The sequence below is a fragment of the Promicromonospora kroppenstedtii genome (genome assembly GCF_044389675.1).
GTDB classification, from domain to species: Bacteria; Actinomycetota; Actinomycetes; order Actinomycetales; family Cellulomonadaceae; genus Promicromonospora; species Promicromonospora kroppenstedtii.
The window spans coordinates 570314-625400 of sequence record NZ_JBIRYI010000001.1 but is presented as its reverse complement, the minus strand read 5'-3'; the positions used below and the strand labels follow the sequence as shown (position 1 = coordinate 625400).

Sequence of the window (55087 nt, the reverse complement as noted above, 5' to 3'; positions counted from 1 at the left end):
AGCAGGGCGATCGCCATCGCGACCGGCACGGTGAAGAACGCGTAGACCAGGGTGTTGAGCATGCCCCGGCGGAACACCGGGTCGCCGAACGCGTCCAGGTAGTTCTGCAGGCCGATGAACCGGGGCTGCGTGAGCACGTCGTAGGACGTGAACGACAGCACGAACGCGGCGATCACGGGGATGCCGATCCAGATCAGGGCGTGCACGAACGCGGGCGCCACCATGAGCATCCCGGCCCGGCGGCGGGCCGCCCCCGCTCGTCCGCGCCGGGGCGCGGACGAGCGGGGCGGCGCGGCGGGCGGCGCGCTCACGGCGCGCGGCGCGGAGACAACGGCCACGACAGGACCCTCTTCCTCGAGTGGACGGACCGGTTCACAGGCGGGCGATCGCGTCGTCCGCGATGCCGGCGAGCTGGGCGATGGCCTGCTCGGCGGTCTGCTGGCCGACGACGGCGGTCTCGAGGGTCGGCTTGATCTTCTCGCGGATCTCCATCCAGGCCGGCGTGCCGCCCTCGGACCACGCCTTGTCGAGGTTCTCCACCGCGAACGCGACCATGGGGTTGCCCTTGACGTAGTCGCTGTCGATCAGGTCGGAGATCGCGGGCACCGAGCCGCGCTGCTCGGAAGCGACGAGCACGGCGTCGGGCGAGCCGAGGAACTCCACGAGCGCCCGTGCCGCGGCAGGGTTCTTGGAGCTCGCGGACTGCGAGATCATCGTGCCGCCCTGGAGCATGGCCGGGGCGGTGTTCCCCATGACGAAGGTGCCGATCTTGTCGATCAGCTCCGGGCTCTGCTGCTGCAGCTGCACGTAGAGCGAGTTGTTGGTCATCATGATCGCCGACGTGCCCTGCTGCAGGCTGGTCGGCTGCCCGACCTCCGTCTTGAGCGCGAAGTCGGCCGAGCCGTCCTTGATCATGTCGAGGAAGAGCTGCAGCGCCGCGACGCCCTCGGGACCGTCGAACAGCACCTCGCGGCCGTCCGGGGAGAAGAGCTGCCCGGAGTTGCCGAACAGCAGCGTCTCCCAGCACTGGCGCAGGTCGATGGAGAACGGGTCGAACCCGACGCGCTCGACCCGCCCGCCGGCGTCCCGGACGGTGAGCTCCTTGGCCATCTCGCGCAGCTCGGCCCAGTCCTTGGGCGTGTCCTTGATCCCGGCTTCCTCGAAGAAGTCCTTGCGGTAGGCCGCGATGCGGGTGTCGAGCACCATCGGCAGCGCGTAGAGCTTGCCGTCGTACCGCGACGGCTCCAGCACCCGCTCCTCGTAGGTGTAGCGGGTGGCGAGCTCGTCGGGCAGGGGCGCGATCGCGTTCTTGTACGCGAAAGCCGGGATCCAGCCGACGCCGAGCGTGACGACGTCGGGCATGAGGCCGCTGGCCAGGCCCGTCGTGATCTTCTCGTTGAGGGAGCCGTAGTCCGTGTAGTCCACGGTGACGTTGACGTCGGGGTACTTCTTCTTGAACTGCTTGAGCAGGTTGCCCTCGAGCGTCTCCTTGCCCGTGGCGCCCTCGAACAGCGCGCACAGGAAGGTGATGTCGCCCTGCGCGGGGCCGCTGGCGTCGGCGGCGGGTGCGCCGCTGCCGCTCGTCGTGGCGCATCCCGCCATGACGGTCGCGGTCCCGAGGCCCATGGCCGCGAGGAAGTTGCGACGGCTGAGTTCCATGACTTGCCCTTTCGATCGGCACTGATCTCACCCAGGCGAGGGAGTCTGCCATGACTCCCTGGTGTAACGATGCACTGACCATAGGGGGCCTTCAGGCAGGGGTCAAGTGTCCGTTTATGGACTATGCTGGCGTCAGTTCAGTCCATCGATGCACTGGCAAATGGGCTGGATCTCGAACCGGAGGGGGCCGCACCCGCACATGGCTGGAGTCACGATCCTTGACGTCGCGCGAGCAGCGGGGGTGTCAACGAGCACCGTCTCGAACCTGCTCAACGGCCGCACGGAACGCATGCTGCCCGAGACCCGGCAGCGGGTGGAGTCCACCATCCGCAAGCTCGGCTACCGGCCCAACCGGGCCGCCCGCCAGCTCCGCACCGGCAAGCCGCAGGTCATCGGCCTGGTCGTGCCGTCGGTCGGCAACCCGTACTGGGGCGCGCTCGCGCGCCACGTCGAGGCGGCCGCGCTGACGCAGGGCTTCCACGTGCTGCTGTGCAACTCCGAGCGAGACCCCGGCCGCGAGCGCCAGTACGTTGACGAGCTCGTCTCCGACGGCATCCGCGGCATCGTCCTGTGCTCGTCCCTGCCCTCCCTGGAGCACGTCTCCAGCCTGCTGGAGGACGGCCTGCGGCTGGTCGCCTTCGACCGCACGGCGCAGGCCACCGACCCGGTGGGCCTGATCAACGTGAGCGTCGACAACACGATCGGCGCGGAGCTGATGGGCGAGCACCTGGTGTCGCTCGGCCACCGCAGGATCGCGTTCGTCTCGGGCGCCATCCGGTCGATCAACCGGACGGAGCGGTTCGAAGGTTTCCTGCGCGCCCTCGAGCGCGCGGGCATCGCGCGCCAGGACGTCGTCACCTGGCCCGGCAGCAGCGTCGACAGCCAGTTCGGCGACGTCGAGGCCGCCGAGCTGGGCCGCGTGGCCACGACCGAGCTGCTCGCCGGCCCCAACCCGCCCACCGCGATCTTCGCGGTCAACGACATGACCGCCATCGGCGTGTGCCGCGCGGTGCGCGACGCCGGGCTGGAGGTGGGCCAGGACGTCTCGGTCGCCGGGTTCGACGACATCGTGCTCGCCGAGCTGTACTCACCGGCGCTGACCACCGTGCGGCAGCCCATGAAGGAGATGGCCGCCGCCGCGTTCCGCGCCCTGCACACCCCGCAGGACGACGACGGGTCCGGAACGTCGCTGCTGTTCCGGCCGGAGCTCGTTGTCCGCGACTCGACGGGGCCTGTCGCGGGGTAACAGGCGGGGTTCAGGCCTCCGGTGGGGCACGCGTGCGAACCGGCGCAGGACGTGCCGGCCGTCAGGTGCCGTCAGCGCCCGGTGCGAAGGCCTGCCGGTAGAGCGCCCCCGCCTCCTCGACGACGGACGGGGCAAGGAACGCCAGCGGCGTGATCCCGATCAGCAGCGGCTCGCAGTCCGGACCACGAGCGGCGACCTCGCCGGTCAGCAGCCACGGGAACCGCTCGCGCACCATCAGGTGGGCATACTGTCTGAGCTGGCGCGCGACCCAGTGCTCCACGGGTCGGGTCCACCACGGCTCGGGCGTCATCGGGTTGACGCTCAGCCCCGGCATCAGGCACCCGCTCTCGTGGTCTCGGCTGACCGCCGCACGGTCCGCCTCCGGGCCCGCGCTGAACCGTACGTACACGGGTGCCAAGGCCTGGACCAGCTCGGCGACCTCGGCCAGCGAACCCAACCGCGGCACGTCCGGCGGCATCCCCTTGTCCCAAAGAACAGGTGCGCGCATCTTCACCATCCGATCGTCGAGCCGCCCTCCCAGCCTCACCCCCGGTGCCGCCACCCGCATCAGCACAGAAGCACTCCCGACAGCCCGGCGGCTGGACCGTACGCTCCGGAAGTTGCGAGCCGGGGCGGCCCTGCAATCGTGGAAGGAGGTCCAGAGCTGGGCCGTCCATCTTCGTCGGCCGGCGCCTGACGCCCCGTCGGCGAAGCCGGCACCTGGAGGATGCATCATGGCAACCGGAGAAACCGGATTCGATGACGTCACGTTCGACCTCATCTCCGTGCAGTACCACTCGCTCAAGGCGGGGCACGACTACGGCCAGTACGTCCGCGACGCCCGCAACGCGGGCAAGGACGAGATCGCGGCGTTCTTCGAGCAGGTGATGGCAGAGGACTCGGAACGGGCCCAGAAGTGCCATCAGTTCCTCGCCGACCTCACGGCCCAGGGGACGTCCGCGACGTCACCGCAGGGCGAGGGCTAGGCGCGGCCTTGCTCGTCGACCCCGTTGCGGCGGGCGAGGTCCCCTTCCGGTCATGACGCCCAGCCGGTGTCGAGGTCCGGCACGAGGAGCGGGATGCCGTCGTACCCTCGCGCGTCGTGGGCGGGAACGATCCGCAGGTGGTGCGCGAGGGCGGTCACCCGGGCGAGATCCTGGCGGATCCGCGCCGGGTCGCTGTCGGCGAGGAGGCGCATCAGGAGCGGCCGTTGTGCGCCACGCGTGATCCCGTCGAGCTGCCAGGCGAGGTCGCCGATGAAGGCGTAGCGCCGGTCCGGCGCCAAGGTGACGACGACCACGACCGAGCCGGTGGTGTGGCCGGGTGCCGGCAGGATGACGACGGAGCCGTCCCCGTGCACGTCGTGGCTGGACGGGAACCCCAGGTGGGCCGGGCCGTCGAAGACGTACGTCCGGAAGCTGTGCCCCGCGGCGACTCGCCGGAACACGCGGTCGCCGCGGTTGTGGTCCGCGTACCGGAGCTCCTCGTCCGTCACCAGGACCGGCACGTCGAGGGAGTCCAGGCCGCTGACGTGGTCCCAGTGGGAGTGGGTCAGGATCACGCCGAGCAGCCGGCTGCGGTCGTAGCCGGCTGCGTCGAGCTGCTCGCTCACGGTCATGCCGAAGTGGTGCGGTGAGCGCCGGAACGACGGCAACATCCGGATGTGCTCCTCGGCGTGCGCGCCGAAGCCCGCGTCGACGAGCACGTCGCCCTCGGGGTGCTGGACGAGCACCGCCGTGGCGGCGAACTGCCTGCGGTCCCTGAACGATCCGCCCTGGAAGGCCAGGGCGGCCGGGGTCTCGTACGCGCCGGTAGGGAGCTGGAAGATCCGCATCCCGGGCGGCGAGGCGGCATCCTCGGCCGCCTGAGCTGTGGCCCCGCTGTCACTATTGTTCATATCGACCAGTATTGAACCAGCGGTTCAACAGTGTCAACAGAGTTCAGCAACTCGTAGGATCGAGGCCATGACGAGCGAAGCCGCAGAGGTGCTGGACCCACGCGTCGCCCGGACGCGCCGCGACGTCGTCGGGGCGACCAGCGCACTGCTGCTCGAGGAGGGCTGGGACGCCGTCACGCACGCCGAGGTGGCTCGCCGCGCCGGCTACTCCAAGGCCACCGTCTACGCCCACTGGCCGACCAGGCTGGACCTGATCCGCGCGTCGATCGACCAGATCTGCGACGAGGCGGACCACCCGGCCCCGACCGGCGATCTGCGGGCCGATCTCCGTGCCGCCCTGGCGGACTTCGCCGACGATCTCACGCGCGGTCACCTCGACCGACTCCTGGCAGGCGTCGTCGAGCGGGCGCACAACAACGAGGTCGTCGGCCGGCTGCGCACGCGGCTGTACGAGACGGGCACCAGCGGGATGCGGGCGATCCTCGCCGCCCATGTCGAGGAACGTGACATCGATCCCGCCCTCGCGCTTCTGACGGGAGCGGTTCTCGTGCGCGTCACGTTCGAGGGCAGCCCGGCCACCACCTCGTTCCTCGACGACCTCGTCGCCCGGGTCCTGGCGTCCACGACGCCGCAGACGAGCTAGGCATGGTGGCTGGGCCCAGGCCGTCAGCGCGGCAGCAGGACGCGGACCTGGTCCCTGATCTCCCGCACGACGTCGTCGACGGGGTCGGCGATGTTGAACGTCGCTCCCATGCTGATGAACATGATCGCGGAGACGATGCGCGCCCGTACTGCGGCATCCTGTGCGCTGGTACCCGGGTCGCGCTGCAGCACGACAGCGATGGCGTCCTCGGTCTGCGCGGACAGGTCCAGGGCGTCGCGGTGATGGGGTTCCTCGGGATCCCCGAAGACTATCTCCCGCAGGTAGGTCCGCCCGTTGTCGACCTGCTTGCGGTTGCACTCCACGACCGGGCGGACGATCGCCATCACCGCGTCGAGCGGGTCCGTGATCCCCTCGGCCGCCCGCTTGCCCTCGGCGAGAGCGGCGGCGTAGGTGGAGTTCTGCACGAGCAGCAGGAGCTCGCCCTTGGACTTGGCGTAGAGGAACAGCGTGCCCGCACCGATATCGGCCTTGTCGGCGATCTCCTGGGTGGTGACCTCGTCGACGCCCCGCTCGGCGAAGAGCTCGGTGGCGGCAGCGGTGATGCGGTCGAGCTTCTCCTGCTTGTTCCGCTCGCGCCGGCCTACCGGGCGGGAGACAAGGGGCATGGCCGCCCTCCTTCGTCGATGAGTGTGCTCGGGTCCGCCGGCGCTCATTCTTCCACGGCGGTCTCTTACCTCCGGTGCGTCCGGCAGTTGATCAGCGGCCGAGGAACTCGACCGCGACCGGGGCAAACCTCTCGTGGTACTGGAAGATGCCGCCGTGCCCGGCGTCGGGGTAGATGATCAGCTCGGAGCCCTTGATCCGGCGGTGCAGGTCCTGCGAGAGAACCGACGGCACCATCCGATCGTTGTCGCCGTTCGCGATCAGGGTGGGTTGGGTGATCGTGGACAGGTCGACGGACGGCGAGCGACCCCACCGCTTGATCGCCGTCAGCTGCTTCTGGAACGCCTGCAGCCTGATCGGGGTGTCACGGTTCACGGTCCGCTCCTGAAGGCGCTGGACGAACGCGCGGGCAGCGGGCTTCCCGGCCTCGTTGCGGTTGAAGAACAGGAACTCCTTCGGGTCGTGCCGTGTCAGGACCGCGCGGAGCGTGTCGTAGTAGGTGACCCTGAAGATCTTGTCGATGCCCTTCCCGCCCGCAGGGCCGGTGCCCGTCAGGACGAGCTTGCGGACCAGCTCGGGGTGCTCGGCCACCAGGGCCTGGGCGACCATGCCGCCCAGCGAGAAGGAGAAGACGTCAATCTTGTCGAAGCCGAGGGCGGTGATGAAGGTGTACGCGTCCTCGGCCATCGCCTCGACGCTTTCGGGGACCGTGCCGGTGGAGGCACCCACGCCGCGGTTGTCGAACGTGATGACGTGGCGCTCCGCGGCGATGGGGTCGATGATCCGGGGGTCCCAGTTGTCCAGGGTCGCGGCGAGGTGGGTGAAGAAGATCACGGGGATCTTGGCCTTCGGTCCGAGCTCGCGGTAGGCGTACGTCACGCCACCGGCGGTGATGGAGCGGGCCGGCGACTGCGCGTACGACGTGATGACGGGGTCGTTGCTGGTGGTGCCCATGATGGCTCTCCTGATGTGTGGGCGTGGGAATGGTGCTTGTCGTGGGAAGCAGCGGGTCAGGCCCTGCTGATGACGGCCTTGCCGCGGAGGCCGCCCTTGTCCAGGGCTTGGAGGGCCTGCACGGTCTGGTCGAAGTCGAAGACTCGTCCGACGACGGGACGCAGCGCGCCGTCCTCGACCAGCTTCGCGATCTGGGTGAGCTGGTCACCGGAAGCGCGCACGAAGAGGAACTCGTAGTGCACGCCGAGCTTCCGGGCCTGGCGGCGGATCTTGCTGCTGAGGGCGGTGATCGCGAGCCGCAGCACAGGATTCAGGCCACCCTCTCGGGCGAAGGCAGGGCCTGGGGGGCCGGAGATCCCGATCGCCTTGCCGCCGGGGCGCAACACGCGCAGGGACTTCTCGAGGCTGGTGCCGCCGAGACTGTCCAGCACCACGTCGTACCCGTGCAGGACCTGCTCGAAGTCTTCGGTGCGGTAGTCGATGGTGACGTCGGCACCGAGCTCGCGCACCCAGGCGGCATTGCCGGCACTGACGGTGGTGGCCACGGTCGCGCCGAGGTGCTTGGCGAGCTGGATCGCGATGGACCCGACGCCGCCCGCCCCGGCGTGGACGAGGACTTTCTGCCCGGGCTGCACGTCGGCGCGTTCCACGAGTGCCTGCCACGCGGTCAGGGCGACCAGGGGCAGCGAGGCCGCCTCCTCCATGCTGATCGACGCCGGCTTGAGCGCTAGGTCCGTTTCGGCGACCGCGACGCGCTCGGCGAAGGTACCGATCTGGTCCTTGCCGGGTCGGGCGTACACCTCGTCGCCGAACGTGAGTCCCTGCACCTGTGCACCGACGCCGACCACCGTCCCGGCCACGTCGTGGCCGAGGACGAGCGGCAGCTCGTACGGCAGGATCTGCTTGAACTCGCCGACGCGGATCTTCTCGTCGAGCTGGTTGACGCCGGCGGCCTGGACCTGCACGAGCACGTCGTGCTCCCCGACCACGGGCTCGGGGACGTCCGCCTCGTGCAACGGCCCCTTGTACTGGTTGATGACGAACGCTCTCATGTGCTTGTTCCTCCTGGTGATGTCGGCGAGATCTGATGACTTGCGGATGGGGCGCCGACCGCTACCGCTGCAGGAATTCCCGGGCGGCGTCGACGAACGCGCGGTGGTTCTGGAAGACGACGCCGTGGCCGGAGTCCGGGTACACGGTCACCGTGGCGTCGGGCAGACGCCTGGCAAGCTCCGTGGCGTTTGCGGCCGGCACCAACCGGTCGCTGTCGCCGTGCACGATGAGCACCGGCCCGGCGATCGAGGACAGGTCGGCGGGCTCCTGCAGGCCCCACCGTCGGATCGCGGCAAGCTGCGCGCGGTACACGCCGGGGGTGACCCGCTTGTCACGCCCCGTCGTGCGCTCCCTCAGTCGCGCGAGGTACTGGCGCGCGGCGTGCTTGCCACCAGTAGTGCGGGTGAAGAACAGCAGCGCCTTCGGGTCGTTGAAGGTCAGCACGGCACGGAGCACCGAGGTAGTCGTCGTGCCCGTGACCGAGGCCAGGCCGGACCCACCTGCCGGTGCGGCGGCGGCCAGGATGAGCCGGTCGACCAGCCGGGGCTCCTTCAGCGCGACCGCCTGGGCGACCATGCCGCCGACCGCCAGCCCGAAGAGGTCGACTCGCCTCAGGCCGAAGGCGCGGAGGAAGGCCACGACGTCGTCGGCCATGCCCTCGAAGGTGTCGCGAACGGTCCCACTCGAGTCTCCGACGCCGCGGTAGTCGACCGCGATCACCCGGCGCTCCTGAGCGAGGCCGTCCAGGACGCAGGGATCCCAGCCGTCTAGGTTCGCACCCAGGTGCGTCAGCAGGACCAGCGGGACACCCACCGCAGGGCCGAGCTCACGGTAGGCGAACCGCGCCCCCGCCGCCTCGATCCTCCGCGTCGGCGCATTCCGAGTGGTCCACGCCGCGGTCGGCTCTGTCATGTCCTTCTCACCGTCTCGCCTCTACAATATCCGAGTGCACTCAATTCTGAGCGCATTCATATTTCTTGTCAAGGGTGACGGTCGCAACGCGCGATGAACTGCGACCCAGGGGCCAGGAGAGTGCTGGACGACGCGAAGGTCACGTGGGGACAGCCTCGACCGGAGGCCTCACAACCCACGACCTCGACGCACCGCCGGGCGGTCGCGAGCCGGGCACCCGGGCGGGACGCAGCCGGGCCGGGATGAAGGAAGCGATGGACAACCCGATTCGGTGCGGTGGCGGCCTTGAGCACGAGGCTGAATTCACGCATCCGCGAGACCCGGTGTTGACGGGCCAACCAATCGTCTGTACTGTTGTGTACAACCTGAACCGATCAGTACAGTGTTGACCAATCAGTACGCACCTTGCTCTCGAAAGGCACTGCCATGTCTCGCCCGCCCCTTCCCCCGTTCACCGAGGCCACTGCGATCCAGAAGGTCCGCGCCGCCGAAGACGCGTGGAACACTCGCGACCCCGAGCGCATCTCCCTCGCATACAGCGAGGACAGCTGGTGGCGCAACCGCTCGACCTTCGTGCAGGGCCGCGCCGCCATCGTCGACTTCCTCGCCGACAAGTGGCACCGGGAACTCGACTACCGCCTCATCAAGGAACTGTGGGCGTACACCGGCGACGTGATCGCCGTACGCTTCGCCTACGAGTACCACGACGCAGCCGGCCAGTGGTTCCGCGCCTACGGCAACGAGAACTGGCACTTCGACAAGGACGGCCTGATGACCCACCGCCACGCGAGTATCAACGACGTCGCCATCGATGAGTCCGAGCGCAAGTTCTTCTGGGACGCGTCCGGCCCCCGCCCGACGGACCACCCCGGCCTGAGCGAACTCGGACTGTAATGGCACGAACCGTCCTCGACCGCTCAGACGCCGTCCGCGCCCTCGCCGGCGTCTTCCGGAAGCGAGGTTTTGAAGGCGCCTCCCTGTCGGTCATTCAGCAGGAGGCCGGCGTTGGCCGCGGCAGCCTGTACCACTTCTTCCCCGAGGGGAAGACAGGCATGGCCGCTGCCGTCCTCGAACAGGTAAGCGACTGGTTCGAGGAGCGGATCTTCACCCCCTTGCGCACCGCCCACGACGCCACCGAGGCGATCGAAGCGATGTCGCGGGAGGTGGCGCAGTACTTCATCTCGGGCGAGCGTGTGTGCCTGTTCGCCGCGATGACCTTGGGTGAAGAACGGGACACGTTCGCCGACTCCGTGCGGGCCTACTTCACCGACTGGGTCGACGCGCTCGCGGTAGCTCTACGCACCGGCGGTCTCTCACCTCAGGAAGCGGCAGACCGTGCGCTGGACGCGGTCGCGGCGATACAGGGCGGGCTGATCCTGGCCCGTGCATACGGCGACGACGCGGCCTTCCTCGGAATCGTCGCCCGCACCGAGCAGCACCTGCTCGGTCCCGCTCGCTGAGCGGACACTCCGAAGCGGTGTCGGTCTGGCGACCGCCCCCCGGCCTCTCAGCGCCCGCGTGCGGCTGATCGCTCGAGTTCGAGCCGCAAGCCTCTTCCCTCTCCAGGCACCTCGCGAGCACGCCAAAGGCCGCTGACCAGGTCAGATACCTGGTCAGCGGCCTCGTTCGAGCAGGCTCAGCCGGACTTGCGGCGGAACATCTTCTGGACCGGGCCGGTCGTCTCCGAGCCGTGCACAGATCCCGTGTTCACGTCGCCGGCAGCAGAACGGCCGCGCGCGGCGTTCTTCCGGTCCAGTGCTTCCTTGAACCGCGCCTTCGCGTCCGTGCTCGGCGCGGTCGCGGCCTTGGGCGCCTCTGCGCCCTGGGCCACTGCCTCCTCGGCATCGGTCTTCTCGTCCGTCACACCGATCACCTCCTCCTGTTTCGGGGGTCCCTCGATCGGGTCCGTCGTCGGCCCCAGCCTGCACCACCGCGCGCCGGGGTGCCAATCGCTTTTTCGCCCCGCGGGCCAGGACCTACGCCTGGGCGGCGGCCCGCTCGGCCTCACGCTCGGCGCGCTCGGCGCGCAGCGACGTGATGGCGCTCTCGAAGTCCTCGAGCGAGTCGAAGGACTGGTAGACGCTGGCGAACCGGAGGTAGGCCACCTCGTCGAGCTCACGCAGCGGGCCGAGGATCGCGAGGCCCACCTCGTAGGCGTCGATCTCGGCGCTGCCGTTGCTGCGCAAGGTCTCCTCGACCCGCTGGGCCAGGATCGCGAGGTCGTCGTCGCTGACCGGGCGGCCCTGGCATGCCTTGCGGACGCCGGCCGCGACCTTGTCCCTGCTGAAGGGTTCGGTGGCGCCGGAGCGCTTGACCACCGAGAGGCTCGCCGTCTCGACGGTGGTGAACCGCCGGTTGCAGTTCGGGCACTGCCTCCTGCGCCGGATCGACAGGCCGTCGTCGGCGGTCCGCGAGTCGACCACGCGCGAGTCGGCGTGGCGACAGAACGGGCAGTGCATGCTTCACTCCTGCATGGTCGGCCACGGACCGGAGACATCCGGTCGCGCCCCGACCGTAAGCGGGCAAACCACCCCCATGCAACATCGCCGCAACATTTGACGGCGAATCGTCGCCTCTGGCCAGTTTGGGCGCCCCCAGGTCACTCCTTCGGGAGCAGGAGCAGCTCACCGACCCGCACCGTGGCGGACGGCATCTCGTTCAGCTCCTGCAGCCGGCCGACGGCGTGCCGCACGTCCTCGCCGGGCCGCGCGACGTCCTGGGCGAAGCCCCAGAGGGTCTCCCCCGGCTGCACCGCGTGCACCCGGACCTCGGTGGGTTCTCCGGGCGAGCTCGCGACGGCGGTAGCACCCCACGTGACCATCGGTGCGGCCAGGAGCATCGCCAGCAGCACCAGCACGAACCGGCCGCGGCGCGTGAGCCGCAGACCGTCGACCCCGAGCCGGTCGGCGACCGAGCGCGCGCCCTGCGGGGCATACGCACGGTGCGACGCGTGCGCCCGGGACGACGCCTGGGCCGGGGCGACGGCGCGAGGCTGGGCCGGGGCGACTGCGCGGAGCCCGGCCGGGGCGGCCTTCCGGACGGCCGGGTGCGCCGGGCTCAGCCGGTACGCACGCACCGCCGCGCTCGTTCCGGACACCTGTCCGTACGCCGGGGTGTACTGCCGCAGCGGGATCACGTCCCCCATGGCCCCTCCTCGAAAGGTGACTCGAACTCTTGTCCGTCATACACACGTTCGTCGAACGCTCGTACCATTGTGTAGCACGGGACACCGTCGATGTCGAGACACGCTCGAACATTCGTTTGAGCCGAGTGGAATTGTGATCTAGAGTGGGCAGCGCACAGGAGAACATTTGTCGGAACGGGAGGGGCACGGGCATGACGGGACGGGACGGGACCAGCGACACGAGAGCCGTCGACACGGCACTCTCGGGTGTCGCCACGTTGGACGCGCCGGGCGACGGGGTCGTCGCCGACGTGCACACGATCTCGCCGGCAGACCGCCTTACCGAGCGACAGCGCCTTGTGCTGGACACGATTCGGCAGTCGTTCGAGACGCGCGGTTACCCGCCGTCGATGCGAGAGATCGGCGAGGCCGTCGGGCTGGCCAGCCCGTCGAGCGTCAAGCACCAGCTCCAGATGCTCGAGAAGAAGGGCTTCCTGCGCCGCGACCCCAACCGGCCGCGCGCGATGGAGCTCGTGGAGCCCATGGCGGAGCAGGTCGACAAGCCGTCGCGCGGCGAGATCCACTGGCCGGAGCCGCGGCGCAGCGGCCAGGTGCACTGGGGCAGCTCGGTGCCCGACGACGCCGGCACCCCGCCGCCGTCGTACGTGCCGCTGGTCGGCCGCATCGCGGCCGGTGGCCCGATCCTCGCCGAGCAGGTCGTCGAGGACGTCTTCCCGCTCCCCCGCCAGCTGGTCGGCGACGGCGAGCTGTTCCTGCTCAAGGTCGCGGGCGACTCGATGGTCGACGCCGCGATCTGTGACGGCGACTGGGTCGTCGTGCGCCGCCAGAACGTGGCAGAGCAGGGCGAGATCGTCGCCGCCATGATCGACGGCGAGGCCACGGTCAAGACGTTCAAGCAGACCGACGGGCACGTGCTGCTGCTGCCGCAGAACCCGGCCTACGAGCCCATCCCGGGCGACGAGGCGCAGATCCTGGGCCGCGTCGTCGCGGTCCTGCGCAGCCTCTGAGGTAGGTCTCGACAGGCTCGACCAGCGCTTGCTGGTCGAGCCTGTCTGTCGTTGGTCGGGCGTGTGGAGACCTAGAACCCGAACCTTCGCTGCACCGCCCGCACGCTCTCCGCCGACGCGCGCAGCCCGGCCAGCTCGTCGTCGGACATAGGCATGCGCACCGTGCTGGTGACACCCCGACGGTCCACCAGGGACGGCACGGACAGGCACACGTCGCTGATGCCGTGGTAGTCGTTCAGCAGCGAGGACACCGGCATGATCCGCCGCTCGTCCTTGAGCACGGCCTCGATGATGCGCGTCGCGGCCAGGCCGACGGCGTAGTTGGTGGCGCCCTTGCCCGCGATGATCCGGTAGGCGGAGTCGACCACCTCGTGGTGCACCTCCGCCCGCGTCGCCGCGTCGATGGGCCCGGCACCAGCCACCGGCACCCAGTCGAGCAGCGGCACGCCGCCGATCGAGGCGGAGCTCCACAGCGCGATCTCCGAGTCGCCGTGCTCACCCGCGATGTAGGCGTGCACGTTCCCGACGGCCACGCCGCACCGCTCGGCGAGCACCACGCGCAGCCGAGAGGAGTCCAGCACGGTGCCGCTGCCGAAGAGCCGCTCGGGCGGCAGGCCCGAGATCTTCAGCGCAGCGTAGGTCACCACGTCCACGGGGTTGGTCACCATCAGGTAGGTCGCGTCCGGCGCGGCCTCGACCAGCCCCGGCAGGATGTTGCGCATCAGCCCGATGGTCGCCTCCGCCAGGTCGACGCGGCTCTGGCCCGGCTTCTGCTTGGCCCCCGCGGTCACGACGACGACGTCGGCGCCCTCGCACACCGCCGGGTCGTCGGACCCGATCACGTGCGCCTGCGGCGTGAACATCAGGCCGTGCTGCAGGTCGAGCACCTCGGCGTCGACCTTCTGCCGGTCGATGTCCAGCAGCGCGATGGTGCGCGCCGAGCCGCGGGTCAGCGCGGCGAAGGCGAGCGTGGAGCCTACGGCCCCGGCGCCCACCACAGCGATCTTGGTGGTCCGGGAGGCGGGCTGGGCGGAGGGGACGTCCGAAGGGGCTGCCATGCCCTCAGGCTATGTGTCGAGCCTGGCGAGCGCGGCACGGACCAGCTTCGGGTCGGTGGTGGGCCAGAACCCGGGCATCGACCGGGTGAGGAAGGACGCGTACCGCGCCGTCGCGAGGCGCGGGTCCAGTACCGCGACCACACCGCGGTCGTCCATGCTGCGGACCAGGCGCCCCGCGCCCTGCGCGAGCAGCAGCGCGGCATGCTGCGCGGAGACGGCCATGAACCCGTTGCCGCCCGCCTGCTCGACGGCACGGGCGCGCGCGGCCTTGACCGGGTCGTCGGGCCGCGGGAACGGGATGCGGTCGATGAGCACGAGCTGGTTCGACGGCCCGGGCACATCGACGCCCTGCCACAGGGACAGCGTTCCGAACAGGCACGTGGCCGGATCGTCGGCGAACTCCCGCACGAGCGTGGGGAGCTGGTCGTCGCCCTGCGCCAGGATCGGGAAGTCCAGGCGCTCCCGCATGGCCTCGGCGGCGGCGTTCGCGGCGCGCCGGGACGAGAACAGCCCGAGCGTGCGGCCGCCGGCGGCCGTGATGAGCTCGGCGATCTCGTCGAGCTGCGCCTCGGTGGTGGGCTCGCGGCCGGGGGCCGGCAGGTGCCGCGCGATGTAGAGGATGCCCTGCTTGGGGTAGTCGAAGGGACTGCCCGCGTCCAGCCCGTGCCACGGCGGGGCGTCCTCGCCCTTGAGCCCGAGGGTGCCGGCCACGGCGTCGAACGTGCCGCCCAGCGCGAGGGTCGCCGAGGTGAACACGCCGGTCGACTCCCCCAGCAGGTGCGTGCGGATCAGGCCCGCGACGTGCAGCGGGGCGGCGTGCAGCCGCGTCACGTTGTCGCCGAACCCGCCCCAGCCGTTGTCGGGGCGCGAGCACCACAGCACGTCGGCGGTCGTGTCCTGCGACGCCATGCGCTCGGCCGTCTCGAAGAGCTGGAGCATGGCGCCCTGGGCCATCTTGAGCCCCGGGTCGGGCTGGCCCGCGTCCTTGGCCTTCGCGCCCTTGCCGCCGGCCTCGGGCTTGAGCGTGCTGAGCACCTCGCGCGCGGCGTCCCGCACCGCGCCGACCGCCGTGCGCAGCTCGTCCGGCAGGCCGCTCGGGAAACGCTCCGCCGGTGCGGTGACCAGCAGCGTGCCGAGGTTCTGCGCCGCGGCGTCGAGGTTGTCGGTGTTCGTCCCGGCGTGCCGCCGGGCAAGCCGCGCCGCGCTCTCCACGGAGGCCATGGACAGGTCCACGGTGGCCGACGACGTCACACGGTCGGTGAGCTCGTGCGCCTCGTCCACCACGACGACGTCGTGCTCCGGGAGCACGCCCGGGCTGCCGGTCGCCGCGATGCCGAGCATCGCGTGGTTGGTGACCACCACGTCCGCCTCGCGGGCGGCGGCCCGCGCCTTGTCCGGGAAGCACTCGGCGAGCATGGGGCACTTGCCGCCCAGGCACTCCATCGCCGTCACGGACACCTGGCGCCAGGCCCGCTCCGGCACGCCGGGCACCAGGTCGTCGCGGTCGCCGCTGTCCGTCTCGCTCGCCCACTCGTGCAGGCGCCGGACGTGGTCGGCGAGCGTGGCGCCGTCGTCCCTCCTGCGGCCCCGGGCCGCGCCGCCGCTCGCCTCCTCGGTCTTGGGGTGGTCCTCGCCGCCGGGCAGGTCGAAGAGGGTGGCCTCGTCCTCCGGGTAGCCGCCGCCCACCTTGTGCACGCACAGGTAGTTGTGCCAGCCCTTGAGCAGTGCGACGCGCGGCTCCCGCGGCAGCGCCGGCGCGACGGCCTTGGCCACGAGCGGCAGGTCGCGGGTGATGACCTGTCGCTGCAGGGCGAGGGTCGCGGTCGAGACGATGACCTTGCTCTGCGCGGCCACGGCGTGGCGGACGGCGGGCACCAGGTACCCGAGCGACTTACCGGTACCCGTGCCCGCCTGGACCAGCAGGTGCTCGCCCTTGTCGATGGCCTCGCCGACCGCGACGGCCATGGCGTGCTGGCCGTCTCTGCGCCCGCCACCGAGCTGTCCCACCGCGAGGTCGAGCAGCTCCTCCACCTCGGGGATCTCGGCGGAATCGGTGCTTGTGGCGGGTGCGTCGGAAAGGCTGGTCACACGGTCGATCCTAGGCCGGACCACCGACATCCACCCTGCCTCGTCCACAGGTCCGGCCGGCCCGCCCACTACCCTGGATGGGTGGCCGGCAGAGTCTCGCAGGACGACGTCATCGCCTTCCGCCTGGCCGCGCACCACCTGACCGGACGGCTGACCGGAGACGGCCTGCTCGACGCCGCCGGCCGGTGCGGCATCCAGAACAGCCCACCCGGGTCAGCTCTGCTCGCCCTCCACGCCCGGGTGCGGAACGTGACCCGGGAACGGGTGGACGACGCGGTCGCCGAGCAGAAGAGCCTGCTGCAGACCTGGTCCCTGCGCGGAGTCCCCTACTACTTCCCGACGGCCGACGCGCCGGTCTTCACGACGGGCGTGCTGCCGCCGTCCGAGGAGGCGATGCGTCACTTCCTGCCCGGTCTGGGTCAGTCGCTCGACGCGCTCGGTCTCAGCCTGACCCACCTGACCGGGCTGGTCGGCACCGAGATCCGCGACGTGCTCGCCGGGCGCCGGCTCGCCGTCGACGAGCTCGGTGCGGAGCTCGCCGAACGCGTCGCCACCGGGCTGCCAGAGCGGCAGCGCGAGCTCTGGGATGCCGACGGTCCGTACGCGCCGGGGCAGCCGCTCGGGGAAGGTGTGGTCCACTTCTGCCTGCGCATCCTCACCCTGCGGGGAGTCCTGTGCTTCGCACCACGTGCCGGGAACAAGGCGCCGTTCGTGCTGGTCGACGAGTGGCTGGGCCGGCCGATCCCGGGCACCGACCCGGAGACCGCGCGCGCCGAGCTGGTGCGGCGCTACCTGCACGCCTACGGACCCTCGACCCGGGCGGACTTCGCCGCATGGGCCGGGATCCAGGCCGGCGACGCCGGCCCGTGGTGGAGCCTGGTCGAGGACGAGCTGACGCTGGTCCTGCACGGCGGTCCGTCATGGATCGTCACAGCCGACCTCGACGCACTGCGGTCGCCGCCGACGCCGCGCGGTGTGCGCCTGCTCCCGCCCCGCGACCCCTATACCCAGCTTCGCGACCGGGAGACGATCGTCGACAAGAAGTTCCACGGGGATGTGTGGAAGACGGTCGGCGGGCCGGGCACCGTCCTCGCGGACGGCGAGATCGTCGGCATCTGGCGCCCGCGCAAGAGCGGTCGCAAGCTGACCCTCACCGTCACGGCGTTCGGCTCCCTCCCGGCTCGGCACCGGACGCTGCTCGACGAGGAGGCCGAGCAGGTGGCACAGCTGCGCGGCGCGTCGTCGGTCAGCGTCGCATACGAGACCCACTGACGCCCACGCGACGCCCGGTGCCGAACCGCGAGGTGCCGCCCTACCCCTTCACGGCCCCGCCAAGGCCTGCGCCGCTGAGGAACAGGCGCTGGAACGCCAGGAACAGCACGATGGGCAGGACGGTCGAGATCGCGAGCGCCGCGAGGAACACGTCGAGCTCCAGGTAGGGCGCGATCGCGGGCAGGCGGACGGACAGCGGCTGGTTGTCCGGGTCGGGCAGCACCAGCAGCGGCCAGAGGTAGTCCTTCCACGCGGCGATCACGGCGAACACCGAGACGACGCCGAGGATGGGCTTGGACATCGGCAGCACGACGGACCACAGCAGCCGGAAGGGTCCGGCGCCGTCGACCCGCGCTGCCTCGAAGACCTCGCGCGGCAGTCCGTCGAAGAACCGCTTGACCAGCAGCACGTTGAACGCGCTGGCGCCCATGGGCAGCCAGACGGCCCAGAAGGTGTTGAGCAGGCTGATGTTCAAAAGGGGCACGTCGAGGATCGTCAGGTACAGGGGCACGAGCAGCACGACCGCGGGCACGAAGAGCGTGGCGAGCACGAGGCCGAAGATCAGGTTGCCGTACCGGGGGCGCAGCACGGACAGCACGTAGCCGCCCGTGGTCGCGACGAGGAGCTGGAAGAACCAGGCCCCCACCGCGAGGATCAGCGTGTTGACGAAGTAGTGGTCGATCTCGGCCCGGCCCCACGCGGTGGCGAGGTTGGCCCAGTCGATCCCGTGGGGGAAGAGGCCCAGCGGCTGGCGCAGGGTGTCCTGCGTGGGGGTGACCGCGGCCTTGGCCAGCCAGAGGATCGGCCCGAGCCCGGCGAGGACGAGGGTGACCAGGAGGCCGCCCTGGAGCACGCCGAGCGAGCCCCGAACGCTCGCCCGGCGCCGGTCGTGGGCCGAGACGATGCCGCGCTCGGCGACCGCGGCCTGGTTCTTGACTGGCATCTCAGCTGCTCCAGGGTCGGGTCACGCGGAAGTAGATCGCGGACAGGACGGCGAGGACGCCCGCGAGCATGAGGCTCAGGGCGGTGGCGGCACCGTAGTTGCCGCCGAGGCTGCTGCCGAACGCGTAGTCGTAGATCAGCATGAGGATCGTCAGCGTCGCGTTGTTCGGGCCGCCGCCGGTGAACAGGAACGGCTCCAGGAACACCTGCGAGGTGCCGATGACCTGCAGGATCAGGGTGATGAACAGGACGCCGCGCAGCTGCGGCAGCGTCACGTGCCAGATCTTGCGCCACACCCCGGCGCCGTCCACCTCGGCGGCCTCGTAGAGCTCGGTGCGCACCCCGACGAGGGCGGCGAGGTAGATGATGACGGTGCCACCGGCAGCGGCCCAGGTGGCCTCGAGCACCAGGGACGGCATGGCGCTGGACGCGTTCTGCAGCCACGGGAACGGGCCGAGGCCGACCCAGCCGGCGATGGTGTTGAACACTCCGGTGGGCGAGGCGTCGTAGAAGAACTTCCACAGGAGCACGGCCACGACGGGCGGCACGACGACGGGCAGGTACGCGAGCGCCGAGAACAGCCCCCGCATGCGCCGTACCTCGCTCATCAGGACGGCGGCGGCCAGCGGCAGCGGGTAGCCGAAGACGAGCGCGAGCAGGGCGAACCACAGGGTGTTCGCCACGGCCTTGCCCAGCAGGGGGTCCTGCAGCACGAACACGAAGTTGTCGAGCCCCACGAACTCGGGGGTCGAGATGAGGTTGGTCTGCTGGACGCTCATGACGAGCGCCCGGCCGATCGGGAACCAGGAGAACACCCCGAACACGAGGATCATCGGCAGTGCGATGACCAGGGTGCTCAGGCCGCCGTCGCGCAGCCAGTCCCGGGGCGTGCGGCGGGCACGCCGTCGGGGTCCGGGCGACGACGGCGGGGCGTCCGCCGTCGTCGCCCGGAGCGGGCTGGACAGTGTCGTCATCCCAGGGTCAGCTGCGGTCCAGCAGTCCCTGGACCTGGGTCTGGGCGTCGGCGAGGAGCGCGTCGATGTCCGCGTTCTCGTCCGTCAGCACAGCCTGGACCACCGGGTCGAGCGCCGCGTACACGTCCTGGGTCGCGACGGCGGGCTCGGGGATGACGGGCTGGTCGAACATCTGGTCCGTCATCGGCGCGAAGTTCTCCAGCGGGACGTTGACGAGGTCCTTGATCCAGCTCTGCTGCTCCTCGTAGGTCGCCTGGTCGAAGATCGGCAGGGCCGGGGCACCGACGGGCTGGTCGGTCTCGGCAGCGACCTCGGCCTCGGCCACGGCGGCGTCCTGGTCGGTCAGCTTGGAGATGTAGTAGAAGTCGATCCACTTCACGGCCGCGGCCTGCTCGGCCTCGGACGCCGCGGAGCTCACCGCGGCCAGCGTGCCGCCGCCGAGCGTGCCGGCGTCGTCGCCCTCCAGGGGCAGCACGGTGACGCCGTACTCGTCGGGGTTCATCTGGTTCTGCGTGAACAGGTTGGGGTAGTTGGCGCCGCCCGAGACGTACATGCCGATCTTGCCGGCGGCGAAGTCCTGGTTGATGGTGCCCCAGTCGTACAGGAAGGACGACCCCATGGAGTTGTCCTCCCAGCGCATCTCCTTCAGCATCTCCAGCGCTGCGACCGTGGCGTCGTTGTCGACGGTCGCGGTGGTCTCCTCGCCCTCGCCCTCGGTCATGCGGCCGCCGAGGGCGTAGGTCTCGGTGGTGAGGATCCAGCCGCCGGTGTTGCTCTGCGTCATGTGGGCGTAGCCCGCCTGGCCGGTCTTCTCGGAGATCGCCTTGGCGGCCTCGCGCACCTCGTCCCAGGTGGCCGGCGGGTTGTCCGGGTCGAGGCCGGCCTCCTCGAAGAGCGCCCGGTTGTAGTGCAGGCCCTGGTTGTAGGCGGCGATCGGGACGGCCCACATGTTGCCCTCGGCGTCCTGGCCCGCGGCGGCGATCGTCGGGTTGAACTGGTCGGCGTACGGCAGCTCGGCCACCAGCTCGCTGACGTCGGCGATCTGCCCCCGCTCGATCAGCGCCCGGCCGTCGGTGAACGGGATCGGGAACACGTCGGGCAGTGTGCCGCCCGCGAGCTCGGCGGCGAAGGTCGTGCCGGACCAGGTGAACTCCTTGGTCTCCACCTGGATGTCCGGGTTGGCCTCCTCGAACTGCGCGATGCGCTCGTCGAAGGCGTCGATGGCGGCCTGCTCGAGGCCGGCGTCGATCGAGACCTCGATGGTCACGGGTCCTTCGGGCTCGTCGGCCGCGTCGGTCGACGAACCGCAGGCCGTGAGGGTCCCCGCGAGCGACAGGACACCCACCAGGGCGAACGCCGCGCGCTTGTTTGCTGACTTCATTGTCACTCCTTGGTCGTGTGCCGCCGGGACGGCACGTCTGGGGGAAAGCTGCAGGTGATCAGGACGGCAGGCCGAGCCAGACAGCGATGTCCGGGCCGACGGCACCGTCGACGGGACCGCTCGCCAGGAGCACGTCGGCCCCGGCGGGCAGGGGGACGGGAGTCGTCCCGAGGTTGACGACGCAGGCGAAGCCGGCGCCGCGAGCGAAGGCGAGGACGTCGTCGCCGCCGAGGTCGAGCCAGGTCAGTTCCTCGTCGTGCAGGGCCGTCAGCTCGCGCCGCAGGTGCAGAGCCGTGCGGTACAGGCTGAGCATCGACTCCGGGTCGCCGTCCTGCGCCTGCACCGAGCGCTCCGCCCAGTCGGCGGGCTGGGGCAGCCAGGGCGCGGCACCGCCGTCGGGCCCGAAGCCCAGGCTGCTGCCGGTTCGGGTCCACGGCAGCGGCACGCGGCAGCCGTCGCGGCCGGGGTCCACACCCTCGGACCGGAAGTGCATCGGGTCCTGGATGAGCTCGCGCGGCACGTCCGCCTCGGGCAGGCCGAGCTCGTCACCCTGGTAGACGTACAGCGCGCCGGGCAGGGCACCGGTCAGCAGCGCCGCGGCGCGCGCCCGGCAGGTGCCGAGGTCCAGGTCGGACGGGGTGCCGAACCGCTTGGCCGCGAAGTCGAACGAGGAGTCCTCGCGGCCGTACCGGGTCACGGGCCGGGTGACGTCGTGGTTGGAGAGCACCCAGGTGGCCGGGGCGCCGACGGGCGCGTGCGCCTCCAGCGTGGTGCGGATCGACTCGCGCAGCTCCTTGGCGTCCCAGGGGCGTGCCATGAAGTCGAAGTTGAACGCGGTGTGCATCTCGTCGGACCGCAGGTACTGGGCGAACCGCTCGTGGTCCGCCAGCCACACCTCGCCCACCAGTACGCGTGGCTCCGCGTAGTCGTCGGCCACGCGGCGCCAACCGCGGTAGACGTCGTGGATCTCGTCGCGGTCCAGGTGCGGGTGCTCGCCCGGGCCGGGCGTCGCGGGCACCTCGGGCAGCGCCGGGTCCTTGATGATCAGCGCAGCCGAGTCGATGCGGATACCGGCCGCGCCGCGGTCGAACCAGAACCGCAGCACGTCCTCGTGCTCCTGCCGCACGTCGGGGTGGTTCCAGTTCACGTCCGGCTGCTCCGGGGTGAACAGGTGCAGGTACCACTGGCCGGGCGTGCCGTCCGGGTTCGTGGTCCGCGTCCAGGTGTCGCCCTGGAAGCTGGAGACCCAGCCGGTGGGCATCTGGTCACCGTCGGGGCCCTTGCCGTCCTGGAACCAGAAACGCTCGCGCTCCGGCGAGCCCGGCCCGGCAGCGAGCGCCGCCCGGAACCACTCGTGCTCCGAGGAGATGTGGTTGGGCACCACGTCGACGATGGTGCGGATGCCCAGCTCGCGGGCCTCGGCGATCAGCGCCTCGGCGTCCGCCAGCGAGCCGAACGCCGGGTCGATCGTGCGGTAGTCCCGCACGTCGTAGCCCCCGTCCGCCAGGGGCGAGGCGTACCAGGGCGTGTACCAGATCGCGTCGACACCGAGGTCGCGCAGGTAGCCCAGGCGGGAGCGGACGCCGGCGAGGTCACCGGTGCCGTCGCCGTTCCCGTCCGCGAAGCTGCGGGGATAGATCTGGTAGATCACGGCGCTGCGCCACCACTCGTCTGCGGGGCGCGGCTCGAGGGTCGCGTCGGACGTCGTCGTCATGTCGTGAACCGTAAATCACATGACAACGACCGCGCAAGAACTCGACAGCTACTTGATGAAATCGTGACAGGTCAGCGGGCGACCACCTTCGCCATGGCGGTCGAGGCGCGCACCACGAGCTCGGGCTCGAAGAGCAGCTCGTCGCGCGCGACGTCGCTGCCGCCGATCAGCGCGGCCAGCAGGTCGACGGCAGCGCGGCCCATGGGCTCGATCGGCTGGCGCACCGTGGTCAGCGCGGGGTCGGTGGAGTTCATCAGCGCGGAGTCGTCGAAGCCCACGACGGACACGTCCGCGGGGCAGGACAGCCCGGCCCGGCGCACGGCGCGGATGGCGCCGAGGGCCAGCGGGTCGCTGGCGCACACGATGGCCGTCGCGCCGGCCTCGACCAGGCGGTTCGCTGCCGCCTGACCGCTCTCCAGCGAGTACTGCGAGTGCACCACGAGCGCGGGGTCGAGCTCCAGGCCGTGCCGCTGCGCGAACCGCTGGGCTGCCGCGAGCTTGCGCTCCGACGGCACGTGGTCGGCCGGGCCGAGCAGCAGGCCGACCCGCTGGTGCCCCAGGGACGTGACGTGGCCCATGGCCTGCTCCATGGCCACGAGGTCGTCGCAGGCCACGCGCGGGAACGCGAGGTCCTCGATGGAGGCGTTCATCAGAACCACGGGAAGGCCCAGGTCCTCCAGCCGCCGGTAGTGGGCGTGGTCGGCCTCGCGCTCGGCGTAGAAGCCGCCCGCGAAGATCACCCCCGAGACCTGCTGGGCCAGGAGCAGGTCGATGTACTCGGCCTCGGTCACGCCGCCGGCCGTCCGGGTGCAGAGCACCGGGGTGAACCCCTGCTGGGCCAGAGCCCCGCCGATCACCTCGGCGAACGCCGGGAAGATCGGGTTCACGAGCTCGGGCAGCACCAGCCCCACCAGCTTGCCGCGGCTGCCGCGCAGCTTGGTGGGCCGCTCGTAGCCCAGCACGTCCAGGGCGGTGAGCACCGCGTCCCGGGTGCCCTGGGACACGCCGGGCTTCCCGTTGAGCACGCGACTGACCGTCGCCTCGCTCACGCCTACCTTCTTCGCCACATCGGCAAGCCGTCTCGACATGGATCGATCCTAGCCACGCCGAACGCAAATCGCTTGCAGGGGTTGCAGCGCCCTGCAAGTCGCTTGCGTAACCCGACAGGGCTGGAGACGAGTCAGACGCTCAGGTCACCTTCGTGGCCTGAGCGTCTGACTGGTGGTGCGGAGCCGTGCGGTCGGTCAGTGCGCGACGGCGACCTGACGCAGCTCGGTGGCGAGCTGCTCGTCCACGCGGCCGCGCAGGTGCGTGCCGGCGGCCACGTGCTCGGTGAGCTCGATGTCACCGTGCTCGTGCACGCGGTGCACCAGGTCGCCCCGGTCGTACGGGACCACCAGGTCGACCTGGACACCCGGGCGGGGCAGCTCGGCCGCGATCCGCGCGCGCAGCTCGGCGATGCCCTCGCCGGAGTGCGCGGAGACGACGGCGGTGTGCCGCTCGCGCCGCTGGATGCGCCCGACGACCGTCGGGTCGGCGACGTCGGCCTTGTTCAGCACCACGATCTCGTGGACGTCCTCGAACGCCGGGATCTCGGACAGCACCTCGCGGACCGCCGCGATCTGCCCCTCGGGGTCCGGGTGGGACGCGTCGACCACGTGCAGCAGGATGTCGGCGTCGCCGACCTCCTCCAGCGTGGACCGGAACGCCTCCACCAGCTGGTGCGGCAGGTGCCGCACGAATCCGACGGTGTCGGTGAACGTGTAGACGCGGCCGTCCTCGGTCCGGGTGCGCCGGACCGTCGGGTCCAGCGTGGCGAACAGCGCGTTCTGGACGAGCACGCCCGCGCCGGTCAGCGCGTTCAGCAGGGACGACTTGCCGGCGTTGGTGTAGCCGGCGATCGCCACCGCGGGGATCGCGTTGCGCTTGCGGCTCAGCCGCTTGGTCTCACGGGCCGGCTTCATCGCGACGATCTCGCGCCGCAGCTTGGCCATCCGGTCGCGGATGCGCCGCCGGTCCAGCTCGATCTTGGTCTCACCGGGACCGCGCGAGCCCATGCCGGCGCCCGCGCCGCCCACCTGGCCACCGGCCTGGCGGGACATCGACTCGCCCCAGCCGCGCAGGCGCGGCAGGAGGTACTCGAGCTGCGCGAGCTCGACCTGGGCCTTGCCCTCACGGGACTTGGCGTGCTGGGCGAAGATGTCCAGGATCAGCGCGGTGCGGTCGACGACCTTCACCTTGACCACGTCCTCCAGCGCACGGCGCTGGGACGGGGCGAGCTCGCTGTCGACGATCACGGTGTCCGCGCCGGTCGCGAGCACGACCTGGGCCAGCTCCAGCGCCTTGCCGGAGCCGAGGTACGTGCCGGGGTCGGGCTTCTGCCGTCGCTGCAGCAGGCCGTCCAGCACCTGGGAGCCGGCCGTCTCGGCCAGCGCCGCGAGCTCGCGCAGCGAGATCTCGGCGTCTCGGGCCGCGTGCTCGCCGCCCGAGAACAGGCCGACGAGCACCACCTTCTCCAGGCGCAGCTGCCGGTACTCGACCTCGGTGACGTCCTCGAGCTCGGTCGACAGGCCGGCCACGCGGCGCAGCGCGGTGCGCTCCTCAAGGTCCAGCTGGTCGCCGTCGGCCACGGTGTGCACCGTCTCGCCGTCGGCACGTGCGGTCCCCGCCCGAGCGAGAACCCGTGCCACGACATCGTTCGCGATCGCCTGGGCATCTGCCTGGGCCGCGCGGAGTTCGGGCGTCTCCTCTGCGGGGAGCTCGGGCTCTGTCGGGGTGTGGGTCATGTACTACCTAACTCTCGATGGTTCCTGCTCTCGTAGAACAAGGATCCCACGCCCGAAAGTCCCGCGGCCATGTCTTTCCGCCGCGGGTTCCTCGCCTGTGGATAACCAGGGCTCGCCGACGGCGGCCACTGCCAGACTTGACGGACGACACCACCACGGCACGCAGGGGACGGTACGACCATGCACGAGGCACAAGAGGGACCCGACCGGACGGGCCGCCCGTGGACCGACGAGGAGACCGCGAGGATCGTGGCCCAGGTGCGCGACGGCGCGGACGAGCGCACCGTGACCGCCCGGGCCAGGAGGTCCAGCGGCTCGGTGGTGAGCCGCCTGCGGCGGATGCTGCCGCTGGAGCACCGCTCGTGCCCGGTCGACATGGTCGTGCCCGCGCTGCGGGACCACCTGCGGGACCCGGACTACGACTGGCGCGCGGCGATGCTCCTGACGCCGCCGCCGCGGCCGGTGGTCCGCCCGCCCGAGATCGTGCGGACGGGCGTGGCCGGGCTGGCGGACGACGACCTCGTCGGCATCGCGCACAGCGTCCTGCTCGACGACCGGGCGGCCACCGCGGCCCTGCGCGAGCGGCTCGTCGGCGAGGTCCGGGAACGCGGGCTGGGCCGGGACGTCGTCGCCGCGCACGAGTCCTACCTGGCCACCCTCCGGGAACCTGCCGGGATCCGGGACGTCGACGAGTGGGTCGGCCGGTGGTCCACGGCGGTCGGGCTCGGCACCGAGCGGTACGCGGCGTACACGGGGTACGGGCCGTGGAAGTGAGGCCCCTCCACCCGGCGAGCGCCTACGATTGCGCGGTGTCCAGCGACCACTACTTCACCGCACAGCCCGCCTCGGACGACGAGCGCCGCACCCGCACCGTCCGCCTCGCCGGGCGGGAGCTGGAGGTCGAGGTGGCGTCCGGTGTCTTCTCCCCCGGCGGCGTGGACAAGGGGACGGCCGTGCTGCTGGACCACGTGCCCGCGCCCCCGGCGACAGGCGACCTGCTCGACCTGGGCTGCGGCTGGGGCCCGATCACGATCACCCTGGCACTGGAGGCCCCGGAGGCCACGGTCTGGGCCGTCGACGTCAACGAGCGCGCGCTCGACCTGGTGCGGCGCAACGCCGAGCGGCTCGGGCTGACCAACGTGCGGGCCGTGCTGCCCGACGACGTCCCGGACGACGTGCGGTTCGCCGCCTGCTGGTCCAACCCGCCGATCCGCGTGGGCAAGCAGGTGCTGCACGGGCTGCTGACCCGCTGGCTGCCCCGGCTCGGACCGGACGCCGCGGCATGGCTCGTGGTGCAGAAGAACCTGGGCTCGGACTCGCTGGCCCGCTGGATCACCGAGACGCTCGGGCTCCCGGTGGAGCGCACGACGTCGTCCAAGGGGTTCCGCGTGCTGCGGGTCGACGGCTGACCGGCTAGACCTCGCCGCTCGTGTTAGAGCGCGACCCGGCCCGAGTAGACCAGCTCCGCGGGGCCCGCGAGCTCGACGTTGCCGCCCGGCAGCACGCGCACGCGCACCTCGCCGCCCGGGACCTCGACGATCCAGGTGTCGGGCGCGCCGGCGCCGGTGGTGCCGCCCTGCCACGTGCGGACCGCGAGCGCCGCGGCGCAGGCGCCGGTGCCACAGGACGGCGTCTCGCCGACCCCGCGCTCGTGCACCCGCATGCGCAGGCGCCCGACGGCGCCGTCGGGCCCCTCCTCCTCGCCGAGCGGCACGACGAGCTCGACGTTGGTGCCGTGCGGCGGCACGGGTGCGACCTCGGGGGCGTGGTACAGCTCCAGCGAGGCGAGCTCCTCGACGCTGGCGAGGGCGACGACGGTGTGCGGGTTGCCGAGGTCGACGCTCAGGGCCGGGCGGGGCGCGGTCCAGCCGCGCACCGCGACGGCGGCGTCGTACCCGTCGGTCACGGCGGTCTCGCCTCCGGGCAGGAACCAGCGGCCCATGTCCACGGCGTACCAGCCGTTGGCCTCCTTGGTGACCCGCTTGACGCCGGCGCGCGTGCCGAGGCTGAGCGGGCCTGCGGACAGGTCGGCCAGGCCCTGCTGCTCGGCGAACGCGGCGAAGACGCGCACGCCGTTGCCGCACATCTCGGCCACGGAGCCGTCGGAGTTGCGGTAGTCCATGAACCACTCGGCCGTCGGGTCCTGGGCCAGGGCGGCCTGGGCGGACTCCTCGCCCGCACTCGCCAGGGCCGCCGTCGGGGCGAGCCGGATGACGCCGTCGCCGCCGATCCCGGCGCGCCGGTCGGCCAGCCGGCGGACGTCGGCCGGGGTGAGGTCGAGCTGCCCCTCGGGGTCCGCGATCAGCACGAAGTCGTTCTGCGTGCCGTGCCCCTTGGTGAAGGCGAGTGTGCCGGGGGTCGGGGCGGCGGGCACGGGGCTGGTCGCGGGCTGCGTCATGACCCCAGGCTACGGCGCACGGGCTCGGACCCGGCAACCGGCAGGGTCCCGGCGTCGGCGTCGGCCACGATCTGCAGGGCGTCGGCGAGCAGGTGCGGCGCGGCGGCGTCGAGCCAGTGCACACGCGGGTCGCGGCCGAACCAGCCCATCTGCTTGCGAGCCAGGCGTCGCGTGTTGGCGGTGATCGCCTCCCGCGCCCCGGCCTCGGTGGACTCGCCGCGCCACCAGGCGAGCACCTCGGCGTAGCCGACGGCACGCGCGGCGGTGACGCCGAGCCCGGGGCCGGTGCCGCCCTGCTCGGGGCTCGCCAGCCGGCGCACCTCGTCGACCAGGCCGCCGTCCCACATGCGGTCCACGCGGCTGCCGACGCGTGCGTCGAGCACCTCGCGCGAGCAGTCCAGCCCGATCTGCACGGCAGGGCGCGCGTACTCCTGGCGGGGCAGGTTGGCGGTGTAGGGGCGGCCGGTGATCTCGATGACCTCCAGCGCGCGCACGATGCGGCGGGTGTTGTGCGGTCCGATGCTCTCGGCGGCCTGCGGGTCCAGCCGCTCCAGCTCCGCGTGGAGGGCGCGCCGCCCCTCGGCCTCGGCCCGCGCCTCCAGCTGTTCCCGCACGGCCGGGTCCGTCCCGGGGAAGTCCATCTGGTCGAGCAGCGCCCGCACGTACAGCCCGGACCCGCCCACGACGACGGCACGCGCGCCGCGGCCGGCGATCGCGTCCAGGTCGGCGCGGGCGTCCCGCTGGTACCGCGCGACCGACGCGTCCTGCGCCGGGTCGAGCACGTCGAGCTGGTGGTGGGTGATGCCGCGCCGCTCGGCGGGCGGCACCTTGGCTGTGCCGACGTCCATGCCGCGGTAGAGCTGGTAGGCGTCGGCGTTGACGATCTCGGCCGGGGCTTGCTCCGTGCCCAGCGCCTGGGCCAGGTCGAGTGCGAGGTCCGACTTCCCGGTGGCGGTGGGCCCCACGACGGCGACGACTATCACCCGGCAACCTTACGGGCGGCCTCCGGTGGTCACGACAGCGTGGTCACGCGGTACCGTGCCGGCAGGTGGTCGTGCACCTGCTCGAACTCCTGGGCGGCGGCGGACCAACCGTCGGCACCCGCGGCGCGCAGCGCCACCCTGACACCGTCGGTCAGCGCGTCCGGGGCGGTCTCCAGGCCGCCGGGCGCTCCCCCGCCGGCGACGACGAGGCAGTCGGCGGCGCGCAGTGCCTCCAGGGCGCCCGCTTCCAGGGCACCGGACGACGTCGGCACCTCCAGCACCTCGACGTCCGCGGCTCGTGCTCCGAGCACGTCCGCGAGCGCCAGCAGCGCCACCGACGCGCCGGTCCCGGCGGCCGGGAGGCCCAGGGCCCAGCGCCGGCGCGCGTCGTCGGGCAACCAGCGGTCGTTGATGCCGGAACCCGCCAGGGACGGGCGCAGCCGACCGCGCCGGAGCGCGGGGCCGTGCGCGAGGACCAGCGGTACCCGGTCGCCCGCGGTGAGCCGGGCCAGCACGGCGGAAACGGCCTGCCGGACGTCCGCGAGCGGGTCGGTGCGCAGGCCAGGGACCGTCCCGGGGACGAGCAGCGGGGTCGCGGGCAGAATCACGGCGTGCACGATGGACGAAAGTAGCACCGGCCCCGGCATCCAGCGGTTCCTGGGCGATTCCACCCCCCTTTCCACGCAAAGGGCGCAGCGGGGAGAGGGGTCTGGCAGGTACTGTGGGCTGGTGAGGTTCTTCGGGTCACGACGCCGGAACACGGCGGGCGACGGCGACCGTGCGGCCACCGGCCCGCAACAGCCCGAGCCCAGGGAACTCGACGATGAGGAGCTGCGGGCGCAGGTGGAGGGCGTGCTGCTGCGTGAGCTGACGGGCGGCCTCGACGATCCCTCCTCGGTCCCCGAGCCGCTGACGCGCGACCGCGTGGTCGAGTGGCTGGGCGAGAACGGGTTCAGCTACTTCGTGGACTCCGAGGGCGACGTCGGCGGGCTGTGGCACGGCTGGCTGTTCTACTTCCTCATGGTCGGCGAGAGCAACGAGGTGCTCCAGGTGCGCGGGCAGTGGCACCGGGACCTGACCATCGAGCGGCTGGAGGAGATCCTCGAGCTGTGCAACGAGTGGAACGCCGAGCGCATCTGGCCCAAGACGTACGTCCGTGTGCGCGACAACGGCGCGGTGCTCGTCTACACCGAGGTGACGGTCGACCTGGAGCACGGCGTCACCGAGGACCAGCTCGACCAGCTGCTGCAGTGCGGGCTGACCACGGGCTCCATGTTCTTCGAACATCTCGACGAGACGTTCCCCGACCCGCTGAGGTCCGCGCCATGAGCCCGCCCCGGAGCGGAGGCGGCGCCGGCCGGTGGCTCGCGCGCCTGCTCAACCCACGTCCGCCGGCGGCCCGGCGCCCCGCGGGCGCGCAGGTCCGCACGCTCTCCAACCCGCCGGTCGAGAAGCCGCGGCCGCTGACGACGCAGCGGGTCGGGGACGACCTGTCGCGACGCGGCTACCGCTTCCGCATCGACGACGACGGCGACGTGACCGGCACCTGGGACGGCAACCGGTTCTGGTTCCTGCTGCTCGGCGAGCACGACGAGATCCTGCAGGTGCGCGGCCGCTGGGCCGGCGCGCTGCCCGCCGCGGCGCGGCTGGCGGTGCTCCAGGCGGCGAACGACTGGAACCGCGAGCGCATCTGGCCCAAGGTCTACACCCGCGAGGAGGGTGCGGGGCTGGCCCTGTACGCCGAGGTGTCGGTGGACTTCGAGCACGGCGCCACCGAGGAGCAGCTCGCCCAGACGGTGTCGTGCGGGCTGGTCACGGCCAGCCAGTTCTTCTCGACGGTGGCGTCGCTGGCCCCGCCGTCGGACGCCGACGCGGACGGTGGGACCGCGCCGGACGACCCGCCGAAGTAGGCACATCCCCCGCGAGGACCCCATGGGCACTTCTCCCCGTGGAGTTTGTTCGCCCTGTTGTCGCAGGTCAGCTACGGTCCTGAGCAGACGACGACCGAACGAGCGGCAGGGGAACCGATGGGTGAGATGTGGGGCGCTGACATCACACAGCTGCGCGCCCTGGCACGGGAGTTCGAAGGGGCCGCACAGTCGCTCGACACCACGGTCAGCGAGGTCACGTCCATGCTCTCGAGCGTGGACTGGCTGGGACCGGGCGGGGACCAGTTCCGTGAGGAGTGGGACGGGCACCATGCGCCGGCCATCCGCGGCGTCTCGGGCAGCCTGGTCGAGGTCAGGGGGATCCTGGAGCGCAACGCGGACGCGCAGGAGGAGACGAGCGGTGACTACTCCGGCGGGGACGGAGGCTGGCCCGGCGGTGACGAGCACGTCGCCCCGCCGTGGACGCAGTCCGGCGAGGACGACGGCGGCTGGCTCGAGTCTCTCACCGGCGCCATCGGTGAGGCGAGCTGGTGGGCCACCCTCGGCGGCGTGGGCCAGTTCGGCATCGACCTGGCGAGCCGGTTCGCGACGGGCGTGTGGGGTGTCGCCGACAACGTCCCGGGCGTGGGCGGCGCCATCGGCGCGGCGGGCAAGTTCTTCGCGGGCGCCTCGATCGCGTTCGGCGCCTTCCAGTTCGGCCAGGGCATCGGCTCGGGCGACTACTGGATGGCGGGCGACGGGGCGATCACGGCCGGGTTCGGCGCCGCAGGGCTGCTCGTCGCGGCGGGCCTGGTCTCCAACCCCGTGGGCTGGGCGATCCTCGGGGCGGGCGCGGCGTGGGCCGTCGCCGACCTCTTCATCGACGGCAACGTCACCGAGACGCTCTGGAACGGGGCCTCCGACGCCGCCGGCTGGGTGTGGGACACGGGCGGCGACCTGGCGAGCGGGGCGGCCGACCTGGCCGGTGATGCCCTCGACGCGGGTGGGGAGCTGCTCAGCGACGCCGGGGACGCGATCGCCGACACGGCGGGCGACGTCCTGGACGCGGGCGGCGCCCTGATCGACGGCGCGAAGGACCTGTTGCCGTGGTGACCGGCACGCGGAGCCCGTGCGACTCACCTGACCTGAGAGAATTGCGGCCGTCCGGCCCGACGAGGAGGAACCGATGACCGAGCAGAACACCACGGCCCCGGCCGGCGGCCGCGCGGACCAGACCATCGAGCTGACAGGCTTCGAGCTGCTCAGCCTGCTGTCGATCGGCGAGGGCGACTCCGCCCGCATCACCCGGGAGTCGCTGCGGCTGCCCGAGGTCCCCGAGGGCTCCGCCCTGATCGGCGCGGGCCTGAGCTCGCTCCTGGTACGCAAGCTGGCCACGGTGGACGATGCCGGGGTGCTCACCCCCCAGGGCAAGGTGCTCGCGCTGACGGCCGTGCTCAACCGTGCCACGGAGTGGATCGAGGCGGCCGGCGTCTCCGGCGAGACCAACCACGTCGGCCTCCTGGTCAAGTCTCCCGACGGCGCGGCCCTGATCGAGCCCAAGCCCTACGGCGTCTGGCAGGCGCTGCCGGTGCCCGCGGGCGACCGGCTGATCGACGTCGCCTCGCGGTACGTCCGGGCCACCTACCAGGACATCAGGACCCTGCCCTTCGCCGGGAGCATCAAGGTCATCGCGCCCGCCGGGGACCGCGCGGCGGCCGTGCGGATCGGCGAGGACAAGGCCTGGGAGATCTCCAGCGGCCCGGCGGAGCGGCTGCCCCGGCCGGTGCCCGTCGAGGCGGACCCGACGTTCGGCGTCCTCGCGAAGGCGCTCGCATGAGCGGCTCGCCGGACAGGGACCGGTGGTCCGACCGCGGCGACCCCGACATGGCCCGGCGGCTCGCGCGGATGTGGGTGTCGTTCGCGGTCATCGCCTGGGTGCTGGGCGGGATCGCGTGGCTCGCCTGGTGGGTCGCGCAGGTCGGGAACTACGAGAACAACTTTCGGGGGTTCAACGCGGGCGACGGGTTCCCGTGGATCTTCGTCGGCATCTGCGTCGTGGCGGGCATCTGGTGCCTGCCGATAGCACGGACGCAGAAGGCACGGGCCCGCTGGCTCGAGCAGAACGGCTGAGGCCCCCGTACGAGGACGGCCCCGGCACGGTGATCAGGTCACCGTGCCGGGGCCGTCCTCGTACGGTCAGCGCCGCAGCGTGGGCAGGCCCAGCGCGACCGGGCCCGACGGCGCCGGCGTGCCGTGCGCGTGCTCGTCCTCTCCCCCGCCGAGCCGCGCCTTCTCCCGCGCGGCCCAGGCGTCGCCCGACCGGGTGCGGCGCACCACGAGCCCCGTGGCGTCGGCCGGCTCGGCGATCAGGTGGTGCGGGGCAGCCCTGACGACGGTCACGGTCACCGTGTCGCCGGGGCGCGGCAGGCCCGGGGGCACGACGTCGGCAAGACGCGGGTCGTCCAGCGTCTCCGGCGCCTGTGTGAGGTCGACGCCAGGGTGGGGCACGACGTCGTCGGGCGACGTGGTGAGGCCGAAGTGCACGAGCCGGTTGTCCGCGGCGCGGCCGGACAGGCGGTGGGTCGCGCCGTCCTTGCGGCCGGAGCCCTCGGCGACCAGCACCTCGAGGGTGCGCCCGACCTGCCGGTCGGCCTCCTCGGCGCCGATGCGCTCCTGCAGGGCGAGCAGGCGCTCGAACCGCTCCTGCACCACGGCCTTGGGAAGCTGGTCGTCCATGGTCGCGGCGGGCGTGCCCGGGCGCGGCGAGTACTGGAAGATGAAGGCGGAGCTGAACCGGGACGCCTCGACCACGCGCATGGTCTCGGCGAAGTCCTCCTCGGTCTCGCCGGGGAAGCCGACGATGATGTCGGTGGTGATGGCGGCGTCGGGCATCGCGGCGCGGACCCGCTCCAGGATGCCGAGGAACTTCTCCGAGCGGTACGAGCGGCGCATCGCGCGCAGGATCCGGTCGGAGCCGGACTGCAGCGGCATGTGCAGCTGCGGCATCACGTTCGGGGTCTCGGCCATCGCGGCGATGACGTCGTCGGTGAAGGCGGCCGGGTGCGGGGACGTGAACCGCACGCGCTCCAGGCCCTCGATCTGCCCGCAGGCCCGCAGCAGCTTGGCGAACGCACCGCGGTCGCCGAACTCGACGCCGTAGCTGTTCACGTTCTGGCCCAGCAGGGTCACCTCGATGGCGCCGGCGGCCACGAGGGCCTCGACCTCGGCGAGGATCTCCCCCGGACGACGGTCGCGCTCCTTGCCGCGCAGATGCGGCACGATGCAGAAGGTGCAGGTGTTGTTGCAGCCCACCGAGATGCTCACCCACCCGGCGTAGACCGACTCACGCTTGGTCGGCAGCGTGGACGGGAAGACCTGGAGGGACTCCGCGATCTCCACCTGGGCGGCCTCGTTGTGCCGGGCGCGCTCCAGCAGCACCGGCAGGGCGTCGAGGTTGTGGGTGCCGAAGACGACGTCCACCCACGGGGCCTTCGCGACGATGTCGCCGCGGTCCTTCTGCGCCAGACAGCCCCCGACGGCGATCTGCATGCCGGGCCGCGTCGCCTTGATCCCCGCGAGCTGGCCGAGGTTGCCGTACAGCTTGTTGGCCGCGTTCTCGCGCACGGCGCACGTGTTGATCACGACGACGTCGGCGGCGTTCGCGGCCTCGTCCTGGCTGGACGCGCGCGTGTAGCCGGCCTGCTCGAGCATGCCGGCCATGTGCTCCGAGTCGTGCACGTTCATCTGGCACCCGAGGGTGCGGACCATGTAGGTGCGGGGCGCCTCGGGCGCCTCGTCACGGACGGCGGTGTCGGTCGCGGCGGCGTCGGGCAGGGCTGAGGGGAGGGCGGTCGTGGACATCGTCCCCGATTTTACGACCCCTTTCGAGGCCCGCCGAACGGTTGATCCGGGCATATAACGGGCATCTGTTACCGAAACGTTGTGCAGTGATGACCGGTCGACTTGGTCCTTGAAACATCGGATCGTTAGGTTCAAGGGATGGACCAGAGCACCTCGACCACCGGCCAACCGGCGGCCGACAACACCGTGGACGCTCCGACGTCGGACCGCGCCCTCGGGGCGCCCCTCGTCGAGCTGAAGAGCGTGAACAAGCACTTCGGCGCGCTGCACGTGCTGCAGGACATCGACCTCACCGTCCGCAAGGGCGAGGTGCTGGTCGTGATCGGCCCGTCCGGGTCCGGCAAGTCCACGCTGTGCCGGGCGATCAACCGTCTGGAGACCATCGACGACGGCACCATCACGGTCGACGGCAAGACCCTGCCCGAGGAGGGCAAGGCCCTCGCGCAGCTCCGCGCCGAGGTCGGGATGGTCTTCCAGTCGTTCAACCTGTTCGCGCACAAGACCGTGCTCGACAACGTCACCCTCGGGCCGCGCAAGGTCCGCGGGCTGAACAAGAAGGACGCGGAGGAGCAGGCCCGCAAGCTGCTCGACCGCGTGGGCGTCGGCAACCAGGCGGGCAAGATGCCCGCCCAGCTCTCCGGCGGCCAGCAGCAGCGTGTCGCGATCGCGCGCGCCCTGGCGATGCAGCCCAAGGTGATGCTGTTCGACGAGCCGACGTCGGCCCTCGACCCCGAGATGGTCAACGAGGTGCTCGACGCGATGGTCGCGCTCGCCCAGGAGGGCATGACGATGATCGTCGTGACCCACGAGATGGGCTTCGCCCGGAAGGCCGCCGACCGCGTGGTCTTCATGGCGGACGGGCAGATCGTCGAGGAGGCTGCCCCCGAGGAGTTCTTCACGGCGCCCAAGAGCGAGCGGGCGCGTGACTTCCTGTCCAAGATCCTGACCCACTGATCTTTCACTGACTGATCTCAGCCAAGGGGTCCTACCCGGACCCGAACTACCGAAGGGGAATCATGCGCAAGCACACCATGGGGCTGCTGGCGATGGCCGCCGCGTCCACCCTCGCGCTCTCGGCCTGCGGCGGAGCCGAGGTCGGCGGCGAGCCCGAGGGCGGCGCGTCCGAGGGCGGCGACGGCATCACCATCGGCATCAAGTACGACCAGCCGGGCCTCGGCCTGCAGGACGGTGCCGAGTACACCGGGTTCGACGTCGACGTCGCCCGCTACGTCGCGAACGAGCTGGGTTACAGCGAGGACCAGATCACCTTCAAGGAGACGCCCTCCGCCAACCGCGAGAGCATGCTCCAGAACGGTGACGTGGACATGATCTTCGCGACGTACTCGATCACGGACGAGCGCAAGGAGGTCATCGACTTCGCCGGACCGTACTTCGTCGCCGGTCAGGACCTCCTCGTCGCCGCCGACAACACCGACATCACCGGCCCGCAGGACCTGGAGGGCAAGAACCTCTGCTCGGTCACCGGCTCGACGTCGGCAGAGAAGATCAAGACGGACTACGCCGAGGGCGTGCAGCTCCTGGAGCGCCCGGGCTACGCCGAGTGCGTCACCGCACTGGCCGCCGGCCAGGTCGACGCCGTCACGACCGACGACATCATCCTCGCCGGTCTCTCCGCCGCCAACGGCGACGGCAACCTCAAGGTCGTCGGCGCGCCGTTCTCCGAAGAGCGGTACGGCGTGGGCCTGCCCAAGGGCTCGGACCGGTGCGAGGACATCAACGCGGCGATCACCAAGATGATCGACGACGGTACGTGGGAGGAGCTCGTCGCCGCCAACACCGAGGGCGCCGACTACACCCCGAACGCGGACCTGAACCCGCCGACGCCGGACGCCTGCGCCTGACGTCTCCTTCGCAGTGCACCGGGATCGCGTCCGCCGAGCGAGACGCGATCCCGGTTCGCTGCGGGGCGGCATCCCGCCGTCCGCGACTGTGACCTACCGGGGCGCGCCGACCAGGGCCGCGCCTCTCCCGAAAGGTGACCCGTGAACGACTATCTGTCAGGGCTCGGCGCGCTCCTGCAGCAGTACGACGTGCTCGGAGCGTTCTGGACCAACATCCAGCTCACGTTCTGGGGCGCGCTGATCGCGCTGGCGCTCGGCACTCTGCTCGCGCTCATGCGGATCTCCCCCATCGCGTCGCTGCGCTGGGCCGGCGCCACGTACGTGAGCATCTTCCGCAACACCCCGCTGACCATCATCATGACCTTCATGGTCATGGGCGTGTGGACCGCGCTCCAGATCCAGCTCGCCGACAACTTCGAGGACAACTTCTTCCGCCTCGCCGTCGTCGGCCTGGCCGTCTACCACGCGGCGTTCGTCTGCGAGGCGATCCGCTCCGGCGTGAACACGGTCCCGCTGGGCCAGGCCGAGGCCGCCCGTGCGATCGGCCTGTCGTTCCTGCCGGCCGCGCGCCTGATCATCCTCCCGCAGGCGTTCCGCGGCGCCACCGCCCCGCTGGGCAACACCCTCATCGCGCTGCTGAAGAACTCGACCGTGGCCGCGGCGGCCAGCGTCTCCTGGGAGACCTCCTCCACGATGAAGACCATGATCGAGTTCAACCCCAACTATCTCTGGGAGATCTTCGCGGTGTTCGCGATCGGCTACGTCATCCTGGTGATCCCCATCGGACTGCTGACGACCTGGCTGTCCCGGCGTCTGGCGGTGAAGCGATGAGCGCCTCGGTACTCTTCGACGCTCCCGGGCCCCGGGCGCGGAGCTGGACCCTTGTCGGCAACATCGTCGGCGCGCTGGTCGTGCTCGCGGTGGCCGCGTGGGTGCTGGTCCAGCTCGACAGCAAGGGCCAGCTGGAGCCCCAGCTCTGGGCGGACGCCGTCTCCGCCCGCACCTGGCAGTACTACCTGATCCCGGGTCTGCTCAACACGCTGCGGGCGGCGGCGTTCGCGATCGTGGGCTCGATCGTCTTCGGCCTCGTCTTCGGCACGGGCCGGCTGTCGCAGATAGGCCTCGTGCGCGGGGTGAGCGGCACCGTCGTCGAGTTCTTCCGGGCCGTCCCCGTGCTGCTCATGATGGTGTTCTTCTACGGCCTGTTCGGGCAGCTGCTGCCCGGGGTGAGCGACAAGGCGTTCCTCGCCGTCGTGGTCGCGCTCATCCTGTACAACGGCTCCGTGATCGCGGAGCTGGTGCGGTCGGGCGTGGGGAACCTGCCCCGCGGACAGGGTGAGGCCGGGCTCGCGATCGGCCTGACGCCGGGTCAGACGCTGCGCTCCGTCCAACTGCCCCAGGCTCTGGTGGCCATGCTGCCCGCGATGGTGTCGCAGATCGTCGTGGTCCTGAAGGACTCGGCCCTCGGCCAGCTCATCGGCTACCAGGAGCTGCTGCGCACCGGACAGATCGTCTACTCGGCCGACGGCAACCCGCTGCAGGTGCTGACGGTCGTGGCCGTGGTGTTCATCGTGCTGAACCTGCTGCTCACGGTGGTGGCACACCAGCTGTCCCGGCTGCTGTCGAGCCGCACGGCCGGGCAGACCATCGAGGGCACCGGCATCGGCAACCCGACCGCGGTGGCGGCCGGCGCCGGCGGGCCCGACAAGATCTGACGCGACGCCCCGCCGGACCAGGTCCGGCGGGGCGTCGTCCTCGGGCTCAGTCCTCGGCGTAGCCGAGGTCGTCCGTCTCCTCGCCCTCCGCGGCCAGCGCGTCACGGACAAGCTCGAAGGCCAGGCCGGGCGCGTAGCCCTTGCGCGCGAGGGAGCCGACGGCGCGGCGCACCCGCACCTGGCGCTCCAGGCTGCGTGTGCGGGTGACGAGCTTGGTGGCGAGCCTCGCGCCCGCGGCCCGCTCGTCGTCCGGGTCGAGCTGGTCCAGGGCCTCGACGGCGGTGTCCTCGTCGATGCCCCGCCGGCGCAGCTCCGCGGCGATGCCGCGACGGGCCAGCCCGCGCTCGGTGTGCCGGGTGCGCACGATGGTCTCGGCGTACGTCGCGTCGTCCACCAGGCCCACCTCACCGAACCGGTCGAGCACCTGGACGACGACGTCCTCCGGGTAGCCCTTGCGAGCCAGCGACTGCTCGAGCTCGCGGCGGGACTTCTGCGCCGCCGTCAGGATCCGGAGGACGACCTCGCGGGTCTTCTCGACGGCGTCGTCCCGGCTGATCTCGCCGGCCTCCAGGCGCTCCGCCACGGTGCGCCGCGGTACCCGGGCGGCCGGACGGCCCCGACGCTTCCCCACGCCGGGACCGTCCGATGGATCACCGTACTGCACGTCAGAACGGTGCCTTCTCGGCGGCTGCCTCCGCCTTGGCGGCGGTGCTCTTGGCCGCCGTCGTCTTCGTGGCGGTCTTCGCCCGTGTGGTGGTCGACTTCGTGGCCTTGGCGGTGGTGGTCGTCCGCGAGGGCGAGCTGGCCGCCGCGACGGTGCCCGTGGGCCCGTCGCCCTCCGTCGCCGACGGGAGCGGGGCGCCCGCGGCCGGGTCCGCCGGGGCGTCGACCTTCGGACCGACGCCCAGCTTCTCCTTGACGCGCTTCTCGATGTCGTTGGCGAGGTCCGGGTTGTCGCGCAGGAAGGACCGCGCGTTCTCCTTGCCCTGGCCGAGCTGGTCGCCCTCGTAGGTGAACCACGAGCCGGACTTGCGCACGAAGCCGTGCTCCACGCCCATGTCGATGAGCCCGCCCTCGCGGGAGATGCCCACCCCGTACAGGATGTCGAACTCCGCCTGCTTGAACGGCGGCGCCATCTTGTTCTTGACGACCTTGACGCGGGTACGGTTACCGACCGCGTCCGTACCCTCCTTGAGGGTCTCGATGCGCCGGATGTCGAGGCGGACCGAGGCGTAGAACTTCAGCGCCTTGCCACCGGTGGTGGTCTCGGGCGAGCCGAAGAACACACCGATCTTCTCGCGGAGCTGGTTGATGAAGATCGCGGTGGTGCCGGACGCGCTGAGCGCACCGGTGATCTTGCGCAGGGCCTGGGACATCAGGCGGGCCTGGAGACCCACGTGGCTGTCACCCATCTCGCCCTCGATCTCGGCCTTCGGCGTCAGGGCCGCGACGGAGTCGATGACGATGATGTCGAGCGCGCCGGAGCGGATCAGCATGTCCGTGATCTCCAGGGCCTGCTCACCGGTGTCCGGCTGCGAGACCAGGAGGGCGTCGGTGTCGACGCCGAGCTTCTTGGCGTACTCCGGGTCGAGCGCGTGCTCCGCGTCGATGAACGCCGCGATGCCCCCTTGGCGCTGGGCGTTGGCCACCGCGTGCAGCGCGATGGTCGTCTTGCCCGAGGACTCGGGACCGTAGACCTCCACGATGCGGCCACGGGGCAGACCCCCGATGCCGAGCGCGACGTCCAGGGCGATCGAACCGGTGGGGACCACCTCGATGGGCGCGCGGGTCTCTTCGCCGAGGCGCATGACCGAGCCCTTGCCGAAGTTACGGTCGATCTGTGCGAGGGCCGCCTCAAGGGCCTTTTCGCGGTCTGCTGGTGCGGGCATGTGCAACACCTTCGGTTTCGGGGCGCTGTGTGCGCCGACATGGATGGCTCTGTACGTCGTTGCCGACCGTACGCGGAGCCACTGACACGGACGCCTGCTCCGGCCACCGCCTGTGGACGACGTTCCGGAATCCGTGCCTGTGGTCAAAGTCTAGCCGAACGCGTGTTCGAGGCAAGGCAGGACACACCGGTGTGTCGCGGGACATCTCGGCGAGCCCGGGTCGGACTGCCGACAAGGCGGTGGCGGGCGGTCAGCGACGCGGCGGAGGCGCCTGCCGGTACTTGTCGGTGCCCCACCGGTCGGCGTCCGGCACGTCCAGCGCGTCGCACAGCGCGTGCCACACGTCACGCGGCTCGTCGCCGTCCTCCAGGGCCGCCGCAGGAGTCCGCCCGTCCAGCGTCGGGAGCACCTGCTCGCGCGCCAGGGCCCGCCCGTAGGCAGGACCGAAGACCTCGTCGACCAGCTGCCAGAAATCCCGTTCGCGCACCCGTCAACCCTACGACGCCGGCAGACCTCCCCCGGCCCGTGTCAGTGGTCGGGGACACAATGGGGACCATGCCCACGCCCGACGACCCGCTCTCCCGGTTCGGCCCGGCCACCCGTACCTGGTTCACGGGTGCGTTCGCCCAGCCCACCCCCGCCCAGGCCGGCGCGTGGGACGCCGTGTCGCGCGACCAGCACGCGCTCGTGGTGGCGCCGACCGGGTCGGGCAAGACGCTCGCGGCGTTCCTCTGGTCGATCGACCGCATCATGTCGGCGCCGCCGCCCGAGGACCGGGCGCACCGCTGCCGGGTGCTGTACGTCTCGCCGCTGAAGGCCCTGGCCGCGGACGTCCAGCGCAACCTGCGCTCCCCGCTGACGGGTATCCGGCAGGCCGCGGCCCGGGAGGGCATCGAGGTCCCCGAGGTCACCGTCGGCATGCGCACGGGCGACACGCCCGCGAGCGAGCGGCGCGCGTTCGCCACGCGCCCGCCGGACATCCTGGTCACCACGCCGGAGTCCCTCTTCCTCATCCTCACCTCCTCGGCCCGCGCCGGGCTCGCGGGCGTCGAGACCGTGGTGCTCGACGAGATCCACGCCGTGGCGGGCACCAAGCGTGGCGCCCACCTGGCGCTGAGCCTGGAGCGCCTCGACGCCCTCCTCGAGCGGCCCGCGCAGCGCATCGGACTGTCCGCCACGGTGCGCCCGGTCGAGGCCGTCTCGCAGTTCCTCGGCGGCGGCCGCACCGGACCCGCCGCACGCGAGGTCGTCGTCGTGCAGCCGCCGTCACACAAGGAATGGGCCATCGACGTGGTGGTGCCCGTGCCGGACCTCGCCGACCTGGGCAGCGCGCCCGGCCCCGGCGTCCCCGACCCGGGCGACCCCGGCGGCCGGGCCACGGGCGACGACGAGCTCGACCTGTCGGGCGAGGCGACCCGGCCCGTGCGCAAGGCCTCGGTGTGGCCGCACGTCGAGGAGCGCGTGGTCGACCTCGTGGCGGACCACACCTCGACCATCGTCTTCACCAACAACCGGCGCGGCGCCGAGCGGCTGACCGCCCGCATGAACGAGGTCTGGGCCCAGCGCCAGGGCCTCGACGTCGCGGACCCCGCCAGCACGTGGGCCGCCCTCGTCCCGGGCCAGTCGGGCACCTCCGCCGGCATACCCCGGCCCGTGCCGGGCGAGCGCGGCCTGCCGGAGGCGGTCCCAGGCACGCCCGAGCCGCAGGCCGACGTCGTCCTGGCCCGCGCCCACCACGGTTCCATGAGCCGCGCCGAGCGCACCCGCACCGAGACGGAGCTGAAGGAGGGCCGGCTGCCCGCCGTGGTCGCCACCTCCTCCCTGGAGCTCGGCATCGACATGGGCGCGGTGGACCTGGTGGTCCAGGTGGGCGCGCCGCCGTCGGTCGCGAGCGGGCTGCAGCGGATCGGCCGCGCCGGCCACCAGGTGGGCGCCGTGTCCAAGGGCGTGGTCTTCCCGATGTTCCGGGGCGACCTCGTGCCGGCCACGGTCATCGCGCAGCGCATGCGCGCGGGCGCCATCGAGCACATGCACGTCCCCGCCAACCCGCTGGACGTGCTGGCGCAGCAGGTGGTGGCCGCGCTCGCCGTCGACGAGTGGGACGAGGCCGAGCTCCTCGCACTGGTCCGGCGCGCCGCACCGTTCGCGCACCTGGGCGACGCCACCTGGCGCGCGGTGCTCGACATGCTCGCCGGCCGCTATCCCAGCGAGGACTTCGCCGAGCTGCGCGCGCGCATCACCTGGGACCGTGCCACGGGCATGCTCCGCGGCCGCCCCGGCGCGCTCCGCCTCGCCGCCACGAGCGGCGGCACCATCCCCGACAAGGGCGCCTACGGCGTCTTCCTCGCCACGGACGCGCCCGACGGCGGGACGCTCGCCGACAGCGTCGGCGGCTCGTCCGGCACCGGCCGGGCCCGCGGCGGCAAGCGCGTGGGCGAGCTCGACGAGGAGATGGTCTACGAGTCCCGCGTGGGCGACACGTTCACGCTGGGGTCGAGCACCTGGCGCATCCAGGAGATCACCACCGACCGGGTGCTGGTCACCCCGGCACCCGGTCTGCCCGGCCGCCTGCCGTTCTGGAAGGGCGACGCCCCGGGCCGCCCGGCGGAGCTCGGCAGGGCGGTGGGCGCGTTCGTCCGAGAGGCCGACGCCGCTCTGGCCGACGACGTCGACGCCGGCCGCAAGCACCTGCGCGAGGCCGGGCTCGACGACTGGGCGGCGGACAACCTCGCCGCCTACCTGTCCGAGCAGCGGCTGGGCACGGGGCGCGTGCCGGACGACCGGACGGTCGTGGTCGAGCGGTTCCGCGACGAGCTGGGCGACTGGCGGGTCGTGATCCACTCGCCGCTCGGTGCCCGTGTGCACGCCCCGTGGGCCCTGGTGATCAGCGCCCGGCTCCGGGCCCGGTTCGGCCTGGACGTGGCCGCCATGCACTCGGACGACGGGATCGTGCTGCGCCTGCCCGACTCCGGCGGCGGCTGGGACGGCGACCCGTGGGACGTGGGCACGGACCTGACGGGGTCCGGCGCCGACGACGGGGTCCCCACCCCGCCGGTGACCGAGCCCGGCGACGGCGAGCCCCGGCACGTCCCGGGCCGGGTCACGCTCGAGGACCTGCTGCTGGACCCCGACGAGGTGCTCGGCGCCGTCCGCGACGAGCTGGGCTCCTCGGTCATGTTCGCCGCGCGGTTCCGCGAGGCGGCGGCGCGCGCCCTGCTGCTCCCCCGGCGCCGGCCGGACCGGCGGCAGCCGCTGTGGCAGCAGCGCCAGCGCTCGGCCCAGCTGCTGGAGGTCGCGAGCCAGTTCCCGGACTTCCCGATCGTGCTGGAGGCGGCCCGCGAGTGCCTTCAGGACGACTTCGACGTGGCTGCCCTGACCGAGCTGATGCGCGAGATCGGCTCGGGCGGCGTGCGCGTGGTCGAGGTGACGACCCCGACGCCGTCGCCGTTCGCGCAGTCGCTCCTGTTCGGCTACACCGCCCAGTTCCTGTACGACGGCGACGCCCCGCTGGCCGAACGCCGGGCGGCCGCCCTGTCGCTCGACCCGGAGCTGCTCGCCGAGCTCCTCGGGGAACAGGGCTCCGCCGACCTGGCCGACCTGCTCGACCCCGGCGCCGTGGAGCGCACCGAGGCCGAGCTCGCCGGGCTCGCCCCCGACCGGCAGGCCCGGGACGCCGAGGGTCTGTGGGACCTGCTGCGCCGCACCGGCCCACACCCGCTGGAGGCCCTGGAGGCGCGTACGCGCGAGGAGGCCCGGCACGCCGTCGCCCACTGGCTGGAGGAGCTGGAGACCACGCGCCGCGTGATCCGGGTCCGGTTCGCCGGCCAGGAGCAGTGGGCGGTCGCCGAGGACGCCGGCCGGCTGCGCGACGCGCTCGGCGTGGCCCTGCCGGTGGGCATCCCGGAGACGTTCACCGAGCTGGTCCCCGACCCGCTCGGCGACCTGCTGCGGCGGCATGCCCGCACGCACGGGCCGTTCGGCGCCGCCGCGCCGGCCCAGCGGTTCGGGCTGGGTGTCGCCGTGGTCGCGCACGGCCTGGCCCGGCTGGAGGCCGACGGCGCCCTCGCACGCGGGCGGCTGCGGCCGGGCGCGCTCGGCGGCACGGGCGACGAGTGGTGCGACCCCGGCGTGCTGCGTCTGCTCCGCCGCCGTTCGCTGGCTGTCCTGCGGGCCGAGGTCGAGCCCGTGGAGCAGGAGGCACTGGGCACCTTCCTGCCCCGCTGGCAGAACGTCTCCACGGGGCTGCTGCGCGGCGCCGACGGGCTGGTGCAGGCGATCGAGCAGCTCGCGGGGGCCGCGGTCCCGGCGTCGGCGCTGGAGACCCTGGTCCTGCCCGCCCGCGTGACCGACTACTCCCCCGCGCTGCTCGACGAGCTGACCGTCACGGGCGAGGTGCTGTGGGCCGGGCACTCCCGGCTGCCCGGGTCGGGCGGCGGGGACGGCCTGGTCTCCCTGCACCTGGCCGACGGCGCCGCGCTCACCCTGCCCGCGCTCGCACCGGTCGAGGAGGAGAGCCCGCTCGACTCCGACCTGCACCGCGCGGTGCTCGACCTGCTGACCGGGTCGGGCGGCTTCTTCCTGCCCCGGGTCGCCGAGCTCACCTCGGCCGAGCCCGACGCCGTGCTCGAGGTGCTCTGGGACCTCGTCTGGGCCGGCCAGGTCACCAACGACGGGCTCGGCGCGCTCCGCGACCGGGTCAGCGGCGGCGGCGCCCACCGGGCGCCCCGGACCGCCGCGCGGGCCCGGCCGGTGCGGCGCTCCCGGTTCGCCGTGTCCCCCGGCCGCCCCGCCTCGGCGCCGCGAGCCGGCGCCTCGACCGTGGGCGGCAGCGGGCGCTGGGCGGCCCTGCCGCTGCGGGAGCCCGACCCCACGCTGCGCGCCCACGCGCTGACCCAGGTGCTGCTCGAACGGCACGGGGTGCTGACCCGGTCGGCCGCGGCGGCGGAGGGCGTCGGAGCCGGCTACCGCGACGTCTACCGCGTACTGTCCGGCCTGGAGGAGCGCGGCGCCGTGCGCCGTGGGTACTTCGTGGAGCACCTCGGCGGGTCGCAGTTCGCCCTGCCCGGCGCCGTCGACCGGCTGCGCGTGGACGCGACCGACCGTTCGCGGATCGTCGAGGCGGAGCTGGAGGTCGCGGAGCGGACCGCGACCGTGGCGACCGGCACGGGCGCGAACAGCACGGGCGGCGCCGTCGTGCTCGCCGCCATGGACCCCGCCAACCCCTACGGGGCCGCGCTCGCGTGGCCGGCCGCCGCGTCGTCCGAGGCAGCCGGGCAGCCGACCCGACAGCCGTCGGACCCAGCCCCGGCAACGGACGACGGAACACCCGGCGGCCGCCATGTCACCGCCCACCGCCCCGGCCGCAAGGCCGGGGCCGTCGTCGTGCTCACCCACGGCGACCTGACCCTGTTCGTGGAACGCGGCGGGCGCACGGTGCTGTCGTTCACGCAGCAGCCCGCGCGGCTCGCGGCGGCCGCCGCCGCCCTGGCCAGGACGGTCCGCGAGGGCCGGCTCGGGCGGCTGGTGGTCCAGCGGGTCGACGGCCTGCCCGCGCTGGAGGCCGCGCGCCACCACCCGGCGGCGCGGGCCCTCGTCGAGGCCGGTTTCGCGGTCACTCCACGTGGTCTGCGGATCTCGGTCCGCTGAGCGCCAGGCTCGGGCCGGGGCCGTCGAGAGCGGCGAGCGGGTCGGGCTGCCCGTCCGGTCCCTCGCGGTCGATGGTGGCCGCGAGCAGGAACAGGTAGCCGATCATGATGACGAAGCCCACGCGCTCGATGAGACCGAAGGCGGCGATGCCCGAGTCGGCGAGGTAGACGAGCGAGAGGTGGATCACGAGGAACAGCGCGACCATGATCCCCAGCGCCCGGGCGGCCGACCGCAGGGAGCGCGGCAGCGAGGACCGGGGCCGGACGATCGAGCGCTCCAGGCTCAGCCCGACGACGGGCAGCACGCAGAACGCCGTGGCGGCGCTGACCCGGTGGATGATCGCCGACATCGAGGCCTCCGTCCCCGGCGGATCGGTGGGAAACGCGCCGACCAGCACCATCGCGACGGCGAAGACGATCATCGCGGCGGCGGGCACCGGGCCGACCGCCAGCCCCGTGCGATACATCCGCACGGTGAGGATCAGTCCGAGCACGGCCAGGATCACCCCGCCCGCGAGGATCATCTCGCCGCCGCCGGGCACGAAGGCGTACCAGCTGATCGGGTCGAGCACCGGGTCCACGACCGAGGCGCCCACCACGTGCGCGGCGATCATCGGCAGCAGTGCGGTGGCGCCGAACCAGCTCACGGTGCGGGTATTGCGGGGATCAGGGGAGGCCATCGACTGGTCTGGGTGTCCGCCCAGGTCAGCGGCTACTACGGTCATGGGACAAGAGTGGTGTGACCGGCGGCGGAAAGCCATCCGGTTTACCCCCGGTCACGCCCTGAACGGCACTCGGGGCCATCCCTGACCGCCCCGTGGGTGACCGGACCCCTGGAACGGGGCCGATCTGGTTCACATGGGTGATATGCCGCTTGTGCCGCCTTCTCGGACCGGGCGCACACTACGCTGAAACCCCACGACGAGGGGAGCGGCCGTGCCCGAGGGGGATGTCCTGCGTCTCACCGCCGAGCGGCTGACCGTCGCACTGCGCGGCCTGCCGCTGGTCCGCGCGGAGCTGCGCTGGCCCAGCGCCGGGGCCGCGCGCCTGACCGGCGCCACCGCGCTGGAGACCAGCGCGTACGGCAAGCACCTGCTCACCCGGCTCGACGACGGCAGGACCCTGCACACGCACCTGCGGATGGACGGCTACTGGCGGGTGCACCGGACGGGATCCCGGGAGGCCACGGCCCGGCACCCGGCGGTCCGGGCCGTGCTCGCGACCGATGCCTGGACCGCCATCGGCTGGCACCTCGGGATGCTCGACCTGCTGCGCACCCACGACGAGAACCGGATCCTGAACGGCCTGGGGCCGGACGTGCTGGGCAACGACTTCCCCACCGTCGGGCTGGCCGACGGCGTGGCGCGGCTCGTGCGGGAGCCCGGCCGGCCCCTGTGCGCCACGCTGCTGGACCAGCGCACGGTAGCGGGCCTGGGCACCATCTGGATGGCGGAGTCCCTGTTCGCGCGACGCCTGTGGCCGTGGCTGCCGGCGGGCTCCCTGCCGCAGGGCGAGCGGGTGCTCCTGCTGCGCACCGCCCGGCGGCTCATGGAGCGCAGCGTGGCCGTCGGCCGGGCGCGCGGGCTGGGCGCTGTCGAGATGCACGTGCACGGCCGCACGGGCCGGCCGTGCCATCGGTGCGGCACTCCGATCGCCGTCGGGACGGCCAACGAGAAACCCTACGAGCGGCCCGTCTACTGGTGCCCCACCTGCCAGGCACCGGGCCCGGAGTGACGCCTGCGCCCCTCCGGAGGACAGGCCGGCGGAGACATGACGAGGGCGGAGCACCAGGTGCTCCGCCCTCGTCGTAAGGCGCTGCTCGCAGGCAGCTGCCAGGTCAGCCCACCGGCGCCAGGTCGGACTGCGCGACGTCCCGCCGCGCTGCGGTCCGCTCGCCTCCCCTGGCCAGCAGCCCGGCGACGAAGTCCGCCGGGATCGTGTCCGGGATCTGGAATCCTTCGGCAACCGCCACGCGGTCGCTCACCTCACGCAGCACCAAGGACAGTGGCACGTCGAGCGCTTCGCAGATGGAACCCAGAAGTTCGGACGATGCCTCCTTCTGCCCTCGCTCCACCTCGCTGAGGTAACCCAGCGACACCCGCGCCGCCGACGACACCTCGCGGAGGGTGCGCCCCTGACGCTGCCGCGTGTCTCGCAGCACGTCTCCGATTTCTCGCCGTAGTACGACCATCTCGCGCCCCCTTTCAGTGCCTGTCCCTGTCCTCACGCCCTGTCCTGGTTGGACTGGCCGTGCCTTGCGTGTGGTACGTCCCCCGGGTGCGGAGGTCGTTCTACCGTACCCCGCGCTCGAAGAGTTCTTGCGCCGGCCCCGAGTGGTCGGCTTGTTCGTGATCACACCGGGACCAACGCCGCTGGTATGAGCCTTGTTCCCGAAGTGTGCCCGCGTCAAGCCCTGTGCAAGATTAGGCCAAGAAGTTTCACTTGTCTGTAACTTCAGGGAGAGCAACTTGCTCCGCATCACTTTTTTCACCCGGCAGCTCGCTGACGAGCACGGACGCGAGCTCGATCACGCCGCGGGCGGCGGCGTCGATGATCTGGGGCCGGTCGCCCGACAGGTCCAGGCGATGCACCTCGGACGCCAGCGGGGTGCTGACTGCGACGAAGACCACACCGGGCGCCTGACCGTCCTGCGGGTCCGGGCCGGCCACGCCCGTCGTCGCGAGGCCGATGTCGGCACCCGTGGCAGTGCGCACGCCGGCAGCCATCTGGGCGGCCACCGCCTCGTCCACGGCCCCGCGCTCGGCGAGCAGGTCGGCGTCCACGCCGAGCAGCCCGGCCTTCAGGTCGGTGGCGTAGGCCACGACGCCGCCGCGCAGCACCTTGGAGGCGCCCGGGACCGACACGAGCGTCGCCGTGACGAGCCCTCCCGTGAGCGACTCGGCCACGCCGATGGTCCACCCACGGGCGGCTGCCGCCTCCAGCAGGCGCGACGCCGTCATGGCTGCGCTGCCCTCGCCCGCGCGTCGCGGCGGATCTTCCAGCCCTGGTAGACGTACTCGAGGCCTGTCACGACCGTCACGACGAACGCGGCCAGCAGGACGACCCAGGCGATCACGGTGAGCCAGTCGAGACCGTCACGCGGGAGCAGGAACAGCGAGATGGCCACGGTCTGCAGCACCGTCTTGAGCTTGCCGCCCCGGGACGCGGGCATCACCTCGTACTTGAGCATGCCCATGCGCATGAAGGTGATGCCCAGCTCGCGCACCAGGATGATCACGGGGATCCACCAGGGCAGCTCGCCCAGCGGGATCCAGAGCAGGATCAGGGCGGCGCCCACGAGCAGCTTGTCCGCGATCGGGTCGAGGAGCTTGCCGAGGTCGGTGATGAGCCCTCGCGACCGCGCGAGGTAGCCGTCGACCTTGTCCGACACCGCCGCGACCACGAAGATCGCCGTGGCCACGAGCCGCCACGTCGTGTCGTCCCCGCCTTCGACGAGAAGTGCCCAGGCAAAGAACGGGACCATGGCGATGCGAATCATCGTGACGATGTTCGCAATGTTCCAGGGCGACGGAGCGTCGGTGACCATTGCCCAAGCCTAGCCGCGGATCATCCGCTCCCCGGACCGCACGGGGTCTCGCGGCCGGCTCCCGCACGCTCGCCCGGCGCGTCAGCTCGCTCCCCCGCGAGGCCTGGAATAGCATCCGGAGGTGGCCAACGTCGGCGCTCTGCGGCTCGTCGCGTCCGCGACCGTGACCTGCGCACTCGTCATCACGGCCGCGGGCTGCACGCCCCTTGCCGGCCCGGGCTCGGCACCGACGCCCTCCGGCTCGGGCGCCCCGGGGACGACGTCGACCCCGGTCGTCTCGTCCGCGACGCCGACGCCCTCCCCGTCCCCCACCCCGCAGGACGTCGAGCTCACGCTGCTCGCCGGTGGCGACGTGCTCACCCACACGCCCGTGAACGACTCCGCGACCGGGCCGGACGGCATCGACTACTCACCGTTGCTGGCAGGCATCGACCCGTGGGTGGAGCGTGCGGACCTGGCCCTGTGCCACCTGGAGGTGCCGGTCGCACCGCCCGGCACGCAGCCGTCGGGCTACCCCGTGTTCCGCGCGCCGCAGGAGATCGTCCGCGACCTGGGCGAGCAGGGCTGGGACGGCTGCTCGACGGCGTCCAACCACTCGGCCGACTCGGGGTTCGACGGCATCGCGGCGACCCTCGACGCGCTGGACGACGCCGGGATGGGTCACGTCGGCACGGCCCGCGACGAGCGCGAGTCGCTCGAACCTCAGCTCTACGAGCTGCGCCGGGAGGGCCGGACCGTCACGATCGCGCACCTGGCCGCGGCCTACGGGCTGAACGGCCTGGAGCCGCCAGCCGGCCCCTGGTCGGTGGACCTCATCGACGCAGGCCGGATCGTCGAGCAGGCCCGGGCGGCCCGGGCCGCGGGCGCGGACCTGGTGGTGGTGAGCCTGCACGACGGCACCGAGTACGTCACCGAGCCCACCGAGCACCAGCGGAAGACGGTCCGGGCGCTGGCCCGCTCGCGGCAGGTGGACCTGGTGATCGGGCACCACGCGCACGTGCCGCAACCGCTGACGCGCCTGCGCGGTGGGCCGGGCGGCGACGGGATGTGGGTGGCCTACGGCCTCGGCAACCTGCTGTCCAACCAGGGCAAGGAGTGCTGCGTTGCCGCGTCCGCCGTCGGGCTGCTGCTGGTGGCGGACGTCGTCCAGCCGCCGGACGGCCCGGCCCGGGTCACGGACGCCCGCTGGGCCGCGACCACGGTCGACCGCGCCGCCGGGCACCGGCTGCGCGCCACGCGTGACGCCCTGGCGCACCCCGAGGAGGGGCAGCTCGGCACCGCCGAGCTGAAGCAGCGCCTGCGGATCGCCCGGACCGCGGCCGGGACCGCCGCGGACGAGCAGCGGCAACCGCCCGAGGGCAAGGCGGGCAAGGCGCCGACGGTGGTCCGGCGCGACTGACCGACACGTGTCGGAGGTTCAGCGGACCGCCTCGGCGTCGTCGTGATAGTCGCGGGCGACGGGCGGCATGTGCCCGTCCGTGCCGTCCGCGTACTGGTCTCCCCCGCCGTCGGGCGAACCGTCGCCGGAACCGCCGTCGGGCGGCGACGCCTGGTCGAAGACCCCGGCCGGCTCCTCGCCCCGGATGAGGGCGAGCGCGGACGGCAGGTCGTCGGCCGCCACGAGCACGTCGCGCGCCTTGGAGCCCTCAGAGGGCCCCACGATCTCGCGCGACTCCAGGAGGTCCATGAGCCGCCCCGCCTTGGCGAAGCCCACGCGCAGCTTGCGCTGCAGCATGGACGTGGACCCGAACTGGGTGGTGACCACGAGCTCGGTCGCCTGCAGCAGCAGGTCGAGGTCGTCGCCGATGTCCTCGTCGACCTGCTTCTTGGCCGCGGCGGGCGCCGCGACGTCCTCGCGGTAGATCGGCTTGAGCTGGCTCTTGACGTGCTCGACGACCTGGTGGACCTCGGACTCGGTGACCCAGGCGCCCTGGACGCGCATCGGCTTGGCGGCGCCCATGGGCAGGAACAGGGCGTCACCCTGGCCGATGAGCTTCTCCGCGCCGGGCTGGTCCAGGACCACGCGCGAGTCGGCGAGCGAGGACGTCGCGAACGCGAGCCGGGACGGCACGTTGGCCTTGATCAGGCCGGTCACGACGTCGACGGACGGGCGCTGCGTGGCGAGCACCAGGTGGATGCCCGCGGCACGGGCGAGCTGCGTGATGCGCTGGATCGAGGCCTCGACGTCGCGCGGGGCGACCATCATGAGGTCAGCGAGCTCGTCGACCACCACGAGCAGATACGGGTACGGCGCGATCTTGCGCTCCGAGCCCGGCAGCGGCTTGACCTTGCCGGCACGGACGGCGACGTTGAAGTCGTCGACGTGCTTGTAGCCGAAGGTCGCCAGGTCGTCGTAGCGGGCGTCCATCTCGCGCACCACCCAGTCGAGGGCCTCGGCGGCCTTCTTGGGGCTGGTGATGATGGGCGTGATCAGGTGCGGGATGCCCTCGTAGATCGTGAGCTCCACGCGCTTGGGGTCCACCAGGATCAGGCGCACCTGCTCCGGCGTCGAGCGCATCAGGATCGAGGTGATCATCGAGTTGATGAAGCTCGACTTACCGGCACCGGTGGCGCCGGCGACCAGGATGTGCGGCATCTTGGCGAGGTTGGCCACGACGTAGCCGCCCTCGACGTCCTTGCCCACGCCCATCACCATCGGGTGCTCCGTGCGGCGGGCCGCGCCCGAGCGCAGCACGTCGCCCAGCACCACGGTCTCGCGGTCGGTGTTGGGGATCTCGATGCCGATCGCGGACTTGCCCGGGATGGGCGACAGGATGCGCACGTCCGCGCTGGCGACCGCGTACGCGATGTTGTTGGACAGCGACGTGATGCGCTCGACCTTGGTCTTGGCGCCCACCTCGACCTCGTACCGGGTGACCGTCGGGCCACGGCTGAAGCCGGTGACCTTGGCGTCGACACCGAACTGCTCGAAGACGCCCGTCAGGGACTCCACGACACGGTCGTTGGCGGCGGAGCGCGCCTTGTGCGGCGGCCCCTGCACCAGCACCTCCTCGTCGGGCAGCAGGTAGACCGTGTCGCCCTCCAGCATGGGCTGCACGCCGCGCGGCATCGGCTCGCCCTGCTGCGGCGGCCTCGGCCCGTCCTTCTTGGCCGACGCCGCGGGCTCGCCGTCCGGCCCGAGCACACCGGGGCCGATCGCGGGGGCGCCGGTGACCTTGCCGGCGGACTGGCCGGTCGGGATGCGCTGGGTGGTGAGCTTGCCGGCCTTGGCGGCGCGCTCCTCGACCTCGGCGGCCTTCTCGAACGCCTCGTCGCCCACGAACCCGGCCAGGCGCTCCTTCTCGGCGGCGATCTCCTGCCTGGTGCGGCGCTTGCGGCGCTTGGCCTCCGGTCTGCCGTCGTGCGCCGAGACGCCGTCGGCCAGGGAGAGCCCGTCCTCGGAGCCGTCCTCCGGCTCGCGGTGGTTGCCGGTGAGGCGGTCGTACATGCCGCGCAGGCGCGCGGGGATCCGGTGCACCGGCGTCGCGGTGACGATGAGCACGCCGAAGAAGCCGGCCAGCACGTACAGCGGGATCGCGAACCACTGCGTCAGCCCGGTGACGACCGGGGTCGCGAACAGGAAGCCGATCACACCGCCGGCGTCCTGCACCGGGGTGAAGCCGTCGGCGGGCGAGGGCAGGCCGGCGCTGATGTGCACCAGCGAGCACGTGGCCACGACCAGGAAGCTGAGCCCGATCGCGACCCGGCCGTTCTGCTGGGTGCGCTCGGGGTGCCGCATGACGCGGAACGCGAGCCACATGAGCAGCACGGGCAGGGCGACGCCCGCGACGCCGAGCGTGCCGGCGACCACCGCGTGCACGCCGTCGCCGAAGGGGCCGTCGATGCCCCACCACTCACGCGCCGCGACGATGACCGCCACGGCGAGAAGTGCGAAGCCGACGCCGTCGCGCCGGTGGTCCGGCAGGTCCGCTTCCGCCTGCTGTCCGGTGTTCTTGCTCGTGCTGTTCCTCGCCACGCCGCTCTTTCCCGCGTTCTGTGCGTCCTCGTCCGCTGCGTCAGGCGCCCGTCGCGGTCCCGCGGCGCGTGTCGCGCCGCCGACCGCGTGCGCCATGCCCATCCACAGGCCGCGCACCGCGCGGACCGGCCACGGCGGGCGGGACGGTGCGGACGCAGCCTTGGCTGCCGGGCGGGTAGCCCCCCGGCGCTGGGTCGATCGCTTCGACGCTGCGGCGCGGGGCTTGGCGCTCTTCGCGCCCTGCCCGGAGCTCTTCCCGGAACTTCGCCGGGCCGACGTGCGGGTCGCCATGATGTCGCCACCGTAACCGGCGTCGACGGTCCGGCCCAGGATCCCCCGCGGTGTGTCCCGGACCGGGCAGTCGTCCGGTTTGTCAGGCTACGCGCGCCGGCGCTCAGCCCAGCAGCAGGCCGCCCGCGAGCGTGACGACCCCCGCCCCCAGGACCACCGCGCCCGCCGGCAGCAGCGCGACGGCGCGGTTGGGCGTGGTGCGCCCCGTCCCGATCGCGGAGAGGAAGAAGCCCGCCGGCATGAGGATCGCGGCGACCAGGACGCCCGTGGCAGCGAGCCACCGCAGGAACCCGGTCAGGTCCGTCGCCTCGGTGAGCAGCAGGCAGAGCAGGCCGAGGATCACCAGCACGCCCGCGTGGGCGTGCCCGGCCCGGAAGAAGCTCTTCTGCAGGTCGGTCGTGGCGAGCCTGCCCCCGAAGACCTTGAGCAGGAAGAAGCCGCCGGACTCGATCCCGACGACGGTCAGCAGCACGATGCCCGCGGTGATGCGGGCGGGGTCCGAGAGCTCGAGCACGACGTCCTCCTGGATGCGTCCGTTGTTTTGTAACAGTGTTATCAAACAACGTTCGCAAACTCCCGTCAAGGCTTCTAGACTCACCGCATGGCCCGACCTCGACTGCACGACGACGCCCTGCGCACCCGCCTCCTGGAGGTCACCTCCCGGGTCATCTCGTCGGACGGCGAGGCCGCCGTCACGGTGCGCAAGGTCGCCGCCGAGGCCGCGACCAGCGCGTCGGCGGTCTACGCCCTGTTCGGGTCGCGCGAGGCGCTCGTCGCGGCGGTGAGCGAGGAGGGGTTCCGGCGGTTCGCCGAGCACCTGGCCGGCGTCGGGCACGGCGCGGACCCGGCCGCCGACCTGCGCGACCTGGGCCGTGCCTACCGCGGGTTCGCCCTGGCGGACCCACACTTCTACCGCGTCATGTTCGACCGCGGCGTGGCCCTCGCCGACGGCGACCCGGCCGACGCCGTCGAGCGGCCCACCTTCCGCGTGCTGCACGACGCCGTGGGCCGGGTGCTGCCCGGGGCGCCGGCCGAGCACGTGCTGAGCGCCGCCGTCGGGCTCTGGGGGCTGGTGCACGGGCTGGTGTCGCTGGAGCTCGCGGGCCTGCTGCCCGGGGACGAACGGGCGCGGGCGGCCGCGTTCGAGCGGGCCAGTGGCACGGTGGGGGCCGCGCTGCTGCGGGGGTGAGGTGAGGTGCGGACCGGGCCCGGTTCAGGCGCCTGCGGTCCGCCAGGCCTCGACGTCGGCCAGGTATGCCGCGACCCGGTCGCGGGGCAGGAACGAGCCCTCGAAGGACGCCGCCGCGAGCGCCGCCCGCTGGTCGCGGGACAGGTCGAAGGCGGCGGTGACGGCGTCGTCGACGTCGTCCACGTAGGCACCGAAGTAGGGCGGGTCGTCGGAGTTGACGCTGACGAGCATGCCGGCGGCGATCATGTCCGGCAGCGGGTGCTCGGCGAGGGAGGGGACGGCGCGCAGGCGCACGTTGGAGACGGGGCACACGGTGAACGGGACCTGGCCGGCCGCGACGCGAGCGACGAGGGCTGGGTCCTGGACGACGGCGATGCCGTGGTCGATCCGCTCGGCGTGCAGCAGGTCGAGGGCGTCCCGGACGTTCGCGGCCGGGCCTTCCTCCCCCGCGTGCGCGGTGCGGCGCAGGCCGGCGGTCTCGGCCCGGGCGTAGAGGTCGGCGAACAGG

Annotated in this window: 55 protein-coding genes (2 of these 55 cut by a window edge); 22 read left to right on the top strand and 33 right to left on the bottom strand. The window is 72.2% G+C overall.

Features of this window, described 5'->3' with window-relative positions; genetic code table 11:
- Nucleotides 1–338, bottom strand: the 5' portion of a protein-coding gene (locus ACH47X_RS02815; RefSeq protein WP_397401174.1) for a carbohydrate ABC transporter permease. The gene continues 613 nt to the left of window position 1, outside the view; only the first 338 of its 951 coding nucleotides appear in the window; the start codon lies at nucleotides 336–338; the stop codon falls past the left edge of the window.
- A gap of 34 nt (nucleotides 339–372) precedes the next feature.
- The gene (locus ACH47X_RS02810; RefSeq protein WP_397401172.1) at nucleotides 373–1659 is read right to left on the bottom strand and encodes an ABC transporter substrate-binding protein; all 1287 of its coding nucleotides are present in this window, start codon (nucleotides 1657–1659) and stop codon (nucleotides 373–375) included.
- A gap of 148 nt (nucleotides 1660–1807) precedes the next feature.
- On the opposite strand from ACH47X_RS02810, the gene ACH47X_RS02805 reads away from it, so the two are divergent.
- Nucleotides 1808–2905 (top strand): LacI family DNA-binding transcriptional regulator, encoded by a 1098-nt coding sequence (locus ACH47X_RS02805; protein WP_397401170.1) that lies wholly within the window; start codon nucleotides 1808–1810, stop codon nucleotides 2903–2905.
- Between the two features lie 61 nt (nucleotides 2906–2966).
- Here the strand turns inward: ACH47X_RS02805 and ACH47X_RS02800 are convergent, their stop codons facing one another.
- Complete coding sequence (locus ACH47X_RS02800) at nucleotides 2967–3413, bottom strand: DUF6098 family protein (RefSeq protein ID WP_397401168.1); 447 nt, start codon at nucleotides 3411–3413, stop codon at nucleotides 2967–2969.
- A gap of 226 nt (nucleotides 3414–3639) precedes the next feature.
- Here ACH47X_RS02800 and ACH47X_RS02795 point away from each other — a divergent pair, with 226 nt between their 5' ends.
- Complete coding sequence (locus ACH47X_RS02795) at nucleotides 3640–3891, top strand: acyl carrier protein (RefSeq protein WP_397401166.1); 252 nt, start codon at nucleotides 3640–3642, stop codon at nucleotides 3889–3891.
- 50 nt (nucleotides 3892–3941) lie between these two features.
- Here ACH47X_RS02795 and ACH47X_RS02790 read toward each other — a convergent pair whose 3' ends face one another.
- Nucleotides 3942–4802, bottom strand: coding sequence for an MBL fold metallo-hydrolase (locus ACH47X_RS02790; RefSeq protein ID WP_397401164.1), 861 nt, complete (start codon nucleotides 4800–4802; stop codon nucleotides 3942–3944).
- 67 nt (nucleotides 4803–4869) lie between these two features.
- Between ACH47X_RS02790 and ACH47X_RS02785 the strand changes: the two genes are divergently transcribed.
- Nucleotides 4870–5445, top strand: a complete 576-nt coding sequence (locus tag ACH47X_RS02785; protein ID WP_397401162.1) for a TetR/AcrR family transcriptional regulator — start codon at nucleotides 4870–4872, stop codon at nucleotides 5443–5445.
- 23 nt (nucleotides 5446–5468) lie between these two features.
- On the opposite strand, the gene ACH47X_RS02780 is transcribed toward ACH47X_RS02785, so the two are convergent.
- The 4 genes from ACH47X_RS02780 to ACH47X_RS02765 all read right to left on the bottom strand — a co-directional run bounded on the left by ACH47X_RS02780 (nucleotide 5469) and on the right by ACH47X_RS02765 (nucleotide 8988).
- On the bottom strand, nucleotides 5469–6071 hold the full coding sequence (locus ACH47X_RS02780; protein WP_397401160.1) for a TetR/AcrR family transcriptional regulator: 603 nt from the start codon (nucleotides 6069–6071) through the stop codon (nucleotides 5469–5471).
- 91 nt (nucleotides 6072–6162) lie between these two features.
- Nucleotides 6163–7023 (bottom strand): alpha/beta fold hydrolase, encoded by an 861-nt coding sequence (locus ACH47X_RS02775; protein WP_397401158.1) that lies wholly within the window; start codon nucleotides 7021–7023, stop codon nucleotides 6163–6165.
- Between the two features lie 56 nt (nucleotides 7024–7079).
- Nucleotides 7080–8075: an NADP-dependent oxidoreductase gene (locus ACH47X_RS02770; RefSeq protein WP_397401156.1), complete on the bottom strand. Its 996-nt coding sequence runs from the start codon at nucleotides 8073–8075 to the stop codon at nucleotides 7080–7082.
- A 61-nt stretch (nucleotides 8076–8136) separates the two neighbouring features.
- On the bottom strand, nucleotides 8137–8988 hold the full coding sequence (locus ACH47X_RS02765) for an alpha/beta fold hydrolase (protein WP_397401154.1): 852 nt from the start codon (nucleotides 8986–8988) through the stop codon (nucleotides 8137–8139).
- A 426-nt stretch (nucleotides 8989–9414) separates the two neighbouring features.
- Here ACH47X_RS02765 and ACH47X_RS02760 point away from each other — a divergent pair, with 426 nt between their 5' ends.
- Nucleotides 9415–9882 (top strand): nuclear transport factor 2 family protein, encoded by a 468-nt coding sequence (locus ACH47X_RS02760; protein ID WP_397401152.1) that lies wholly within the window; start codon nucleotides 9415–9417, stop codon nucleotides 9880–9882.
- A complete protein-coding gene (locus ACH47X_RS02755) occupies nucleotides 9882–10448 on the top strand; it encodes a TetR/AcrR family transcriptional regulator (protein ID WP_397401150.1) in 567 nt (188 codons plus the stop codon). The genes ACH47X_RS02760 and ACH47X_RS02755 overlap by 1 nt, the downstream gene beginning before the upstream one ends.
- A gap of 176 nt (nucleotides 10449–10624) precedes the next feature.
- Here ACH47X_RS02755 and ACH47X_RS02750 read toward each other — a convergent pair whose 3' ends face one another.
- The 3 genes from ACH47X_RS02750 to ACH47X_RS02740 all read right to left on the bottom strand — a co-directional run bounded on the left by ACH47X_RS02750 (nucleotide 10625) and on the right by ACH47X_RS02740 (nucleotide 12133).
- On the bottom strand, nucleotides 10625–10852 hold the full coding sequence (locus ACH47X_RS02750; protein ID WP_232216118.1) for a DUF5302 domain-containing protein: 228 nt from the start codon (nucleotides 10850–10852) through the stop codon (nucleotides 10625–10627).
- Nucleotides 10853–10964: 112 nt separating this feature from the next.
- Entirely contained in the window at nucleotides 10965–11447 is a 483-nt protein-coding gene (nrdR, locus tag ACH47X_RS02745; RefSeq protein WP_020016749.1) for a transcriptional regulator NrdR, read from the bottom strand.
- Nucleotides 11448–11587: 140 nt separating this feature from the next.
- Nucleotides 11588–12133 carry a LysM peptidoglycan-binding domain-containing protein gene (locus ACH47X_RS02740; protein ID WP_397401148.1) on the bottom strand — a complete coding sequence of 182 codons (546 nt, stop codon included), beginning with the start codon at nucleotides 12131–12133 and terminating at the stop codon, nucleotides 11588–11590.
- A gap of 191 nt (nucleotides 12134–12324) precedes the next feature.
- On the opposite strand from ACH47X_RS02740, the gene lexA reads away from it, so the two are divergent.
- On the top strand, nucleotides 12325–13140 hold the full coding sequence (gene lexA, locus ACH47X_RS02735) for a transcriptional repressor LexA (protein ID WP_084468272.1): 816 nt from the start codon (nucleotides 12325–12327) through the stop codon (nucleotides 13138–13140).
- 71 nt (nucleotides 13141–13211) lie between these two features.
- On the opposite strand, the gene ACH47X_RS02730 is transcribed toward lexA, so the two are convergent.
- Nucleotides 13212–14198 carry an L-lactate dehydrogenase gene (locus ACH47X_RS02730; RefSeq protein ID WP_397401145.1) on the bottom strand — a complete coding sequence of 329 codons (987 nt, stop codon included), beginning with the start codon at nucleotides 14196–14198 and terminating at the stop codon, nucleotides 13212–13214.
- 9 nt (nucleotides 14199–14207) lie between these two features.
- The gene (locus tag ACH47X_RS02725; protein WP_449582143.1) at nucleotides 14208–16286 is read right to left on the bottom strand and encodes an ATP-dependent DNA helicase; all 2079 of its coding nucleotides are present in this window, start codon (nucleotides 16284–16286) and stop codon (nucleotides 14208–14210) included.
- Between the two features lie 81 nt (nucleotides 16287–16367).
- Between ACH47X_RS02725 and ACH47X_RS02720 the strand changes: the two genes are divergently transcribed.
- Nucleotides 16368–17558 (top strand): winged helix DNA-binding domain-containing protein, encoded by a 1191-nt coding sequence (locus ACH47X_RS02720; protein ID WP_397401141.1) that lies wholly within the window; start codon nucleotides 16368–16370, stop codon nucleotides 17556–17558.
- A gap of 40 nt (nucleotides 17559–17598) precedes the next feature.
- On the opposite strand, the gene ACH47X_RS02715 is transcribed toward ACH47X_RS02720, so the two are convergent.
- From ACH47X_RS02715 to hflX, 6 genes are all read right to left on the bottom strand, one after another.
- A complete protein-coding gene (locus ACH47X_RS02715; RefSeq protein ID WP_397401139.1) occupies nucleotides 17599–18501 on the bottom strand; it encodes a carbohydrate ABC transporter permease in 903 nt (300 codons plus the stop codon).
- A gap of 1 nt (nucleotide 18502) precedes the next feature.
- Complete coding sequence (locus ACH47X_RS02710) at nucleotides 18503–19474, bottom strand: carbohydrate ABC transporter permease (RefSeq protein WP_142033739.1); 972 nt, start codon at nucleotides 19472–19474, stop codon at nucleotides 18503–18505.
- A 7-nt stretch (nucleotides 19475–19481) separates the two neighbouring features.
- Nucleotides 19482–20855: an ABC transporter substrate-binding protein gene (locus ACH47X_RS02705; RefSeq protein ID WP_397401137.1), complete on the bottom strand. Its 1374-nt coding sequence runs from the start codon at nucleotides 20853–20855 to the stop codon at nucleotides 19482–19484.
- A 58-nt stretch (nucleotides 20856–20913) separates the two neighbouring features.
- Nucleotides 20914–22569, bottom strand: coding sequence for a glycoside hydrolase family 13 protein (locus tag ACH47X_RS02700; protein ID WP_397401135.1), 1656 nt, complete (start codon nucleotides 22567–22569; stop codon nucleotides 20914–20916).
- A 71-nt stretch (nucleotides 22570–22640) separates the two neighbouring features.
- On the bottom strand, nucleotides 22641–23657 hold the full coding sequence (locus ACH47X_RS02695) for a LacI family DNA-binding transcriptional regulator (protein WP_397401133.1): 1017 nt from the start codon (nucleotides 23655–23657) through the stop codon (nucleotides 22641–22643).
- A 156-nt stretch (nucleotides 23658–23813) separates the two neighbouring features.
- Nucleotides 23814–25355 (bottom strand): GTPase HflX, encoded by a 1542-nt coding sequence (gene hflX, locus ACH47X_RS02690; protein ID WP_397401131.1) that lies wholly within the window; start codon nucleotides 25353–25355, stop codon nucleotides 23814–23816.
- Between the two features lie 180 nt (nucleotides 25356–25535).
- Here hflX and ACH47X_RS02685 point away from each other — a divergent pair, with 180 nt between their 5' ends.
- The gene (locus ACH47X_RS02685; RefSeq protein ID WP_397401129.1) at nucleotides 25536–26129 is read left to right on the top strand and encodes a hypothetical protein; all 594 of its coding nucleotides are present in this window, start codon (nucleotides 25536–25538) and stop codon (nucleotides 26127–26129) included.
- Nucleotides 26130–26164: 35 nt separating this feature from the next.
- Nucleotides 26165–26764: a class I SAM-dependent methyltransferase gene (locus ACH47X_RS02680; RefSeq protein ID WP_397401127.1), complete on the top strand. Its 600-nt coding sequence runs from the start codon at nucleotides 26165–26167 to the stop codon at nucleotides 26762–26764.
- 23 nt (nucleotides 26765–26787) lie between these two features.
- Here ACH47X_RS02680 and dapF read toward each other — a convergent pair whose 3' ends face one another.
- The 3 genes from dapF to ACH47X_RS02665 are packed head-to-tail and all read right to left on the bottom strand — an operon-like array spanning nucleotide 26788 to nucleotide 29353.
- Nucleotides 26788–27753: a diaminopimelate epimerase gene (dapF, locus tag ACH47X_RS02675; protein ID WP_142033727.1), complete on the bottom strand. Its 966-nt coding sequence runs from the start codon at nucleotides 27751–27753 to the stop codon at nucleotides 26788–26790.
- Nucleotides 27750–28736 carry a tRNA (adenosine(37)-N6)-dimethylallyltransferase MiaA gene (miaA, locus tag ACH47X_RS02670; RefSeq protein ID WP_397401125.1) on the bottom strand — a complete coding sequence of 329 codons (987 nt, stop codon included), beginning with the start codon at nucleotides 28734–28736 and terminating at the stop codon, nucleotides 27750–27752. The genes dapF and miaA overlap by 4 nt, the downstream gene beginning before the upstream one ends.
- Before the next feature lie 29 nt (nucleotides 28737–28765).
- Nucleotides 28766–29353: a hypothetical protein gene (locus ACH47X_RS02665; protein WP_397401123.1), complete on the bottom strand. Its 588-nt coding sequence runs from the start codon at nucleotides 29351–29353 to the stop codon at nucleotides 28766–28768.
- A 112-nt stretch (nucleotides 29354–29465) separates the two neighbouring features.
- Between ACH47X_RS02665 and ACH47X_RS02660 the strand changes: the two genes are divergently transcribed.
- The 5 genes from ACH47X_RS02660 (at nucleotide 29466) to ACH47X_RS02640 (ending at nucleotide 32734) form a co-directional block, all read left to right on the top strand.
- Entirely contained in the window at nucleotides 29466–30065 is a 600-nt protein-coding gene (locus ACH47X_RS02660; RefSeq protein WP_232216120.1) for a type III secretion system chaperone family protein, read from the top strand.
- Nucleotides 30062–30646 (top strand): YbjN domain-containing protein, encoded by a 585-nt coding sequence (locus ACH47X_RS02655; RefSeq protein ID WP_397401120.1) that lies wholly within the window; start codon nucleotides 30062–30064, stop codon nucleotides 30644–30646. Before ACH47X_RS02660 ends, ACH47X_RS02655 begins: the two co-directional genes overlap by 4 nt.
- A gap of 117 nt (nucleotides 30647–30763) precedes the next feature.
- Nucleotides 30764–31717, top strand: coding sequence for a WXG100 family type VII secretion target (locus tag ACH47X_RS02650; RefSeq protein ID WP_397401118.1), 954 nt, complete (start codon nucleotides 30764–30766; stop codon nucleotides 31715–31717).
- A 73-nt stretch (nucleotides 31718–31790) separates the two neighbouring features.
- On the top strand, nucleotides 31791–32441 hold the full coding sequence (locus ACH47X_RS02645) for a hypothetical protein (RefSeq protein WP_397401116.1): 651 nt from the start codon (nucleotides 31791–31793) through the stop codon (nucleotides 32439–32441).
- Nucleotides 32438–32734, top strand: coding sequence for a hypothetical protein (locus ACH47X_RS02640; protein WP_397401114.1), 297 nt, complete (start codon nucleotides 32438–32440; stop codon nucleotides 32732–32734). Before ACH47X_RS02645 ends, ACH47X_RS02640 begins: the two co-directional genes overlap by 4 nt.
- A 66-nt stretch (nucleotides 32735–32800) precedes the next feature.
- Here the strand turns inward: ACH47X_RS02640 and miaB are convergent, their stop codons facing one another.
- Nucleotides 32801–34465 (bottom strand): tRNA (N6-isopentenyl adenosine(37)-C2)-methylthiotransferase MiaB, encoded by a 1665-nt coding sequence (miaB, locus tag ACH47X_RS02635; RefSeq protein WP_397401112.1) that lies wholly within the window; start codon nucleotides 34463–34465, stop codon nucleotides 32801–32803.
- A 138-nt stretch (nucleotides 34466–34603) separates the two neighbouring features.
- Between miaB and ACH47X_RS02630 the strand changes: the two genes are divergently transcribed.
- The 4 genes from ACH47X_RS02630 (at nucleotide 34604) to ACH47X_RS02615 (ending at nucleotide 38042) form a co-directional block, all read left to right on the top strand.
- A complete protein-coding gene (locus ACH47X_RS02630; protein WP_245605813.1) occupies nucleotides 34604–35419 on the top strand; it encodes an amino acid ABC transporter ATP-binding protein in 816 nt (271 codons plus the stop codon).
- A gap of 62 nt (nucleotides 35420–35481) precedes the next feature.
- The gene (locus tag ACH47X_RS02625; RefSeq protein WP_397401109.1) at nucleotides 35482–36327 is read left to right on the top strand and encodes a glutamate ABC transporter substrate-binding protein; all 846 of its coding nucleotides are present in this window, start codon (nucleotides 35482–35484) and stop codon (nucleotides 36325–36327) included.
- Nucleotides 36328–36468: 141 nt separating this feature from the next.
- Nucleotides 36469–37158 (top strand): amino acid ABC transporter permease, encoded by a 690-nt coding sequence (locus tag ACH47X_RS02620; protein WP_036963836.1) that lies wholly within the window; start codon nucleotides 36469–36471, stop codon nucleotides 37156–37158.
- Nucleotides 37155–38042, top strand: a complete 888-nt coding sequence (locus ACH47X_RS02615; RefSeq protein WP_397401107.1) for an amino acid ABC transporter permease — start codon at nucleotides 37155–37157, stop codon at nucleotides 38040–38042. Before ACH47X_RS02620 ends, ACH47X_RS02615 begins: the two co-directional genes overlap by 4 nt.
- A gap of 46 nt (nucleotides 38043–38088) precedes the next feature.
- On the opposite strand, the gene ACH47X_RS02610 is transcribed toward ACH47X_RS02615, so the two are convergent.
- From ACH47X_RS02610 to ACH47X_RS02600, 3 genes are all read right to left on the bottom strand, one after another.
- The gene (locus ACH47X_RS02610; RefSeq protein WP_397401105.1) at nucleotides 38089–38673 is read right to left on the bottom strand and encodes a regulatory protein RecX; all 585 of its coding nucleotides are present in this window, start codon (nucleotides 38671–38673) and stop codon (nucleotides 38089–38091) included.
- Nucleotides 38674–38707: 34 nt separating this feature from the next.
- A complete protein-coding gene (gene recA, locus ACH47X_RS02605) occupies nucleotides 38708–39931 on the bottom strand; it encodes a recombinase RecA (RefSeq protein ID WP_397401103.1) in 1224 nt (407 codons plus the stop codon).
- Between the two features lie 250 nt (nucleotides 39932–40181).
- A complete protein-coding gene (locus ACH47X_RS02600) occupies nucleotides 40182–40418 on the bottom strand; it encodes a DUF3046 domain-containing protein (protein ID WP_020016779.1) in 237 nt (78 codons plus the stop codon).
- A 59-nt stretch (nucleotides 40419–40477) separates the two neighbouring features.
- On the opposite strand from ACH47X_RS02600, the gene ACH47X_RS02595 reads away from it, so the two are divergent.
- On the top strand, nucleotides 40478–45577 hold the full coding sequence (locus ACH47X_RS02595; RefSeq protein WP_397401100.1) for an Lhr family ATP-dependent helicase: 5100 nt from the start codon (nucleotides 40478–40480) through the stop codon (nucleotides 45575–45577).
- Here the strand turns inward: ACH47X_RS02595 and ACH47X_RS02590 are convergent.
- A complete protein-coding gene (locus ACH47X_RS02590; protein ID WP_397401098.1) occupies nucleotides 45543–46301 on the bottom strand; it encodes a DUF998 domain-containing protein in 759 nt (252 codons plus the stop codon). The genes ACH47X_RS02595 and ACH47X_RS02590 overlap by 35 nt on opposite strands.
- 211 nt (nucleotides 46302–46512) lie before the next feature.
- On the opposite strand from ACH47X_RS02590, the gene ACH47X_RS02585 reads away from it, so the two are divergent.
- Nucleotides 46513–47310, top strand: coding sequence for a DNA-formamidopyrimidine glycosylase family protein (locus tag ACH47X_RS02585; RefSeq protein ID WP_397401096.1), 798 nt, complete (start codon nucleotides 46513–46515; stop codon nucleotides 47308–47310).
- Between the two features lie 103 nt (nucleotides 47311–47413).
- Here ACH47X_RS02585 and ACH47X_RS02580 read toward each other — a convergent pair whose 3' ends face one another.
- From ACH47X_RS02580 to pgsA, 3 genes are all read right to left on the bottom strand, one after another.
- Entirely contained in the window at nucleotides 47414–47767 is a 354-nt protein-coding gene (locus ACH47X_RS02580) for a helix-turn-helix domain-containing protein (protein ID WP_397401094.1), read from the bottom strand.
- A 247-nt stretch (nucleotides 47768–48014) separates the two neighbouring features.
- Nucleotides 48015–48536 carry a CinA family protein gene (locus ACH47X_RS02575; protein ID WP_397401092.1) on the bottom strand — a complete coding sequence of 174 codons (522 nt, stop codon included), beginning with the start codon at nucleotides 48534–48536 and terminating at the stop codon, nucleotides 48015–48017.
- On the bottom strand, nucleotides 48533–49123 hold the full coding sequence (gene pgsA / locus ACH47X_RS02570) for a CDP-diacylglycerol--glycerol-3-phosphate 3-phosphatidyltransferase (RefSeq protein ID WP_397401090.1): 591 nt from the start codon (nucleotides 49121–49123) through the stop codon (nucleotides 48533–48535). Before pgsA ends, ACH47X_RS02575 begins: the two co-directional genes overlap by 4 nt.
- A 121-nt stretch (nucleotides 49124–49244) precedes the next feature.
- On the opposite strand from pgsA, the gene ACH47X_RS02565 reads away from it, so the two are divergent.
- A complete protein-coding gene (locus ACH47X_RS02565; RefSeq protein WP_397401088.1) occupies nucleotides 49245–50522 on the top strand; it encodes a CapA family protein in 1278 nt (425 codons plus the stop codon).
- Between the two features lie 18 nt (nucleotides 50523–50540).
- Here the strand turns inward: ACH47X_RS02565 and ACH47X_RS02560 are convergent, their stop codons facing one another.
- Both ACH47X_RS02560 and ACH47X_RS02555 read right to left on the bottom strand, forming a co-directional pair.
- On the bottom strand, nucleotides 50541–53390 hold the full coding sequence (locus ACH47X_RS02560) for an FtsK/SpoIIIE family DNA translocase (RefSeq protein ID WP_397401086.1): 2850 nt from the start codon (nucleotides 53388–53390) through the stop codon (nucleotides 50541–50543).
- A gap of 103 nt (nucleotides 53391–53493) precedes the next feature.
- On the bottom strand, nucleotides 53494–53904 hold the full coding sequence (locus ACH47X_RS02555) for a hypothetical protein (RefSeq protein ID WP_397401084.1): 411 nt from the start codon (nucleotides 53902–53904) through the stop codon (nucleotides 53494–53496).
- 87 nt (nucleotides 53905–53991) lie between these two features.
- Here ACH47X_RS02555 and ACH47X_RS02550 point away from each other — a divergent pair, with 87 nt between their 5' ends.
- Nucleotides 53992–54579, top strand: coding sequence for a TetR/AcrR family transcriptional regulator (locus ACH47X_RS02550; RefSeq protein ID WP_397401082.1), 588 nt, complete (start codon nucleotides 53992–53994; stop codon nucleotides 54577–54579).
- 24 nt (nucleotides 54580–54603) lie between these two features.
- On the opposite strand, the gene add is transcribed toward ACH47X_RS02550, so the two are convergent.
- A protein-coding gene (add, locus tag ACH47X_RS02545) for an adenosine deaminase (RefSeq protein ID WP_397401080.1) crosses the window boundary here: on the bottom strand, nucleotides 54604–55087 show its 3' end. It continues 530 nt past the right edge of the window; 484 of the gene's 1014 nt are visible here — the last part of the coding sequence; the start codon falls outside the window, past its right edge — the gene reads right to left on this strand; its stop codon occupies nucleotides 54604–54606.

Coding starts and splice junctions, on each gene's coding strand:
- ACH47X_RS02810 (WP_397401172.1), bottom strand. CDS start 1,659: ATGGAACTCAGCCGTCGCAACTTCCTCGCGGCCATGGGCCTCGGGACC.
- ACH47X_RS02805 (WP_397401170.1), top strand. CDS start 1,808: ATGCACTGGCAAATGGGCTGGATCTCGAACCGGAGGGGGCCGCACCCG.
- ACH47X_RS02800 (WP_397401168.1), bottom strand. CDS start 3,413: ATGCGCGCACCTGTTCTTTGGGACAAGGGGATGCCGCCGGACGTGCCG.
- ACH47X_RS02795 (WP_397401166.1), top strand. CDS start 3,640: ATGGCAACCGGAGAAACCGGATTCGATGACGTCACGTTCGACCTCATC.
- ACH47X_RS02790 (WP_397401164.1), bottom strand. CDS start 4,802: ATGAACAATAGTGACAGCGGGGCCACAGCTCAGGCGGCCGAGGATGCC.
- ACH47X_RS02785 (WP_397401162.1), top strand. CDS start 4,870: ATGACGAGCGAAGCCGCAGAGGTGCTGGACCCACGCGTCGCCCGGACG.
- ACH47X_RS02780 (WP_397401160.1), bottom strand. CDS start 6,071: ATGCCCCTTGTCTCCCGCCCGGTAGGCCGGCGCGAGCGGAACAAGCAG.
- ACH47X_RS02775 (WP_397401158.1), bottom strand. CDS start 7,023: ATGGGCACCACCAGCAACGACCCCGTCATCACGTCGTACGCGCAGTCG.
- ACH47X_RS02770 (WP_397401156.1), bottom strand. CDS start 8,075: ATGAGAGCGTTCGTCATCAACCAGTACAAGGGGCCGTTGCACGAGGCG.
- ACH47X_RS02765 (WP_397401154.1), bottom strand. CDS start 8,988: ATGACAGAGCCGACCGCGGCGTGGACCACTCGGAATGCGCCGACGCGG.
- ACH47X_RS02760 (WP_397401152.1), top strand. CDS start 9,415: ATGTCTCGCCCGCCCCTTCCCCCGTTCACCGAGGCCACTGCGATCCAG.
- ACH47X_RS02755 (WP_397401150.1), top strand. CDS start 9,882: ATGGCACGAACCGTCCTCGACCGCTCAGACGCCGTCCGCGCCCTCGCC.
- nrdR (WP_020016749.1), bottom strand. CDS start 11,447: ATGCACTGCCCGTTCTGTCGCCACGCCGACTCGCGCGTGGTCGACTCG.
- ACH47X_RS02740 (WP_397401148.1), bottom strand. CDS start 12,133: ATGGGGGACGTGATCCCGCTGCGGCAGTACACCCCGGCGTACGGACAG.
- lexA (WP_084468272.1), top strand. CDS start 12,325: ATGACGGGACGGGACGGGACCAGCGACACGAGAGCCGTCGACACGGCA.
- ACH47X_RS02730 (WP_397401145.1), bottom strand. CDS start 14,198: ATGGCAGCCCCTTCGGACGTCCCCTCCGCCCAGCCCGCCTCCCGGACC.
- ACH47X_RS02715 (WP_397401139.1), bottom strand. CDS start 18,501: ATGCCAGTCAAGAACCAGGCCGCGGTCGCCGAGCGCGGCATCGTCTCG.
- ACH47X_RS02710 (WP_142033739.1), bottom strand. CDS start 19,474: ATGACGACACTGTCCAGCCCGCTCCGGGCGACGACGGCGGACGCCCCG.
- ACH47X_RS02705 (WP_397401137.1), bottom strand. CDS start 20,855: ATGAAGTCAGCAAACAAGCGCGCGGCGTTCGCCCTGGTGGGTGTCCTG.
- ACH47X_RS02700 (WP_397401135.1), bottom strand. CDS start 22,569: ATGACGACGACGTCCGACGCGACCCTCGAGCCGCGCCCCGCAGACGAG.
- ACH47X_RS02695 (WP_397401133.1), bottom strand. CDS start 23,657: ATGTCGAGACGGCTTGCCGATGTGGCGAAGAAGGTAGGCGTGAGCGAG.
- hflX (WP_397401131.1), bottom strand. CDS start 25,355: ATGACCCACACCCCGACAGAGCCCGAGCTCCCCGCAGAGGAGACGCCC.
- ACH47X_RS02685 (WP_397401129.1), top strand. CDS start 25,536: ATGCACGAGGCACAAGAGGGACCCGACCGGACGGGCCGCCCGTGGACC.
- dapF (WP_142033727.1), bottom strand. CDS start 27,753: ATGACGCAGCCCGCGACCAGCCCCGTGCCCGCCGCCCCGACCCCCGGC.
- ACH47X_RS02655 (WP_397401120.1), top strand. CDS start 30,062: ATGAGCCCGCCCCGGAGCGGAGGCGGCGCCGGCCGGTGGCTCGCGCGC.
- ACH47X_RS02650 (WP_397401118.1), top strand. CDS start 30,764: ATGGGTGAGATGTGGGGCGCTGACATCACACAGCTGCGCGCCCTGGCA.
- ACH47X_RS02645 (WP_397401116.1), top strand. CDS start 31,791: ATGACCGAGCAGAACACCACGGCCCCGGCCGGCGGCCGCGCGGACCAG.
- ACH47X_RS02640 (WP_397401114.1), top strand. CDS start 32,438: ATGAGCGGCTCGCCGGACAGGGACCGGTGGTCCGACCGCGGCGACCCC.
- miaB (WP_397401112.1), bottom strand. CDS start 34,465: ATGTCCACGACCGCCCTCCCCTCAGCCCTGCCCGACGCCGCCGCGACC.
- ACH47X_RS02630 (WP_245605813.1), top strand. CDS start 34,604: ATGGACCAGAGCACCTCGACCACCGGCCAACCGGCGGCCGACAACACC.
- ACH47X_RS02625 (WP_397401109.1), top strand. CDS start 35,482: ATGCGCAAGCACACCATGGGGCTGCTGGCGATGGCCGCCGCGTCCACC.
- ACH47X_RS02615 (WP_397401107.1), top strand. CDS start 37,155: ATGAGCGCCTCGGTACTCTTCGACGCTCCCGGGCCCCGGGCGCGGAGC.
- recA (WP_397401103.1), bottom strand. CDS start 39,931: ATGCCCGCACCAGCAGACCGCGAAAAGGCCCTTGAGGCGGCCCTCGCA.
- ACH47X_RS02595 (WP_397401100.1), top strand. CDS start 40,478: ATGGGGACCATGCCCACGCCCGACGACCCGCTCTCCCGGTTCGGCCCG.
- ACH47X_RS02590 (WP_397401098.1), bottom strand. CDS start 46,301: ATGACCGTAGTAGCCGCTGACCTGGGCGGACACCCAGACCAGTCGATG.
- ACH47X_RS02580 (WP_397401094.1), bottom strand. CDS start 47,767: ATGGTCGTACTACGGCGAGAAATCGGAGACGTGCTGCGAGACACGCGG.
- ACH47X_RS02575 (WP_397401092.1), bottom strand. CDS start 48,536: ATGACGGCGTCGCGCCTGCTGGAGGCGGCAGCCGCCCGTGGGTGGACC.
- pgsA (WP_397401090.1), bottom strand. CDS start 49,123: ATGGTCACCGACGCTCCGTCGCCCTGGAACATTGCGAACATCGTCACG.
- ACH47X_RS02560 (WP_397401086.1), bottom strand. CDS start 53,390: ATGGCGACCCGCACGTCGGCCCGGCGAAGTTCCGGGAAGAGCTCCGGG.
- ACH47X_RS02550 (WP_397401082.1), top strand. CDS start 53,992: ATGGCCCGACCTCGACTGCACGACGACGCCCTGCGCACCCGCCTCCTG.